52 protein-coding genes, 1 tRNA gene and 4 pseudogenes (1 of these 57 running past the window's edge) are annotated in these 56,573 nt (G+C 58.1%); 20 read left to right on the top strand and 37 right to left on the bottom strand.

The annotated features are described in order from the left end of the window. Positions 1–34 carry part of the coding region annotated (locus AC1DTN_RS33495; RefSeq protein ID WP_477924425.1) for a transposase domain-containing protein on the top strand (this coding region is incomplete at its 5' end). The annotated region extends 136 nt beyond the left edge of the window, so 34 of the 170 annotated nt are shown. A gap of 76 nt (positions 35–110) precedes the next feature. On the opposite strand, the pseudogene AC1DTN_RS33490 reads toward AC1DTN_RS33495, so the two are convergent. Then, positions 111–669, bottom strand: a pseudogene (locus tag AC1DTN_RS33490) (transposase); the annotation flags it as partial. A 244-nt stretch (positions 670–913) separates the two neighbouring features. Here AC1DTN_RS33490 and AC1DTN_RS33485 point away from each other — a divergent pair. Further along, the gene (locus tag AC1DTN_RS33485; protein WP_477924421.1) at positions 914–2,965 is read left to right on the top strand and encodes a thiol-disulfide oxidoreductase DCC family protein; all 2,052 of its coding nucleotides are present in this window, start codon (positions 914–916) and stop codon (positions 2,963–2,965) included. A 160-nt stretch (positions 2,966–3,125) separates the two neighbouring features. Here the strand turns inward: AC1DTN_RS33485 and AC1DTN_RS33480 are convergent. The 9 genes and pseudogenes from AC1DTN_RS33480 to AC1DTN_RS33440 all read right to left on the bottom strand — a co-directional run. Beyond that, a pseudogene (locus AC1DTN_RS33480) lies at positions 3,126–3,465 on the bottom strand (IS21 family transposase); the annotation flags it as partial. A 312-nt stretch (positions 3,466–3,777) separates the two neighbouring features. Next, positions 3,778–4,152 carry an EamA family transporter gene (locus AC1DTN_RS33475; RefSeq protein WP_477924420.1) on the bottom strand — a complete coding sequence of 125 codons (375 nt, stop codon included), beginning with the start codon at positions 4,150–4,152 and terminating at the stop codon, positions 3,778–3,780. After that, a complete protein-coding gene (locus AC1DTN_RS33470; RefSeq protein ID WP_477924419.1) occupies positions 4,152–4,904 on the bottom strand; it encodes a glycoside hydrolase family protein in 753 nt (250 codons plus the stop codon). Before AC1DTN_RS33470 ends, AC1DTN_RS33475 begins: the two co-directional genes overlap by 1 nt. 170 nt (positions 4,905–5,074) lie before the next feature. Beyond that, entirely contained in the window at positions 5,075–5,737 is a 663-nt protein-coding gene (locus tag AC1DTN_RS33465) for an acetyltransferase (RefSeq protein ID WP_113321234.1), read from the bottom strand. A gap of 2 nt (positions 5,738–5,739) precedes the next feature. Then, positions 5,740–6,369: a class I SAM-dependent methyltransferase gene (locus tag AC1DTN_RS33460; RefSeq protein WP_113321235.1), complete on the bottom strand. Its 630-nt coding sequence runs from the start codon at positions 6,367–6,369 to the stop codon at positions 5,740–5,742. Between the two features lie 60 nt (positions 6,370–6,429). After that, positions 6,430–7,158 (bottom strand): WbqC family protein, encoded by a 729-nt coding sequence (locus tag AC1DTN_RS33455; protein WP_113321236.1) that lies wholly within the window; start codon positions 7,156–7,158, stop codon positions 6,430–6,432. Further along, the gene (gene rfbB / locus AC1DTN_RS33450) at positions 7,155–8,213 is read right to left on the bottom strand and encodes a dTDP-glucose 4,6-dehydratase (RefSeq protein WP_477924418.1); all 1,059 of its coding nucleotides are present in this window, start codon (positions 8,211–8,213) and stop codon (positions 7,155–7,157) included. Before rfbB ends, AC1DTN_RS33455 begins: the two co-directional genes overlap by 4 nt. 257 nt (positions 8,214–8,470) lie before the next feature. Beyond that, a complete protein-coding gene (locus tag AC1DTN_RS33445) occupies positions 8,471–9,157 on the bottom strand; it encodes an acyltransferase family protein (protein WP_477924424.1) in 687 nt (228 codons plus the stop codon). Between the two features lie 41 nt (positions 9,158–9,198). Continuing rightward, complete coding sequence (locus AC1DTN_RS33440; RefSeq protein WP_113321239.1) at positions 9,199–9,951, bottom strand: IS5 family transposase; 753 nt, start codon at positions 9,949–9,951, stop codon at positions 9,199–9,201. Positions 9,952–10,055: 104 nt separating this feature from the next. Between AC1DTN_RS33440 and AC1DTN_RS33435 the strand changes: the two genes are divergently transcribed. From AC1DTN_RS33435 to tnpB, 4 genes and pseudogenes are all read left to right on the top strand, one after another. Then, complete coding sequence (locus AC1DTN_RS33435) at positions 10,056–10,481, top strand: hypothetical protein (protein ID WP_113321240.1); 426 nt, start codon at positions 10,056–10,058, stop codon at positions 10,479–10,481. Between the two features lie 1,472 nt (positions 10,482–11,953). Then, a complete protein-coding gene (locus tag AC1DTN_RS33430; RefSeq protein WP_113321241.1) occupies positions 11,954–13,270 on the top strand; it encodes a hypothetical protein in 1,317 nt (438 codons plus the stop codon). 331 nt (positions 13,271–13,601) lie between these two features. After that, positions 13,602–14,033: an IS66-like element accessory protein TnpA gene (gene tnpA, locus AC1DTN_RS33425; protein WP_477924417.1), complete on the top strand. Its 432-nt coding sequence runs from the start codon at positions 13,602–13,604 to the stop codon at positions 14,031–14,033. Then, positions 14,030–14,385: pseudogene (gene tnpB, locus AC1DTN_RS33420) on the top strand (IS66 family insertion sequence element accessory protein TnpB). The gene tnpA and the pseudogene tnpB overlap by 4 nt, the downstream one beginning before the upstream one ends. 562 nt (positions 14,386–14,947) lie before the next feature. On the opposite strand, the gene AC1DTN_RS33415 reads toward tnpB, so the two are convergent. Then, a tRNA-Val gene (locus AC1DTN_RS33415) sits at positions 14,948–15,023 on the bottom strand. Positions 15,024–15,182: 159 nt separating this feature from the next. Here AC1DTN_RS33415 and AC1DTN_RS33410 point away from each other — a divergent pair. Continuing rightward, a complete protein-coding gene (locus tag AC1DTN_RS33410; protein ID WP_113321243.1) occupies positions 15,183–15,800 on the top strand; it encodes a class I SAM-dependent methyltransferase in 618 nt (205 codons plus the stop codon). A gap of 10 nt (positions 15,801–15,810) precedes the next feature. On the opposite strand, the gene AC1DTN_RS33405 is transcribed toward AC1DTN_RS33410, so the two are convergent. The 4 genes from AC1DTN_RS33405 to AC1DTN_RS33390 all read right to left on the bottom strand — a co-directional run bounded on the left by AC1DTN_RS33405 (position 15,811) and on the right by AC1DTN_RS33390 (position 18,298). Then, positions 15,811–16,836: an NAD-dependent epimerase/dehydratase family protein gene (locus AC1DTN_RS33405; protein ID WP_477924416.1), complete on the bottom strand. Its 1,026-nt coding sequence runs from the start codon at positions 16,834–16,836 to the stop codon at positions 15,811–15,813. A 444-nt stretch (positions 16,837–17,280) separates the two neighbouring features. After that, positions 17,281–17,937, bottom strand: coding sequence for a hypothetical protein (locus AC1DTN_RS33400; protein ID WP_477924415.1), 657 nt, complete (start codon positions 17,935–17,937; stop codon positions 17,281–17,283). Between the two features lie 2 nt (positions 17,938–17,939). Further along, positions 17,940–18,062: a hypothetical protein gene (locus AC1DTN_RS33395; RefSeq protein WP_477924414.1), complete on the bottom strand. Its 123-nt coding sequence runs from the start codon at positions 18,060–18,062 to the stop codon at positions 17,940–17,942. After that, complete coding sequence (locus AC1DTN_RS33390) at positions 18,059–18,298, bottom strand: hypothetical protein (protein ID WP_477924412.1); 240 nt, start codon at positions 18,296–18,298, stop codon at positions 18,059–18,061. Before AC1DTN_RS33390 ends, AC1DTN_RS33395 begins: the two co-directional genes overlap by 4 nt. 321 nt (positions 18,299–18,619) lie before the next feature. Between AC1DTN_RS33390 and AC1DTN_RS33385 the strand changes: the two genes are divergently transcribed. Both AC1DTN_RS33385 and AC1DTN_RS33380 read left to right on the top strand, forming a co-directional pair. Beyond that, entirely contained in the window at positions 18,620–19,498 is an 879-nt protein-coding gene (locus tag AC1DTN_RS33385) for a DUF3313 domain-containing protein (protein ID WP_477924411.1), read from the top strand. 172 nt (positions 19,499–19,670) lie between these two features. After that, a complete protein-coding gene (locus AC1DTN_RS33380; RefSeq protein ID WP_477924410.1) occupies positions 19,671–20,240 on the top strand; it encodes a hypothetical protein in 570 nt (189 codons plus the stop codon). Positions 20,241–20,311: 71 nt separating this feature from the next. Here AC1DTN_RS33380 and AC1DTN_RS33375 read toward each other — a convergent pair whose 3' ends face one another. From AC1DTN_RS33375 to AC1DTN_RS33360, 4 genes are all read right to left on the bottom strand, one after another. Continuing rightward, a complete protein-coding gene (locus AC1DTN_RS33375) occupies positions 20,312–21,073 on the bottom strand; it encodes an ABC transporter ATP-binding protein (RefSeq protein ID WP_477924409.1) in 762 nt (253 codons plus the stop codon). Then, a complete protein-coding gene (locus AC1DTN_RS33370) occupies positions 21,070–22,110 on the bottom strand; it encodes a FecCD family ABC transporter permease (protein WP_477924408.1) in 1,041 nt (346 codons plus the stop codon). Before AC1DTN_RS33370 ends, AC1DTN_RS33375 begins: the two co-directional genes overlap by 4 nt. Beyond that, positions 22,107–23,129: an ABC transporter substrate-binding protein gene (locus AC1DTN_RS33365; RefSeq protein ID WP_113321251.1), complete on the bottom strand. Its 1,023-nt coding sequence runs from the start codon at positions 23,127–23,129 to the stop codon at positions 22,107–22,109. The genes AC1DTN_RS33370 and AC1DTN_RS33365 overlap by 4 nt, the downstream gene beginning before the upstream one ends. Before the next feature lie 221 nt (positions 23,130–23,350). Further along, complete coding sequence (locus tag AC1DTN_RS33360) at positions 23,351–24,397, bottom strand: LacI family DNA-binding transcriptional regulator (RefSeq protein WP_477924406.1); 1,047 nt, start codon at positions 24,395–24,397, stop codon at positions 23,351–23,353. Between the two features lie 166 nt (positions 24,398–24,563). On the opposite strand from AC1DTN_RS33360, the gene AC1DTN_RS33355 reads away from it, so the two are divergent. Both AC1DTN_RS33355 and AC1DTN_RS33350 read left to right on the top strand, forming a co-directional pair. Next, positions 24,564–25,511, top strand: a complete 948-nt coding sequence (locus AC1DTN_RS33355; protein ID WP_477924405.1) for a dihydrodipicolinate synthase family protein — start codon at positions 24,564–24,566, stop codon at positions 25,509–25,511. Between the two features lie 233 nt (positions 25,512–25,744). Beyond that, the gene (locus AC1DTN_RS33350) at positions 25,745–27,127 is read left to right on the top strand and encodes an MFS transporter (protein WP_477924403.1); all 1,383 of its coding nucleotides are present in this window, start codon (positions 25,745–25,747) and stop codon (positions 27,125–27,127) included. A gap of 265 nt (positions 27,128–27,392) precedes the next feature. Here AC1DTN_RS33350 and AC1DTN_RS33345 read toward each other — a convergent pair whose 3' ends face one another. Then, a complete protein-coding gene (locus tag AC1DTN_RS33345) occupies positions 27,393–28,376 on the bottom strand; it encodes a zinc-dependent alcohol dehydrogenase family protein (protein ID WP_477924402.1) in 984 nt (327 codons plus the stop codon). Positions 28,377–28,533: 157 nt separating this feature from the next. Between AC1DTN_RS33345 and AC1DTN_RS33340 the strand changes: the two are divergent. Further along, a pseudogene (locus AC1DTN_RS33340) lies at positions 28,534–28,823 on the top strand (hypothetical protein); the annotation flags it as partial. A 47-nt stretch (positions 28,824–28,870) separates the two neighbouring features. Here AC1DTN_RS33340 and AC1DTN_RS33335 read toward each other — a convergent pair. From AC1DTN_RS33335 to AC1DTN_RS33320, 4 genes are all read right to left on the bottom strand, one after another. Further along, the gene (locus AC1DTN_RS33335; RefSeq protein ID WP_477924401.1) at positions 28,871–29,200 is read right to left on the bottom strand and encodes a chaperone modulator CbpM; all 330 of its coding nucleotides are present in this window, start codon (positions 29,198–29,200) and stop codon (positions 28,871–28,873) included. Positions 29,201–29,202: 2 nt separating this feature from the next. Continuing rightward, positions 29,203–30,129, bottom strand: coding sequence for a DnaJ C-terminal domain-containing protein (locus tag AC1DTN_RS33330; protein ID WP_113321257.1), 927 nt, complete (start codon positions 30,127–30,129; stop codon positions 29,203–29,205). A 230-nt stretch (positions 30,130–30,359) separates the two neighbouring features. After that, positions 30,360–30,821: a universal stress protein gene (locus AC1DTN_RS33325; RefSeq protein WP_477924399.1), complete on the bottom strand. Its 462-nt coding sequence runs from the start codon at positions 30,819–30,821 to the stop codon at positions 30,360–30,362. A 130-nt stretch (positions 30,822–30,951) separates the two neighbouring features. Beyond that, a complete protein-coding gene (locus AC1DTN_RS33320) occupies positions 30,952–31,074 on the bottom strand; it encodes a hypothetical protein (RefSeq protein ID WP_477924397.1) in 123 nt (40 codons plus the stop codon). A gap of 66 nt (positions 31,075–31,140) precedes the next feature. Here AC1DTN_RS33320 and AC1DTN_RS33315 point away from each other — a divergent pair, with 66 nt between their 5' ends. After that, positions 31,141–31,515: a hypothetical protein gene (locus AC1DTN_RS33315; RefSeq protein ID WP_477924395.1), complete on the top strand. Its 375-nt coding sequence runs from the start codon at positions 31,141–31,143 to the stop codon at positions 31,513–31,515. A 71-nt stretch (positions 31,516–31,586) separates the two neighbouring features. Here the strand turns inward: AC1DTN_RS33315 and lysA are convergent, their stop codons facing one another. Beyond that, positions 31,587–32,858: a diaminopimelate decarboxylase gene (lysA, locus tag AC1DTN_RS33310; RefSeq protein WP_477924394.1), complete on the bottom strand. Its 1,272-nt coding sequence runs from the start codon at positions 32,856–32,858 to the stop codon at positions 31,587–31,589. 151 nt (positions 32,859–33,009) lie between these two features. Between lysA and AC1DTN_RS33305 the strand changes: the two genes are divergently transcribed. Further along, positions 33,010–33,933 (top strand): LysR family transcriptional regulator, encoded by a 924-nt coding sequence (locus AC1DTN_RS33305; protein WP_477924392.1) that lies wholly within the window; start codon positions 33,010–33,012, stop codon positions 33,931–33,933. A 54-nt stretch (positions 33,934–33,987) separates the two neighbouring features. On the opposite strand, the gene AC1DTN_RS33300 is transcribed toward AC1DTN_RS33305, so the two are convergent. The 6 genes from AC1DTN_RS33300 to AC1DTN_RS33275 all read right to left on the bottom strand — a co-directional run bounded on the left by AC1DTN_RS33300 (position 33,988) and on the right by AC1DTN_RS33275 (position 40,372). Beyond that, positions 33,988–35,049, bottom strand: a complete 1,062-nt coding sequence (locus AC1DTN_RS33300) for an ABC transporter ATP-binding protein (RefSeq protein ID WP_442207667.1) — start codon at positions 35,047–35,049, stop codon at positions 33,988–33,990. Positions 35,050–35,070: 21 nt separating this feature from the next. Further along, positions 35,071–35,925 (bottom strand): sugar phosphate isomerase/epimerase family protein, encoded by an 855-nt coding sequence (locus tag AC1DTN_RS33295; protein ID WP_477924390.1) that lies wholly within the window; start codon positions 35,923–35,925, stop codon positions 35,071–35,073. Positions 35,926–35,956: 31 nt separating this feature from the next. Beyond that, the gene (locus AC1DTN_RS33290; RefSeq protein ID WP_477924389.1) at positions 35,957–37,195 is read right to left on the bottom strand and encodes an ROK family transcriptional regulator; all 1,239 of its coding nucleotides are present in this window, start codon (positions 37,193–37,195) and stop codon (positions 35,957–35,959) included. Positions 37,196–37,236: 41 nt separating this feature from the next. Then, complete coding sequence (locus AC1DTN_RS33285; protein ID WP_477924387.1) at positions 37,237–38,079, bottom strand: carbohydrate ABC transporter permease; 843 nt, start codon at positions 38,077–38,079, stop codon at positions 37,237–37,239. Next, the gene (locus AC1DTN_RS33280; RefSeq protein ID WP_113321266.1) at positions 38,076–39,005 is read right to left on the bottom strand and encodes a carbohydrate ABC transporter permease; all 930 of its coding nucleotides are present in this window, start codon (positions 39,003–39,005) and stop codon (positions 38,076–38,078) included. The genes AC1DTN_RS33285 and AC1DTN_RS33280 overlap by 4 nt, the downstream gene beginning before the upstream one ends. A gap of 68 nt (positions 39,006–39,073) precedes the next feature. Continuing rightward, positions 39,074–40,372 carry an extracellular solute-binding protein gene (locus AC1DTN_RS33275; protein WP_113321267.1) on the bottom strand — a complete coding sequence of 433 codons (1,299 nt, stop codon included), beginning with the start codon at positions 40,370–40,372 and terminating at the stop codon, positions 39,074–39,076. A 276-nt stretch (positions 40,373–40,648) separates the two neighbouring features. On the opposite strand from AC1DTN_RS33275, the gene AC1DTN_RS33270 reads away from it, so the two are divergent. Then, complete coding sequence (locus tag AC1DTN_RS33270) at positions 40,649–41,695, top strand: Gfo/Idh/MocA family protein (RefSeq protein WP_439017376.1); 1,047 nt, start codon at positions 40,649–40,651, stop codon at positions 41,693–41,695. 15 nt (positions 41,696–41,710) lie between these two features. Here the strand turns inward: AC1DTN_RS33270 and AC1DTN_RS33265 are convergent, their stop codons facing one another. Continuing rightward, positions 41,711–42,847 (bottom strand): ROK family transcriptional regulator, encoded by a 1,137-nt coding sequence (locus AC1DTN_RS33265; protein ID WP_477924385.1) that lies wholly within the window; start codon positions 42,845–42,847, stop codon positions 41,711–41,713. Between the two features lie 212 nt (positions 42,848–43,059). Between AC1DTN_RS33265 and AC1DTN_RS33260 the strand changes: the two genes are divergently transcribed. Both AC1DTN_RS33260 and tkt read left to right on the top strand, forming a co-directional pair. Continuing rightward, positions 43,060–46,086 carry an alpha-mannosidase gene (locus tag AC1DTN_RS33260; RefSeq protein WP_477924384.1) on the top strand — a complete coding sequence of 1,009 codons (3,027 nt, stop codon included), beginning with the start codon at positions 43,060–43,062 and terminating at the stop codon, positions 46,084–46,086. A gap of 147 nt (positions 46,087–46,233) precedes the next feature. Continuing rightward, positions 46,234–48,264, top strand: a complete 2,031-nt coding sequence (gene tkt / locus AC1DTN_RS33255) for a transketolase (protein ID WP_477924382.1) — start codon at positions 46,234–46,236, stop codon at positions 48,262–48,264. Positions 48,265–48,370: 106 nt separating this feature from the next. Here the strand turns inward: tkt and AC1DTN_RS33250 are convergent, their stop codons facing one another. The 5 genes from AC1DTN_RS33250 to AC1DTN_RS33230 are packed head-to-tail and all read right to left on the bottom strand — an operon-like array spanning position 48,371 to position 53,579. Then, on the bottom strand, positions 48,371–49,132 hold the full coding sequence (locus tag AC1DTN_RS33250) for an ABC transporter ATP-binding protein (RefSeq protein WP_439018843.1): 762 nt from the start codon (positions 49,130–49,132) through the stop codon (positions 48,371–48,373). Between the two features lie 5 nt (positions 49,133–49,137). Next, entirely contained in the window at positions 49,138–49,986 is an 849-nt protein-coding gene (locus tag AC1DTN_RS33245) for an ABC transporter ATP-binding protein (protein ID WP_439017380.1), read from the bottom strand. Continuing rightward, entirely contained in the window at positions 49,979–50,890 is a 912-nt protein-coding gene (locus tag AC1DTN_RS33240; RefSeq protein ID WP_439017381.1) for an ABC transporter permease, read from the bottom strand. The genes AC1DTN_RS33245 and AC1DTN_RS33240 overlap by 8 nt, the downstream gene beginning before the upstream one ends. Before the next feature lie 4 nt (positions 50,891–50,894). Beyond that, positions 50,895–51,956, bottom strand: a complete 1,062-nt coding sequence (locus AC1DTN_RS33235) for an ABC transporter permease (protein WP_477924381.1) — start codon at positions 51,954–51,956, stop codon at positions 50,895–50,897. A gap of 21 nt (positions 51,957–51,977) precedes the next feature. Next, positions 51,978–53,579 (bottom strand): ABC transporter substrate-binding protein, encoded by a 1,602-nt coding sequence (locus tag AC1DTN_RS33230; RefSeq protein WP_477924380.1) that lies wholly within the window; start codon positions 53,577–53,579, stop codon positions 51,978–51,980. 123 nt (positions 53,580–53,702) lie between these two features. Between AC1DTN_RS33230 and AC1DTN_RS33225 the strand changes: the two genes are divergently transcribed. Genes AC1DTN_RS33225 through AC1DTN_RS33215 form a run of 3 tightly spaced genes read left to right on the top strand, consistent with a single transcriptional unit; the run spans position 53,703 to position 56,486 of the window. Next, the gene (locus AC1DTN_RS33225) at positions 53,703–54,413 is read left to right on the top strand and encodes a GntR family transcriptional regulator (RefSeq protein WP_113323840.1); all 711 of its coding nucleotides are present in this window, start codon (positions 53,703–53,705) and stop codon (positions 54,411–54,413) included. A 13-nt stretch (positions 54,414–54,426) separates the two neighbouring features. Beyond that, positions 54,427–55,335 (top strand): dihydrodipicolinate synthase family protein, encoded by a 909-nt coding sequence (locus tag AC1DTN_RS33220; RefSeq protein WP_477924422.1) that lies wholly within the window; start codon positions 54,427–54,429, stop codon positions 55,333–55,335. 11 nt (positions 55,336–55,346) lie between these two features. Continuing rightward, on the top strand, positions 55,347–56,486 hold the full coding sequence (locus AC1DTN_RS33215) for a mandelate racemase/muconate lactonizing enzyme family protein (RefSeq protein WP_037109672.1): 1,140 nt from the start codon (positions 55,347–55,349) through the stop codon (positions 56,484–56,486). Positions 56,487–56,573: the final 87 nt, after the last annotated feature.

Here is a 56,573-nt window from a genome sequence, read left to right as displayed (position 1 = left end):
GCCGTTCAATTACTCCAAGACCATCGCGGCCTGATAAGGCTGGGTACTGCTACCCAGCTAAGCGCGAGTATCCGTCAACCGCCGTCAATGCGCATCGAAAATCGCGCTTACGTAGTTTTCCAGTGGCCGTGGGGAACGCTAATCCGCTAATCCTCAGACGCTCGCCTCTCATGCACCGGCCATGACGGCGCGCCATATTGGTGGATGCCCAGGTCTCTCGTCGATAAGACGAGACGCGCCGGATCAAGGTCGAGCTGACCGTCGAACCATTCCTGCCGATGCTTCAGGATGTCGGGACGATCTTGCTCCGTGGCATGCGCGCTCTTTTTTGCGCGTGATGTTATGACGCGCGAAGAAACGCTGGATCGTGCCAAAACCGAAGAACAGGCCTTGTTCAGCAAGGCTGTGCCGAACCTCTTCAATGGTGGCGTCCTTGTCCGGACCCAAGGCTTCGAGGATGGCGTTCATGTGCGCATCGATCCGGGCAGAGCGCCGATCTCCGCCCAAGGCACGAGGCCGGGCATCGCCGTGTTCACGCTCACGCTTGCGTCATCTGCTGATGCTGGCGGCGCTCACCTTGAAGCATTCGGTCGCAGCCCGATGCGAAAGACCTTGCGAAACCGCCGCAAGAACCCGAACGCGTAAATCCATCGATAAAGCTTTCGACATGTCCGCCGCCTCCTGCCGGCGAACATCCATGAATCAGACAAAAGCTGATTTGCATAGCTAGTGCGGTTCATTCAGATCGGATTCCGTTCCAAACCCCACATCGTTGATCTGAAACAATCCCGGACGCGCAAGTAGCGGTCGACGCGGTTGTGTGGCCTTGAGGTTCGTTTAAATCCCCAGTACACGTTGGCGCTGGTAGCGTAGTCGCTACGGCGATAAGCAGGACATTGAAGGCAAGAGAAGCATGGTTGAGGCGGTGGAAAAGCCAGGGCGAGAAAATTATTTACTGAAAGAGCTATTCGAAAGAAACAAAGGAGCTGTTGTAACCAGCGTGATCTTTGTTCTTGCGCTTTCCCTAATTGCCCTTACCGGGACATGGGGTTGGTTCAGCGAGCGAATGTTTGGTTTCTTCCCATTATTGATCGTTCTCTTCTTGGTCGGGAGGCATTCCCCCGTCAAGATGGCAACAGCAGCACAACTGACTCGCCTTGCTCACTGGCTTACCAAGCGCGGAGCCTTTGTATCGAACCCAGAGGAAGAGGCGCCGAAGTTTGCACTCATCCGTATATTGTTTGGCCTCTTCATGATTGAGAGGGCGTTCTGGATATTGGCATATCTTGAGCCTTCGGACTGGGGAAATCCATCGATATGGCTATTTGCGCTGCTCGGTCTAGTGGCGGGCGCCTTGGTCGCGGTGGGCCTCTTTACTCAATATGCGCTCCTATATCTGATCCTCGTTCAGTGGCAGGTTGGAGACATATTGCTTCGCACGGCTACGCTAGGCAATTGGATCGCAGCCATGCTGTCATCGTTGCTGATTTTTGCAAATGCTGGCGCTAACTTTTCGCTAGATCGCATATTGATGCGAAGAGGGACTTCTGCGGGGAAAGCGATCTCAGCATTCTATTATGAAGCTGGATTGCCCAGTGAGGCAGGACTTCAACTTGCAAAATTGATGACGCTCGCATGTTACTGGTGCGTATGTCTGTATTCGCTTGCGATGCACCTCGGGGAATCTGCTTGGATGTCAGGTTCGGCAGGACCTTTGTTGCTCACAAATAACTTTATGTCCCGATATTCCAGTGAATTTGCGTGGCTGTTTTCTCAAGGCTGGATCCCCGTCTTCTTGGCGCGAGTATCTCTTTGGGGGATGTTGCCGTGGTACCTTCTGATGTTGCCATTTGTGCTTATTGGCGGTCGCTTTCGTCAATATGTGATCATTTGGGGACTGTTATTCTTTGGGCTCAGTCTATTCGTTTTGCAGCTCCAATGGTTGGCCCAATTCGAGTTTCTATTCTTTGCAGGCTTATTTTGGAGCAAGAGGTTTATCCATGGGGCGAAAACGCTTCAGGTCGCCTACGATGACCGGTGCAACCTCTGCGACAACACAGTCACGTTCGTAAAAGCGGTCGACTTGTTCAGGAGAGTCGATCTCAAACCGCTGTCCAAAAATACCCCGTGGCTTCTCCAAATGGGCATTGATCCGGATGATGCGCAAAAGGACCTATATGCGGTAGACTCCAACAGCGACGAGGCTGTCAAAGGCTATGAATTTTACGTCCTTTTATCCAGGCACGTTTTGCTTTTGCTACCGATCCATCCGTTGCTCCTAATCGGCCGTTATCTTGGCGGACCTGCAGTGTACAGGTTCGTGGCTGATCGCCGGACAAGATTGTTTGGCGTTTGCCAAATACCGACCGCGAAGCCGGAATATGCGATCTTGCAGGGCGGCCAGGTCATCAACAGAAACATCGTTCCGGGCGATCCCATATCTGTCGTTTTTGTACACACGATGGTTCTTCTAGTGTGCTTCTTCGTCGCATTGCCATTTCCGCATTTGACGGATGAACCTCCGGTGGCGCTGAAGAAAATCCAGAAGCTGGTTAGCTCTCCGACGAGCGGTGCTGGTATCTATGGCGTCAACCCAATTGACGTATTCAATCAGACTGACCTTCGAATGGCTGAGAACTGGTTTACCATAACGAGGAAGACCAAAGACGGCATGGAGCAAATCCTTCCGATATTCTCAGAGGATGGGAAGCGTCTTTACGCGCACAGGTCGGATCGCGTCTACTTCGGTCACACCGTTGCGTTCAGGCGGGGAGTGATCGGCAAGGAGGGCTGTCAATTTGATGCATATCGTCCGATGGTCAACTACCTTTCGGAGGACCAGCGCTCAAAGGATGACACCTTCGTGTATCGTCAGTACGCGGAGCCGTTGCCCAGCTTGGAATTGATTTTGCAGGGTCAATTTGTTGCGAGTGAGCGACGCCTTGTCTGTGAAGTAAGCTTCTAACGAAGCCTGGGAGGTCAGAAGGTCTAGGAGCGGAGATGGCAACTATAGAGGTTGCCTACTCCGCCGCATTTTTTTCGGTATGGCCCCAAGAGAGCGTGTCAGGACGGAAACGACTGAATTCCCAACCATGCGAGACACCTGGATCGCGAGCTTGTTGACCGACGCCATAGTCGGAGGCCATCATGCCGTAACTGCGGTTGATCTCGGGATCGTAGAAGCTGGCATGGTTGACGCCCGACTTCAGATTGTCGGGGACGATCAGTCGCGGAACGCCGTCGAAGAAACGAAATATCCGGACATGCGAGCCGATCCAGTCAGGGAGCGTTTGCGTCCAAGTCGCCTCTGCATAGGTGAAGCTCGATGCACCGAGCACCGCCACAAAGATCTCCCCCTCGCGGATCTCCGGTCTTGCGATCAACGATCGGGATCTTCTTGCCGGAATAGTCGACGAAGACCTTGTCGCCGGCCGCATGCTCCTGGCGCATCGTCGGCGAAAGCTTAAAGCTCGCGACATCATCGCCGACTTCCACCGCCTTCTCATGTCGCGCCGATCAGGCGGGCTTGAAGCAGATCAAGTTTTCCGCGACCGTATCTTGGCTGTTCTGCGTCATGCCGCCCGTCGCTCCTGCTCTGTCATCGCCTCGCACTCGGCGATGAGGTCTTGGCCGTTCGCGATCATGGCCATCGCTACGTCGTCATTCGTCTCCCATTCCGGTGTCATGAAAAGACACGTGCCAACTCCGAGTATTAAATTGAAAGAGAATGGAATAACGGAGTTGTATCGATTGCCGATGGTCTCCTGGTCTTGCTTTTTACCCCCGCGCAGCAAGTATCGTCCCCAATACGATTAGGCCCAGGCCCGCGCACTTTTGTGCGGATACGGGTTCGGCTAGCATCCAATAGCTCAGCACTCCGACCACGACGAAATTCAAGCTCATAAATGGGTACGCATGGTTCAGAGGGAACTTGGTCATTGCCGCCATCCATGCAAGCGATGCAAGAAATCCTGCCGCGAAACCGGAAAAAATCGCAGGATCAAAAAGAAGTAGAATAAGGAATCTCAGCTTACTGAGTGGGTCGGAGGGAAGAGCGCCAAACTGACCTATCCTCCATTTGAGCATCATCTGACCGTAAACCGTAAAAGCAATTGTTGCTGCGATGTAGCCGTAGTCAAGCAAGCGAAGCATCAATGGCCCTCTAGTGCGGCAAGACCGAAGCCGCTTTTACCATATCCATTGCCATTATAGAGCATATAGACCGCTCCCTTGTGTCCGAAAACGAACGGGTATTCGATCATTTCACTGTCCCAGCCGCTTTCAGATGCCTGAATGGAAAGTGCATCAAGTGCCAACGTCCAGGTAAGGCCGTCATCAGCACTTTGCGCATGGCCTATCCGATACGTGGAGCCGTCTCCTGCTCGGTATGAAAACCACATATGATCGATGCCATCACTCAAGCGGATAACAGTTGGGCGAGAAAATGCCTGTGCGACGCCTAGAATATAAGGTACAGCGAGACCGGTCTTCCGCCAGCTTCTTCCATCTGAAGATACGGCGCCTTTGATCACATGGACCATTTCACCGTTTCCGCCATCCCAAGTCTCCGTTGATCCATACCACATTTGGTAATCGTGGTTATGCTGACGCACCCACGGATAGGACAAGCTAACACTGTCTTCGGAATCGCTCGCAAGATGGGGATGTCTATCCAGGATTTCCAGATTGATCTCCGGGGTCACTTTAAGGCGTCCAATGTCTCCCCGCCAATGATCACCTGGTTTGTTTTGCCAGCCCATGAAAAGAATAAAGCGATCGCCATCCTTCGAGTAGTCATTGCCGATGCTGATGCCAGCTTCGTAAAAGCTGCCAGCCGGGCCATGCACAACGAATGGCTCTATGTGATCGCAAACCACGACTCCTGTCGGGATCTCGATATCCACAGCGCCCACCGAGGATCGATTTTCACTATCCCTACCGCTATAGAAGATACGGAAAATATCGTTCTCCAAATGGACTGCGAGAGGATTGGCTTGGTGAGTAAGTAGCTTAGGATGCCGCTCTCCGGTTGCGACAAATAGTCTGCCCCGTTTTTTCCAGACCCAATTCGCTGTCATATATTTCTTAACCGATTGCTTGGAACGCGGGATCGTTCAGTCTCCGGCGTGCTGTAGACGCCGTATTCCGCGGCATCGGAAAGGAGCACAGTTCCAGCTCCTAACACGCAGAAGTTGCCAACGTTAACATGATCTCTCAATGTCGAATTTACACCGATGAAGCAGCTTTCTCCTATGGTTACACCACCGGAAACAACAACATGAGATGATATGAATGTGTGGTCATTGATCGTAGAGTGATGACCGATGTGATTTCCGCTCCAGAGCGTTACATTGTCGCCGATTTTTGCGAAGGGCTGGATCGTGTTGTCCTCCAGAATGAAGCAGTTCCGTCCGAACGCATTGCCGTTCAGCGCTGTCGCTCTGGAACTAATGTAGCTGCATAGCTCATAGCCAACTTCAATGGCGGCCTCAAACTTCTGTTTGCGGATCTGATTGAGCTTTGCGTAACTGAGCGCCACGAACATTGAATGTTCGGTGGGCGGATATCGGCTGGTTACCTCCTCAAAACTGATTACCGGGAGGCCACAAAAACTATCTTCGGTCAAAAAAGCCTTGTCGACTGTGAAGGCAACGACCTCGTATGGGCTATCAGTAGTGAAGTAATAGTGAGCGAGTTGTGCAATATCGCCGGTCCCGAATATTACAATCTTGCTCATCTTTATCTCCGTACGATCATTGTGAATTCGTAGAGGCCATAGTCGTGTAAGAGTGCCACATGGCGCGAGTAGCGGCTTTTACAAATCTGGAATAGATGAAGCGGATCCGCATAAAATAAGTCGGGACGCATTTTATGTGTGTCGGAGTAAGACGTCAGACAGTTAAACGCAAACCCGCGTGTACTTACCTCGTTCATCATGTCCAGTGTCTCGAGCAGATATTCTTCCCACTCCTGCTCAGATCTTCCGAGTTTAACGTTGAAAATCCCCGACGCGACACTGTAATCGACAATGGTGTCGGGACGGCTTGATATCTCGAACCGAGCATTTGGGTTGTGAACGAAACGTTGCCGAGCGGCGTCGACCATTGCCGATGAAACGTCCAGGCCGACGTACCGGACCGAATGCTTGAGCTTCGAAATATGGTCGAGGAGGGCGCCATAGCCGCAACCGACATCGCATAGGGTATACGGGCCATTTGCTGCGATAAGCGTCAGCAATTGATCAAAACGAAGAATCTGACTGTCCGCGTCTCTCCAGTCGACTCCCGCAGCAGTCTGGCCATGTTGTGCAAGCCGATTCGAATAATAAACGGCAACCTCGTTCAGGAGCTCGTTCGTTCCATCAGTCATTCTGTCACCTTGAATTTAGCACATTTGTAACGGTCCGACCGATCAGCGACCAACCGGGGGCTATTCGAGGTCTTGTTTAGGGGCAGCTATAGTGGGTCTGTTCAGATGCTGCATATAAAGCGGGCTTTCGTGACCGCAGTTGAAGAGCAAGTCCAAAATGGAGACACTGTGCTCAAATTCACCCCAGAGCTGAGGGTAGACCGGGTAGCCACCATAATCAAACCATTCGACGGCAACACCAGCGTCTGCGAAAAGAGATTGGTCGAGATAATCCTGTGCGGCAGGCCCGGACACGTAGGTGGTGGCGCCGGTGGCAAGACAAACGCCTAGGAGGCGCTCGCTTTTTCCTTCCTGAAGGTCAAATTCAGAAGCCTGTCGAATGCTGGTTGTAATTCCCAAATAGCCGCAGATCGCCTTAAGCAGGTCCGTGTTCAAATCGGAAAGGAGGGTTTGCTTCCCATGCAGTAGGATGGGTTCAATCAATGTGGCAATGTCACAATAATATTGCGCCTTGCCATAGTTGTGGGCTAGGCTTCTCCAATGAGCGTCACGCCAAGCGTCGCCATCGATCTCAGTCTCTTTGATAGTTTGAAGGTACCGGCCTTTTACCTTTACGGGTACCGTCAACCACTGCAGCCCCTGTGGCGTCTTAAGTTTATTGCGGTTACGCCAGTCTCGCCGTGTATATTGCACGTCGTCGTAAAGGATAAACTCGTCTACCGCACCAATCATGTCAAAGTACCCCTTCCAAGGAAGGTAATTTGACTGAACAATGGCAACCTTTTTCATACGCCGGCCCCTACACGCTGCAACCGATAGCTTCCGTCGAGAATTGCTCGCCACCAATGCGCATTATCTAGGTACCATTGGACGGTTTTACGAAGTCCGGTTTCGAAGTTTTCCCACGGTTCCCAACCTATTTCGCTCTTGATTTTATTGATGTCCATCGCATAGCGATAGTCGTGCCCGGGCCGATCTACTACGTGAACTATTTGGCTCTTGTAACTCTTGCCATCAGGCAATGGCCGAAGTTCATCCAATATTGAACAAATTTCACAGACAACGTCGATGTTTCGACGCTCCGCCAAGCCACCGATATTGTAGGTTTCGCCAACCTTGCCCCTTTCCGCGACAAGCGCCAAGGCGCGAGCATGGTCTTCGACGAATAGCCAATCTCTGATCTGGTGCCCGTTTCCATAAACTGGAAGATCGGCTCCATTAAGAGCGCTTACAATCATGTGTGGAATAAGCTTCTCTGGGAAGTGATAGGGCCCATAATTGTTAGAGCAGTTCGTAATAACGGTCGGCAGCCCATATGTCCGGTGCCAAGCGACAACCAAGTGGTCACTCGCCGCCTTACTCGCTGAATAAGGTGAATTCGGCCGATAGCGATGGGTTTCGGTGAAGGCGGGGTCACCTTCGTGAAGTTCACCGAAAACTTCATCAGTACTGACGTGATGAAAACGAAATTTCGTCTTTCTCTCTGGCGGAAGCTGATCATAGTACGCGCGCGCCGATGCCAACAGGCTATAAGTGCCCATAATGTTCGTCTGCATGAAGACATCAGGTGCGTCAATTGATCGATCGACGTGGCTTTCGGCAGCTAGGTGCATGATAATGTCGGGCCTAAACTCGAAAACGAGCGCCCTCATCTGGCCAGTGTCGCAGATGTCATGGCGGTGGAAGCTATATTCCGCCAGTCCATTCACCAAATCGAGCGACCTCTCGTTCCCAGAATAGGTCAGACAGTCAACGTTGCTGACCGTCCATTGCTTTTCCAGGACCATATGCCTCACGACAGCGGAGCCTATAAATCCCGCTCCACCGGTCACCAAAACTCTCATATTATACCGACGACAACGTCTTCCCTAGCTCGTCTCTTTGTTGAGGGAACGCATAGCAGTCGATCTCCTACGTCGCAAGGCAGAGCCATCGCGACAGTTAGGTCATCCAGAGTTCCAGCCTCGTCATATGGCTACAGGATCGACGTGGGTTGATCTGGAAGTTCAGTTTTGCGATGGGGCTAGTTGAGTTTGGACGCGAGTGCAACCGTAGACCGCTGGCCGAAAAACCGCGAAATTTGGATGGCAAGCTTATTTACTCAAATCATCGGCAACGCGGCGAGGATTGAGATCATGCAGATCCCGATATCAATGGTAAGTTTCGACTGTGCCGTCTCGCCGAAGTTGCGGACGAGCGGCTCTCCGATCAATACCAATCTCGGCCCGTGAACGAGATAAAGAGGAAAGGAGATTCTGCCGAGAAGTCTCGAGAAATGGCAAGACAGAAACCTGTTCACAGGCTTGATACCGATGCATCCGAGCGTCAACGCGACTGTGGCGACCATATTCCATGCATCATATGCAGGTGGCAAAAAGGCAGGGGCCGATAGGCCGACAGCAAGCATCGCTGCGAACACCCAGGGCGATATATCTTTAACATACTCCCGTTGAATGACGCCCGCGATCACAGCCCCCAAAAGAAATAGCGAGTAAAGCCTATGATCTTCAGGCGTGGAAAATATAAGTATGACAGAGATAATAAAAATGGTCGGAAGATAGTAGGCAGATTGGGCGCTGAGTAAAAGGACTGCGAAAAGAAGGAACGAGCCGATTAATTCTACGCTCATCGTCCACATCGGGCCAGCGTAAGTCACACAGGGATTATAGTGAAAGAAGACATCAAAAAAGGAAAAGCGTAGAACGTATTCCGCTTTGGACTGAAAATTCAACGCGTTTGAAAATGTCGCTAGTCTTTCACTGGATGTGTTTTGTAGTCCTGCGATCATTGCAAGGTGCACAGCAATTGCAACAACAAAAATGGGGAGCACTAGGCCGTGGACTCGTTATGACGGAGAGTAAGACGAACACAAGCTAGCTTCGTCATAGCGAGAAAGTTCGTGCCCAGTTTGTCGTATCGGGTAGCGATCCGTCGATAACATTTAAGCTTGCTAAAAAACCGCTCGATCAGATTTCGCTTTCTGTACAGCCAAGGGCTAAAGACGATTGGGCTCTTTCGGTTGGATTTTGGCGCGATATTCGCCCATGATCGTCTGGCTCTCACTTCTGCGCGGAGCCAATCAGCGTCGTATGCCTTGTCGGCAAGGAGCATAGCTCCTGGGGGCAGATCATTAAGCAGCGCGCTCGCTGCTGTTAAATCGTGAGCGTGACCGGGTGTGATGGCAATCTTGATTGGCAGCCCCTTGCTGTCGGTGACGGCGTGAATCTTGGTTGTGAGACCGCCCCGACTTCGCCCGAGGCAGCGGTCCTGATGATCCGCCTTTAACGTGGCTGCCAGATGATGGGCGCGAACTGAAGTCCCGTCGATCATCGCGATGCCATCATCTGATGGGCTCGTTACGGCATCCATCAACCCGTCCCAAACTCCAGCCGCCGTCCAGCGCCTGAAACGATTAAAGCAAGTTGTGTAAGGCCCGTATCGTTCAGGGATATCCCGCCAAGTGGCTCCAGATCGCAGAACCCAAAAGATGCCGTCTAAAACGCGACGATCATCAACGCGTGGCACGCCTCGCGGCTTATTGGGTAGAAGTGGTTCGATCAAGCCCCACTCGAAGTCGGTCAAGTCTGACGGCTCATGCCAAGTCGTGAATTAATTCCACAGCAATTTGAAATCCACTAATGGGCGAAACCCTAGCGACGCCGATTCTCACCGTGTAAGTATTTCTCATGCAGGTCTCGATTTACGAATTTGTGAAGCAGAAGCTGATTACCCATGGCGTCGACAGGACGCGAGACGGGCTGGTAACAATTGAGAACAAGTACCTTTTTCTAGGCTTCGTTCATCTTGAGCGCGCGGTCAGGAATGCTGATTTCGATGCGGTGCAACGCAGAGTGAAAATAATCGACGAGCGCGTGCATTCATTGGGAAAACGGCACCTGATTGTGTTTGCCTACATGTATCTTTACTTTTCGGACGGAACTCCGAAAAAGACACATGCGGAAATTACAACGAATGATGGGACGGTTTTGAGGTCGGTTGAATATCGGCGCGCTGTTACGTCAGAGGAACGCCTGATCGCCGATTGGGGTCGCCTTCTATTTGAGCGGTGTGGAGATAGCCTTCTTCGGGCAGTCTACGCTTCGAAGGTCTGAATTCGCTGGCCCATTCGACGTTGTCGATTTCAACGTTTTTCGGTCAGCTCGTGTTTATGAGTTCACGGCCTAACCGAAAGTAACGAGATCCTGCAGCCGCAATCAGTTTCTCAACTTGCCGCTCTTTAAAATAACCGTACGACAGTGAGATTCCGGACACCACGAAAAAGACAAGCACGGCGGCGTATAATCCGCTGAACGGCAGAAGCAGACGCAAGAAGGCACCACTCTCCGCTGTTACTGGCAAACCCTCGCAGAAAACGTGAAAAAGTAGGACGAATATAGCTCCCCACCCGCGCAACCCGTCTAGGACGGGTAATCGTTCCTCCTGGCGGGCGAAACCATCGACACCCCCTAAATCATCTATTTGGTTTCGTTTGCTCGCTTAAGCTTCCTTTGACCGCTCTTGTACCGTAGCCCTCGGAATATCAACAGATGTTTCGCTGGCCTATTTTGATCGAGCAGCCGCGATTACGTCTGGTTCTTGGATAACTGACGTTTATTCTCCGTAGCCCTTAAGTCGATAAACTTCGACAGCAAAATATTGGTGGGAGGGCGAGGTCTAGATCATTCAAGAGCGAGAGCCTCCGATGCATTTCCCGACATGAGGGAACCGAAGCGGCAAACGAAATTCGGGGCGTAGCGCCTATTGCAGTGATGGTCTCCTCATCGGCGTATGCAGGCTTCCTCCACGGCCATGATCTCTACGCGTCCCCGGGAGAGCCGATGGAGCGGCGGTGGTCCGCCTGGAGTCGCCTTCACTCATCCTGCCGGTCGCAGCGGGCAATTGCCGAAGGATATTGTAAGCGTTCACGCGCGTCCTCCAGCTCGACGTATACGCCAGATGTAATCGCCTGACGGCACCGGACCGTGTCGGTCGCGACTGCGGCTGGCCGTTGTTGGCGGAGTGCGGAAGATGGCTCGAAGTGATTGGTGAACTCTTCATGTCTTAAAGCTGTCTGGCGCGGTTTCGCCCCTCACACTCGGCTCGTCGAAAGGAAAGAATGATCAGCACGTTTGATCGCGGACATGTGCATCTGACCCATCTTCTTGACCGAGCTGCATCGAGATCGGAAAACGTCGAGGGAACCGTCGAGCCGATAGCAAGCGTTGAATTATTGTAAGCCGCTTCTTCATCTGAAAGCATTGATATTGGCATTGGATTCTGCGCGACGCAGACCGTTTTTGGCTTGCTGAGGGCGCAGATTAGCATCAAAATCCAGACTGTAATCGTGATGCCAAAAATAGCCGATCGGCCCACGGTTCCTCCGTTCGCCCGTCTTTCGTTCGCGCGAGCGGCGTCCCGCATGCGCGCACCGATTATTCAAAGCTCGCGCTCGCTGATGCTTCCCCTCATACGGAGAAGCAGCCGATCGTTGGACACGTGTCTTTGGATATGCCGACATATCTGTCATTTTTAGGATGACAAAGATTCCCAGTTGCGCGATTAGTCCGGCAACTGGAGCTGATAAATGCGTAGCTTAGGATCAAGAGCGGGTTTACTATTCTCGCTATCGTTCACTACATTGGTTTTCTTCAACTATTTGTATTTTCTCAAATGGTGGCAGCCTACAGGAAGCCGGCTGTGGGTTGTTGCGCTGATCGCAATCTCGGCACCATTCGCTGTTCTTGCTTTTCGCGACTGGCGGAAGTTTGCGGTACCGGGGGCGATCATTCTTGCCTATGTCGTTTACATGGTGTTGAGTTACTTCGCTTTTCGCACAATGGCTTTCGATATCCGCTACCTTTGTCAATTCATATTGACGGTGCTGCCCTTCTTCGGCGCTGGCATCCTTGCGGGATGGCGGCCCGGCGGCCTGATTGTCGTCGTGATGTTCGCTGGCATAGCTTTGTTGCTCGCCTTGCCGGTTGCCTGGATCCAATATGGTTCATTGTGGGAAGGTGACGACTTTCGCGATGTTTTGGCGATCCCGCAGGTGCCGGGCAGGGCGCCCTACTACAGTTATTACCAGTTGGTCGCTTATGGAATTGCTCTTAGCGCAATTCCATCGTTCGTATGGCTTCTCGGTCGAACGCGTCTTCCCATCGCGTATGTTGTTGGTCTCGGCGTCACGCTACTGCTGGCGGAACTAGGTTCTCGCACGATGTTTCTGCTTTTGCCGATCGTGCTCGCAGCCCTTGTATTCCGCATCAAGGGGGTCGCACAGGCAGCGATATATACCGGATTGTCCGCCATCCTAGTTGCCGGCGTGTTCTATGCGCCGATCGCAAAAAATCTTTCGGTCGTGCAGCGAACGGAAGGCGAGGCGGAGCGGTATGAGCAGGGTGCTATATTTCAGCCCAAGACAGATGCACATAATCCCTATGACGCAGCAGGTGCGTTTGACACCGGAGACGGCGGTGATCACCGTACCTGGTCAAGGCGTACTTTGTTTGAGTTTGCATTAAAGGGCTGGTTATCAAACCCGGCCTCTGCTGTTTTCGGTCGGGGTCTGGGATCTTATTCACTGGACCTCGCTGGTGTCTATCCCGGCTGGCTGCCCGCGCAACACAGCGGTGAGATCTATCCGCACAATTGGATCTTGGAGGCCGGTTACGAGGGCGGCGCGATCGCGGTGTTGCTACTTGGGGTGGTCCTTGTGTTCCCTTTCTGGCGCATCCTCAGTGAATGGGAAACTTCGGCGAGTTCGTTGGCGATCGCCGGGATGTACCTGCTGATATTCGGTGCCGCGTTTTTCTCCGGTGGGATCGCTCTCAATTATACGCTCTTCTTCCTTGCTGGGGCGGCGTTATCGGCGCAGAGCCTTTACTCTGCGCGGGGTAAATGATGAGTTATCTGAGACCTTCTACCAGCCGCACGCCTTACGGAATGGATCGACAACTTTATCCAGTCCTGTGATGTCCAAAGTCGCAGTGAAGAGGCTTTCGGAAAAAGGGCGTTATGCGCAACACCTTGGATCTCCCAAGCATCTTCTTGATGACTCCGATTGATTTGGCGCTGATCAAAGGTCTAGAGCGCGTCCATTTTACTCGGGGTCGTATCCGCATGCCTTGAAGTAATTGGCGAATTCTTGTGGTTTGAAGGTAAGCGGTGCCTTGACCCCACCTTCCGGATCAGCATGTGATTGTTGATGTTGTTGCCGAACGAGGCTCCGACATATGACGATTACAGGGTATACGCATGGCACCGGTGCAGATGTGCCGTTGCAACGGTTTGAGGTTTTCACGGGAACAGGCCGTCGCCGCGACTGGAGCGACGAGGAGAAGGACCGCATTGTCGCCGAGAGCTATAGCGGCGAGATCTCGGTCAGTGCTGTTGCGCGCCGGTATGGGTTGTCGCCCGGACAGTTGTTTACCTGGCGTCGGCAGGTGCGAAGTCAGGCGAAGCAAGACTCGCCGCCGATGTTTGTGCCAGCGGTAATTGATCGCCCGGCAGAGCCACCCCCGACACGGCGAAAGGCGATAACGAGGCGCGCACTTCCAATTGGGGCAATCGAGCTGGAGGTTGGCGGCGCGATCGTCAGGATCGCATCTGGCACGGACAGCGCGACCATTGCTGCCGTGATCCAGGCCTTGAAGGCTCAGTCGTGATTGGTCCGTCCGGTGCGGCAAAGGTAATGATAGCCACCAAGCCCGTCGACTTCCGCAAAGGTGCTGAAGGATTGGCAGCGCTGGTGAAGGCGGAGATGAGTGCTGACCCATTGTCTGGCACGATCTATGCGTTCCGCGCCAAACGAACGGACCGGATTAAGCTGATCTTCTGGGATGGCAGCGGCATGTGCCTGGTTGCCAAGCAGCTTGAGGATGGCGAGTTCCATTGGCCTTGAATGCAGGACGGCGCGATGCATCTGACGGCCGCCCAGTTCTCGGCTTGTTCGAGGGATTGGACTGGAACCGCGTGCATACGCCGAGCGAAACGCGCACGCCGGTAAAGGCTGGGTGACGGCCGCGACCAATTGAATCAGCACCATCCGGCCTCTCGATCCGAGCGGTAAAATATACTGTTCTATCCGTGACGATAACGGCGAACGAGCTTCCGGATGACCTGAACGCGCTGGCGCATGAACGCCGCCGCTTCGGCTATCGACGCCTTCATGTGCTGCTTAGGCGTAGGGGCGCCTTGTGAACCACAAACGGCTCATCGGCACCCCCGCCGACCTGAGCCTTAACCCCGGAAAATTCCAGCTCCCGCTGGCCCAAATTCGGGGAGCACTTCACCCGAAAGTGATTCTGAAGGGCTGTACGCAGATCTTGGTAATCCATGCGGTAGGCAATTCCGACATTATTATAGTTCGCCTATGTGGATCATCAGCCGGGCGTGTCCGTAGCGATACCTTGATGTCGGACGGTATTCTTTGTGGATGCATTTCACGGGGGAGGGGCCAGCGCAGATAGAAAACGCCGTTGCGCGACTTCAAAATGTAAGTGGGATTGTGCAAGCCGATGTCTCACCTGAATGGCTCACTGACCAAATTCAAGGTACAAGGCTTTGATTTTAAACGAAATGGTGGGCGATGAGAGACTCGAACTCCCGACATCCTCGGTGTAAACGAGGCGCTCTACCAACTGAGCTAATCGCCCGCGATGCCCTATGTCATCGTTCGGTGAAGCGTCTCTAGCGATATTCAAAAAGAACCGCAAGCCTCTTTTTGAAATTCTGAGCAATTTGCCTGTGCACTCCGCTCTTCCCCGTGGGAAGCATTCTCTGTAGAGGTGCGGCTGAATAAATTCGGAGCGAAAATGACGACGCGAGAGCAGCGGCTGGCCCTTCGGCAGAGCACCCCCCGGACATTTCTGGATTACGCCCACACAGAAGAAGCAAGGTTGCTTCCCGACCGTGGCAGGCTTCTCGACAATTTGCCGAAAGGCGGGATCGTGGCTGAGTTAGGGGTTGCAGAAGGCGCCTTTAGCGAGGAGATCGTTGCACGCAACCAGCCGCAGCGGCTATACCTCATCGATCCCTGGAATATGGACCGATACTCAGAAGGTCTTCAAATCATCAATGGCAAATTCGGACAGGAGATCGCCGAGGGCAGCGTTGTCATTCGCCAGGGTACGTCGCTCGATATGCTGTCCCAGTTCGACGATAGCACGTTCGATTGGGTCTATATCGATACCGATCATTCCTTCGCGCTGACATGGCGGGAGCTCCTGCTGGCGGACCGCAAAGTGAAGCCGGATGGCAGGATCGCCGGCCATGATTTCTGCACGGGTAACACGGTCAAACCCGTCGTCTATGGGGTCGTCGAGGCCGTCAACAAGTTCTGCGTGGAGTACGGCTGGCGCTTCGAATTTCTGACGCTCGAGCCGGACGCTCACTTTTCCTATTGCCTCAAGCGGATCGACACATCGCGATAGCGTCAGCAGCTTACGTATCGATCGTGCCGAGTTCCTGCCTGGCTTCCAGATACCACTCGACGAAAGCCCTGGCGCCTATTTCTAAAGGAGTGTTCGGCTGGTAGCCCGTCAGGGCAAGGAGAAGGTCGGGGCTTGCAAAGGTGCGGGGCACGTCGCCCTTCTGCATGGGAAGCATGACGTGCTTTGCTCCGTGCCCCATTACATTCTCGACCTTCTCGATGAAGTCCATGAGGCTGACCGGTTGCCCGCCGCCGATATTGACGATGCGGAAGGGGGCCTGACGCGAAAGCGTTTCGATTGTTGCATCGGCAACACGGTTAGTTTCGGAGGGGATGACGTCTGACAGCCTGACCACGGCTTCGACCAGATCGTCGATATAGGTGAAATCGCGGCTCATATTGCCCTTGCCGTATATCTCGATGGGCTTGTCCTCGATCATGTTCTTGACGAACTTGAAGAGAGCCATGTCGGGCCGGCCCCACGGGCCGTAGACGGTGAAGAAGCGGAAGGCCGTGGTCGGAATCTTGTAGAGATGCGAATAGCTGTGCGCCATCAGCTCCATTGACTTCTTGCTGGCGGCATAGAAGCTCAGCGGCTCGTCGGCGCGGTCGGTTTCGCGAAAGGGGACGGTCCGATTGGCGCCATAGATCGAGGAGGTCGAGGCGAGCATGAGATGGCGAAGCTCGATACGGCTTGCCAGCTCCAGAATGTTCCAGGAACCCTCGATGTTCGAACGTAGATAGGCCTGCGGATTTTCGATGCTGTAACGCACACCGGCTTGTGCGGCCAGATGAATGAGAACATCCGGCTTTGCTGCCGAAACGGCGGTTTCCAGCGTTGCCTTGTCTTCGAGCATGGCAACGACTGGACGGAAGGCAGGATATTGGGTCAGCGCGGCATGACGCATCTCCTTGAGCCTGACATTGTAATAGGGCGTCAGTCCGTCGAAGCCTATTACCTCATGCCCATCCTGCAACAGCCGGCGGGCCAGATGAAAGCCAATGAAGCCTGCCGTTCCCGTAATGAAGTAGCGCATTTCTACCTTTTTCTCGGGTCTCCTGCCGATGGCAAGTAGCCGAATCCGTATTCGATTGCTTCACTTATCGGATAGATGCTCCCGAGATCAATAATCACCTGGATTTTCGGGGCTTTTAAGCGCTACAAGACGAGCGCGCAAACGGTGCCGCTCGATTACCGAGCTGATGTCCGTGGCAATCTTGAGATCGTCGCGTGAGCAATCGGCTCGAACACATATATCTATTTCTATTCCGATATCTTGCCACCTTCGCCGGAGGAGACTCTGAGAAGTCGTTTCCTCACAGAGTGATGTGACCGATGTTTGTGGGATCGCCCCCGCGATGGCGCAGAGTCCGATCAGCCCTCCCACAACCGGACGAGGTCGGATTCAGAGAACGGAGCATCAATGGCTATATGCTCCCACCTGCTACCGACACCGAAAACCTAATTGCTTGAGTGCGCTTCATCGCTTGAGCACCCAAACGGTCTTGCCGTTCTGTGACGCTTCGATGCCGGCTTTGGTCCGGGTCAGTCGAAGGCATTTTTCGTCATCCCCCGGCCGCGGCCTTATGCAAATCCCGTCCGGAGCGGCCCTCCACGTCGGACTTATGCTCACCAGGCTGTCGCTGATGGTTCCACCGCCGTCGGGACGAAACACGAGGATGTTTGAGGCTTTTCGTTTGACGACGACCATCTCCCACGGCTTGCCGTCGGCGATGACGCTGGAAAGCGGTTCTTCGGCTCGCGCCGGTGCGCCGGCGAAAATTGCAAGGACAAGCAATGGCATGAAAAATCGGCAAGAAGAGAGGTCGCCTGGCAAGCGAGCTGTGGGCATTACGTGTTCCTTTGCGTGAGTATGACCCTCTGATGGCAGGTCGTGATCGAGGGATAAAACTGAGCGAGCGGAACGTGGCCATGCCCTTCCGCCGGTGGTGATGTTGTCGCGATATTCTCCAACGCGCTCGGCAAAGTCATCACGAGATATATTTTGATTTGTTAAGCGCGTCGGGCCGTATGTCTCCGCATAGCCGTCACCAGATGGGATCATGCGGCATGTCCGCAGCAGCGCAGGTTCGCACAAACGCTGCGTACCGGAAAATTCTACCTGGCGTTTCGCCATCGTCACAGCGCATGCCGTTCCGAAATCAAAATGAGCATCACGATCGGACCGCCGAGAAGGGCTCCGAACAGGATGGTCGCGAAGAACAGGTTTGCGAGCAGGTGAAGCATGGTCTTGCGCGTCATGGGTGCATGCCGATCCTTGCAGGGTCAAAAAGGACGGGACCCAGTTTCATCTCGGCCATCCGCACCTTGCCTGTCCAGACATCGACGATCCTTTCGTCCCATCTGAAGATGAGGATGATCAGCCATTGCCCGCCGTCGGGCGTGCCGCATGCCGCCTCGAGCATCACGAAGGCAATGTGCATGGATCCGATAACCACCAGCGCCGCAGCTGCTCTTGCCGTCCGTTTCGAAGTCATAGCCCTGTTCCAAAAGTTGAGGTCGGATGAGGTCATGCCCTGCCGTTTCCAGGTGAACGCTTTTCCATTTGGGCTCCGACAATTGCGGAAACATGACTGTATTCGCTTTTTTGCGTGTAATGCGAGGCGGGGGTCTGGGGCTTAGCCTCGTCAAGCAGATCACCGAAACCATGGCGGAAAAGTCGGCATCGAAAGCGGTCCGTCGGGAACAAACCTATCGATTCAGCTCCAAGATGCTGCAAGTGGGGGGCCATGTAATTGTGTCGCAATTGTTCGCACCGAATGTCCGGTCATCGTCATGATCGGAGGCCAACGAGATACATGCTCAGCAATTCGCATTCACGTCGTCAATTTTTCAACCAGCCAACCAGGGCATCGCTCCTTGGATTTATTGCCTTGCTGACAACGGCAACCGTTTCGGGATGCGCTGCCGTGCCGCTCAAGGAGGCGGGAACGCTTGCCTCCTACGGGGACCTTGGTCCGTCGAAGGGGACGCTCGCCAAGAGGCGGCTCTATGTCGACGGGCAGAAGCTGGCACGGGTAAAGACTGTCGCCATCGTCCCGACCGTCTTTTCCTTCAGTGCTGCGTCCAAAATCAAGTCCGAAGCCGATCGGTCCCTGGTTTCCAATGCTCTCGACCGGGCGCTGTGCGTTTCATTGAGTGACAAATACCAGATGGTCCCGGCCGGTCAGCCGGCAGATCTGACCGTTCGCTCGGTTGTCGCCGACATCGTTCCCACCAACAAGGCAGTTGCCGGGGTCGCGACCGTCGTCAGCGTCGGTTCGGGCTTTGCCCTGCCTGTGAGCATACCGCGCCTCCCCTTCGGCCTTGGCGGCCTGTCGATCGAAGCCGAAGCTACCGACGCCATGGGAATGCAAAATGCCGCAATGCTATGGGCGCGTGGCGCAAACTCCATTCAGGACAATCCCCGCGTTTCCGAGGTCGGAGACGCCTATGGTCTCGCAGCGAAATTCGCCGGCGACTTCTCACGGGTGCTGACCGCCGGAAAGGAACCGAAGGGACTGAACCTTTCGCTTCCGTCGAGGCAGCGCGCCCGCTCATGGCTCGGCGGAAAGCCGAAATATGCTGCCTGTGATGCGTTCGGCCGCGCACCCGGACTGCTCGGCGTGCTCGCTTCGAAGTACGGCGCTCCGCCGCAGTGGACGGAAAGGAAGTCAAAGCCCGCCATGACGCATTGACGGAGGGCCGAGCGGCCATCCAGCCGCTCCGGGAAGGTTTGGAGGAGGCGCCAAGGAGAACTCGATCCATCCAAAAGAACGTCGCAGGGGATGATCTGATGCAACATTCTTTCCTTTGTATACGGACATTGTATTCTGATGTCGCAGACACACTTCGGCTTGAGGAAAGAGTATGCGTGTCGACCATTTCGATATTCGTTCGAAGACAGGATCTGGCCTGACCGGCGACATGAAGCGTCAGGTCGTGATTTGCCGGAACGGTCGGCGCCATCTGAGGTGCATGGCGCTAAGCGTGATCATTGTTGCCGCATCATCCTTGAGTTCGCCGGCATCCGCCGCCAATGTTCTCGAACGAGCGATCGAGGTCGCTCAGCCCTGCAAGCCTTTGAAGGTTAGGCAGGAGGTTTTGGGCGTCAAGGTCGAACTGGGCATCGACGAGCTCGACTTCGTCAAAATCGACACGATCGAGATCAGAGTGAACGGCGATTTGGCCGAAGCAAACGCACTCGGCACGCTCGCATGCAAGACGTCGGATGATGCCCCTCTCCAGGGCGGCTTTTCAGCAAAGGCTCGAATTCACCTGCAGGCAAATCTTGCCACCTGCATAACGAACGCAAGTTCGATCGATATCATCGAGGCAGAGGGAGAGTTTGGTGACGTTGTCACGACCTTCGAACCCGAGATTTCGGCAGCCCTTCGCAAGGGTGTGGAGAAGGCGCTGAAGAAGCTCTGCGCGAGCTGAAATCGGGGATGTGTGAAACGACGCGATCGGTCTGCAAGCCGGCAGCGCCGTGCCTCAGCCACGCGGCGTCGTCAACGGAGATAGTGGATGTGCGGCCGGGCGTGATAGGGCGAGGCTTCGACACGCGCATCCACCGAGAAAACATCCCTGAGGACCTCTTCGGTCAAGACTTCGGTCGGTGTGCCGGACGCAACGATCTTTCCGCTTTGCATGACGATCAGCTCGTCACAAAACATGGCCGCATGGTTGAGGTCGTGCAGGGCAATGATGCTGGTGACCGGCAGACCGGAGACGAGCCGCATGAGGCTGATCTGGTGCTGGATATCGAGATGGTTGGTCGGTTCGTCGAGGATCAGTTCTTTTGGCGACTGCGCCAGAGCTCTTGCGATATGGGCGCGCTGCTTCTCCCCACCGGACAGGCTCTGCCAGCGATCATGGCGCTTGCCGGTCATGCCGGCCCGCTTCAACGCTTCCTCAACCGCCTGATCGTCGGCGAGCGTCCAGCCGGAAAACATCGAGCGGTGCGGAAAGCGTCCGAGCTTGACGACATCCACGACCCTCAGATCGGCGTTTGTTGTCGAATTCTGTTCAACGAAGGCGACGCGCTGCGCGATCGTGCGGCGTCCGATTGTCCCTATGTCCCTCAAATCGAGCGAGATTCGCCCGGAATTGGGCCGCTTCAGGCCGGCCAGAAGCCGCAAGAGCGACGTCTTTCCAGAGCCGTTCGGGCCAAGAAGGCCGAGCATCTTTCCCGGTGGCGCTTCGAAGGAGACGCCATCAATTATGGTCTTCCTGCCAATTTTCCAGACGAGGTTTTCGGCTTTGATGCTCATGATGCGCGCTGGAACCGGTAGAGAATGACGGAGAAGAAGGGAACGCCAACCAGCGCCGTGACGACCCCGATCGGCAGGACCTGCTGCGGGATGAGCGCGCGCGAGGCAATGTCGGCAAGCACCATGAAGATTGCACCGACAATGGCGCAGGCTGGGAGAAGCCGGATATGAAGCGGACCGACGACGAAGCGCGCCGCATGCGGCACGACCAGACCGACGAAGCCGATCGAGCCGACCATGCTGACGATCGTGGCCGTCATCATTGCGGTAAGCGCAAACAGCACGATGCGGACCCTTCCGACGTTGACACCGAGAGATGCGGCCGCTTCGTCACCGAATGCAAAAGCATCCAGAACCCTGGCATAGAACAGGCAGACGACAAGCCCGAAGCCGACGATAGCAGAAACCAGCATGAACTCCGGCCAGCGCACGCCGCCGAAGCTGCCAAGCAGCCAGAACATGACGTCGCGAGCCTGCTGCGCATTGCCGGAAGTCGTGACCACGTAGGATGTGGCGGCGTTGAAGAGCTGCGAAGCGGCAACACCGGCGAGGATTGTCCGGTCAGCGCCGCCACGCGTACCGTTGGACAGCAGCGCCACGAAAAAAAAGGCTGCAAATGCGCCGGCAAAAGCCCCGGCCGACAGCGAAACCGCACCTGCACCAACGCCGAGAATGACGATGGCGACTGCGCCGGTGGACGCGCCGGCGGAGATACCGAGCACATAGGGCTCGGCCAGCGGGTTGCGAAGCAGCGATTGCATGATCGCACCCGACAGAGCCAGTCCCGCGCCGCAGAAAGCGGCCACGAGCGCGCGGCTGAGGCGATAATCCCAGATCACGGTCTCGTGGATGCGGTTGAGTTCCACCGCCGTCCATCCCAGCCTGTTCGTGACGGCGGTAAAGGTCGTTGTAAGCGGGATCGGCAGGTCGCCGATCCCGACACTGATGCCGACGACCAGGCCGACCGCCACAAGGGAGGCCAACAGGAGGACACCGAAGGGGGCAGCCTGCTGGAAGGAGCGGTTCGAGGCGGTCACTTGATCAGGCCGAGCGCTTTCAGTTGTTCGGCCACCTGTTCGGCGCCGTAGATGGTGCGGATCGTCGGGTTCATGGCCTGGCCGTCCATGACGACGATTGCCTTGTTTTTCACCGCCGGCATCTGGCTGACGGCCGGATCGCTGTTCAGGAACTTGATCTTGGCCTCCGGCTTGTCGAGTTCCCAGCGGTTGCGGTCGAGATTGGCCACGACGATGACATCCGGATTGGCGGCTATGATGCTTTCCCACCCGAGTGTCGGCCATTCGGCTTCCGCGGTGACGGCATTCTTGCCGCCGAGGAGATCGGCGATGAAGCCGGATGCGGCGTTCTTGCCCCCGAGATAGGCGTCTGCGGAAGGAGACTGGCTGGAGAACCAAAAGACGTAGGAAAGCTGCTTGCCATCCTTGGACACGCTGGTACGCAATGCCGCTTCACGCTTCTTGAAGTCGGCGATCAGCGCCTGACCACGATCGGCGACGTCAAAAATCTGCGAAAGCTCGTCGATCTCCTTGTACAGCAGATCCATGTTCCAGAGCTGGTCGCGGCTGCCGTACTCGTTCTTGACCTTTTCGGTGCTGAGGCAGGTACTGGGCGAAATGTAGCTTGGTATGCCGACCTTGTCGAAGTCCTCGCGCTTGGCGACCTTGCTCGTCGGTCCGATCAGGCTTGGCAAGGCCGCTGCCACGAAATCCGGGTTCTGCGCCAGAATCGACTCGAAGGTCGGAAACTCGACAGACAGAAGCTTAACCTTCTCATTGGCTTCGGCGAGCTGCGGCAGAACCTTGCTCGGCCAGAATGCGGTGCCGGCCATTTTGTCTTCCAGACCGAGAAGCAGCATGATCTCCGCGCTGTTCTGGCCAAGTCCGATGGCTCGCTCCGGAGCCCTGGCGATGGTGACCTTCGCGCCGCAATTGTCGAGCGTCAGCGGATACGTGGTCGGCGCGGACAATGCCGGCGTCGCGATCAGGCCGAGTACGGTGAGCAGTCCGGGAACCGTAAGGGACTTGAAAACTTTCATGAAAACTTCCTGTTCTTCGAGCCCCCAACATGGGGATTCTAAGGGCGCGGGCGGTATAACCCACTTGCCCGAAGAAAAACAAGAGTAAAGCAGTCACCTTTGGCAATGGCAGATGCTGGCTCCCGTTCCCCAAGCGGCCGAGCTGCTTGAGAAAACGAGGAATGAGCTCGTTAGGAGCGGTCCCCGAATGTAGTACTGGAACTGCCGGCCGATCAGCGACTTCATCGCGTTGCAATGGAGGCGGGGGGCTTTGCGGACGACTTTCGGGGTATGAGGGTCGGCGCCGAAACGCGGATCCGGTCCTCCGCCGAAACAGCGCCACTTGTGAGCAGATCTAAAGCGTTGGACGCGATCTGCTCAAAGGGGACGCGCAGTGTCGTCAACGGGGTCGCAAGATGGCTGACGATAGGGATATCGTTATATCCGACGACCGAAACATCGTTGGGTAYGGAAATCCCAAGGCGCGAAAGACCGGAAAGAGCGCCGATCGCGGTATTGTCGTTCACGGCAAAAATCGCCGTAGGACGATCTTCCAAGCGCATGAGCTGCTCGGCCGCATCTGCTCCAGTGTCGATTCCGAAGGTCGACGGAACAATGCAGTCCGGACGGAGCAACACCCCTGCCTCTTCCAGTGCCTGCCTGTAGCCTTCGACGCGTCCGAGCGCGCTGGAGGCGTATGACGGACCGGCGATGACGCCGATACGACGGTGACCAAGGTCCAGGAGGTGGCGCGTCGCCAGATAACCACCCAGCCGGTCGTCCCCAATCGAAGAAAGGCTCCGACCGTCGGTCCGCAGAGCCAGGACAAGCGGCACGCCCCGGGCCACCAGCTCGTCAGGGAAGTCATCGTCTTCGCGCGCGGTCGAGAGGATCAATCCGTCAACGCCACGCTTTAGAAGTGACTCGGCGGCAAGTCGATCGGCTTTGGGCTTGTCATCGGTCGTCGCGACAATGGCAAAGCGACCGCTTTTGCTGCACGCCTTCGCCAGGGCCTCGTAGAGCATCGCCATGACCGTATCGGTTAGCCGGGGAACAATCACGCCGACTGTCATCGTGTTGCCGCGTCTCAGGCTCGCAGCCGAGACATCTCGGACATAACCCATGTCTTGCGCGATCTTGCGAACGCGGCGCGACGTTTCGTTGTCGGACCGGGGAAGCCGCTCGTCGAGGATGCGTGATACCGTGGATTTGGAAACGCCGGCGGCCGACGCAACATCCAGGATGGTGACGCGTGTCTGGCGGTTGCCTTCTTCGGCCTTTGAATCCATTTCACTTTTTCCCCATCTGCAGCGCTCTCGCGATTGAGGCCCTAAGCATGCATTAAAAAAAATGTTGACTCCAGCAAAATCGGAAACGATAGTGGGAACGTTCCCATTAACGATCCCATCGCTGATCGCACAGGCGAACAGCGGCTATCTAGGAGGAGATACCCCGATGCAAGCTATGGATTTGAGAGGCCTGAGCCCGGCACCCGTCACCGCATTCACCCGTGACGGAGAGGTCGATTACGCGGCCAATGCCCGTATCGCCAAGTGGCTTGCCGGCATGGACGGCGTGAAGAGCCTCGTCATTCTTGGCCATGCCGGCGAAGGTACGTTCCTGACCGAGGAAGAGCGCCTGAAGCTCATCCGCACCTATGTTGAAGCCGTCAATGGTCAACTTCCCATCATTGCAGGTATCACCGGTGAGGGCACCAGGGTTGCGGCGGAAGAAGCCAAGAAGTGCAAGGCTGCCGGTGCGACCGGCGCGCTCGTCTACCCGAACCACGGCTGGCTGCGTTTCGGATTTCAAAAAGGCGCGCCGCAGGATCGCTACAAGGCGATTTGGCAGGAATCAGGCCTGCAGTGCATCCTGTTCCAGTATCCGGATGCCACAAAGGCTTCCTACGATATCGACACGCAGCTTGCGATTGCGACCCAGGACGGGGTCGTTGCCACAAAGAACGGCGTGCGCAACATGAAGCGCTGGTACGTCGAGATTCCGGAACTCAAGAAGGCCAACCCGAACCTGCAGATCCTGAGCTGCCATGACGAATGGCTGCTGCCGACCATGTTCGACGTTGACGGCCTGCTTGTTGGCTACGGCAATATTGCACCGGAGCTGTTGATCGACCTGATCAAGGCAGGAAAGGCGCAAAATTATCCGCAAGCCCGCCAGATCTTCGAACGTCTCCTTCCGGTCACCCGTGCCGTCTATCACCGTGGCTCCCATATGGAAGGAACCGTGGCCCTGAAGCTCGGGCTCGTCCATCGTGGTGTGCTTGACCATGCCACGATTCGCGAGCCGCTGAAGAATCTGGGCGAAAAGGCAGAGGCCGAAATCTTCGCCGCCTTCGAGGCTGCGGGCATCGGTCGGGTCGACCAGTTGATCGCAGCGGAGTGATTGAGAACGCCCCCGTCGTTCGAACGGGGGCGTCTTCTTAGGGGAGGAAAATTGCGGTCGCACCGGGAGTGACGCGCCGCCGCAGTCGCACGGTCTTTTACGCCGTGCATACCTCGCCGACGAGAGAGCCGTTCCTTCCGGATCCACAGCCGACCCAAAGGATCCCGAAGTGAGCCATCCAACGTGTAGGTTCGAAGCCAGGCCGGGAGAGGGCCGGGCACAGGGAGGAAAACATGAATATGGAACAGCGCATAACCGCGCCGTCAACGGTTGTCGATCCGCAAGCAGAAATCAGCGCCCGTCTTGAACGGTTGCCAGTGACCCGGGAGGTGTTCTGGGCCCGAAACATCGTCGGCGCGGCGACATTCTTTGACGGTTACACCGTGATCGCCATCGCCTATGCGATGCCGGTTCTTGTCCGCGAATGGGGCTTGACGCCAGGACAGACGGGAATGATCCTGTCGATGGGTTACCTCGGACAATTGATCGGCGCGGTCTGCTTTGGCTGGCTCGCTGAGCGGATCGGCCGCCTGAAAGTGCTGCTATTTACGATCCTGCTATTCGTCAGCATGGACATCGCATGCCTCTTTGCAGCTGGCGCCGGCATGATGATGGCATTCCGCTTCGTCCAAGGCATCGGAACCGGCGGCGAAGTTCCGGTCGCCAGTGCCTATATCAACGAACTGATCGGCTCGAAGGGGCGCGGCCGCTTCTTCTTGCTGTATGAGGTCATGTTCCTTCTCGGCCTCGTCGGCGCGGGCCTGATCGGCTACTTCATGGTCCCAGTCTACGGCTGGAAGGCGATGTTTGTCGTCGGCCTGATCCCTGCAATCCTCATGATCCCCCTGCGCTGGTTCCTCCATGAATCACCTCGCTGGCTGGTCGCCAACGGCCGCTATGAGGAAGCCGATCGTATTGTCACCAAGTTGGAGAACAGCGCCCGTGCCGGCGGCAAGGAACTGCCGGAGCCGAAAGTCGTGGCCGCTCCTGCCCGCCGCAGATCCGACTGGCGCGAACTTTTCCAGGGCATTTACCTGAAGCGCACGCTGTCGATCTGGGCCATGTGGTTCTGCGCCTATATGGTCGCCAATGGCACGATCACCTGGCTTCCGACCCTCTATCGCCAGACGTTCAACCTGCCGCTTGAAACCAGTATTTTCTACGGGTTCGTCACCTCGGTCGGTGGCGTAATTGCGGCCGTTATCTGCGCACTGCTCATCGACAAAGTCGGCCGCAAGCGCTGGTATACAGGCGCCCTTTTGATCGCACCGATCCCGCTCGTCATCCTCGCCTGGCTGGGTGCGACGTCGGCGACACAGGTTCTCATCCTCGCCGGCCTCGCCTACGCCATCGTCCAGACCGTAACGTTCTCGCTCTACCTCTATTCGGCGGAGATCTATCCGACCCGTCTTCGTGCCATTGGCACGGGCACAGGCAGCGCCTGGCTGCGTCTCGGGTCCTCTGCCGGTCCTATCGCGGTAGGATGGGTCATGTCATCGATGGGCATCCAGTATGTATTCGGCACCTTCGCAGCAATCCTGCTGGTCGGCGCCCTGGTAACGGCCCTCTTCGCGGTCGAAACCAAGGGGCGCGTCCTGGAGGAATTGTCGCCGTAATATCTACCGTCCGCATTCGAAGGACCCGAGAAGGCTTGGCGGGTAAGCACCAAGCCTTCTCGTATATGTGGACATGCAAAATCCTGCATCCGTTTGGTGGTTTCGGTTGATTGATCTGGGGATCGATCCCGCTCAAGGCGACGGCCGAGCTCGTCAAAGGCACGACGCGACTTCTCTTCGGTGCAGTTCTCCGCCGGTTTCAGTGAGGAAGCATCGAGCGAATTCGGATGATGCCGCGATTGCCGCTCCGCGATAGCGGTGCCCTTCAAAATATCAGGACAGCCGCTCCGCTCAGGCGGCCGGCACGCAGATCGTTAAGCGCCGCATTGGCATCTGCAAGCCGATAGGTTTTCGTGTGCGTGCGCACACCTGCCTGGCGGGCGACGGGGAAGAATTCCTCGGCGTCTTTCCGCGTCAGATTGGCGACCGAAACCACGCTTCGCTCGCCCCAGATCAGCGCATAGGGCATTGCGGGCAGATCACTCATGTGGATACCGCCGCAGACGACCCGGCCTCCCTTTCGCACCACCTTCAACGCCGCCGGCACGAGTTCGCCAACCGGCGCAAAGATGATCGCCGCATCGAGCGCGACGGGCGGGCGCTCGTCCGAGCCTCCCGCCCAGACGGCGCCGAGACCGAGTGCGAAGCGTTGTGCCGCCACATCGCCGGAGCGCGAGAACGCATAGACATCGCGACCCTGCCAGCGACAGATCTGCGCGATGATATGCGCGGCTGCGCCGAACCCGTAGAGCCCGATCCTCTTGCCGTCGCCGGCCTTCTTCAGCGAACGCCAGCCGATCAGGCCGGCACAGAGGAGCGGGGCAAGGGCGACGGGATCGGCCTGGCTGTCGAGCACAAAGGCATAATCGGCATCCGCAACGACATGGGTGGCAAAGCCTCCGTCGCGGGTATAGCCGGTAAATTGCGGTTCATCGCAAAGATTTTCCTCTCCGCTCCTGCAAAACGAGCAACAGCCGCATGTATGACCGAGCCAGGGCACGCCGACCCTTTGCCCCATGCGCGACGGCGCTATTCCTTCCCCGACAGCCTCGACGATGCCGACGATCTCATGGCCGGGAACGAGCGGCAGCTTCGGGTTCGGAAGATCGCCGTCGCAGACATGAAGATCCGTCCTGCACACCGCGCAGGCTTCGACCCTCAGCATCAACTGTCCTTTTGTGGGCACGGGATCCGGCCGGTCGACCGTACGCAGGGGCATCCCGATTGCCTCCAGGATCATAGCTTTCATGAACTGTTCCTCATCTTCATGATGCCATGATCCTGAAATCGCGGCAAACCGGCATTGACGGTTGTCAAAGACGACCCGCGCCCGTGCTTCTTCGCCCCTATGGAAATTTCCCTTCACGGGAGATGTTGATCCGGCGCAATGAGCCGAGCCGCGTGTCCTGATTGGTATCCTGGTCGGCATTGAGCGTGGCTGGCAGGAGCGAGAGGCGCCACTCGGCGAAAGGGCCGCCGGCATTCGCAACCTGGGCCTCTCAAGTTTCCTGGTGGCCTATGCGGCTTGCCTCAGCCCGCAAAAGGACCGATCCTGCCGACGACGGTCTTTGTGTTCTTTGGCATCACAATTCTCGTTCTCAGCTCCATGCAAGCGGCGCCCGACGAATTACAGCGCGACCGCTGCCATTGCCGCGATATCGGTTTCGTGCTTGGTTTCAGCGCCGTGGTTGCCGACTGTGCAAAGCCTGACCTTGATCGTCGTCCAAGTCCGGAACGAAGCTATCAGCGCGCGCTATCGTCGAGCTCTTCGAGCGCGTCCAGCAGGCGTTTCTGGATCTCGGTCTCCTGCCGGTTGATGGCGACGACAAGCCTGCGCATCGCACCGCGCATGCCGTGGAGCTGGTCGACGAGCTCCATGACGACGTCGACGCCGGCCTCGTTGACGCCCATTTGGCGTGTGAGGTCGAGGATCAGGCGGGCGCGGGCAAGATCGGCATCCCGGAATCGGCGCCGGCCCTTGGAAATATCGGGGGCCAGCCAGCCTTGCTCGACCCACAGATCGAGCTCGGTCACTTCGATTTTGAGGTAGAGACGGAATTCGCGATCGTCCATGGTCAGGCCTCCATGTTCTTTCTCGGATCCTGTGTGCTGGCTGCCGCCCAGCCCTTGGCGAAGGCGGTCAGCTGTTCGTCGGGCTGTTCGGGCAGCATGATCTTCAGCGTCACATAGACGTCACCGGCGTCGCCGCCGCGCTTGGCAACACCCTTGCCCTTGAGGCGCAGCACCTTTCCGCTGCTGGAATTTGCCGGCAGCGTTAGGTTGACCGGCCCCGAAGGCGTCGGCACGCGCACCTTTCCGCCGAGTACCGCTTCTCCCAACGTGACGGGCAGATCGAGGCGGATGTCGTCGCCGTCGCGGGTGAAGAAACGGTGCGGGCGCACATGGACGTCGATCAGCGCATCGCCGGCCGGCCCGCCGCCGAAGCCGGGTTCTCCCTTGCCGCGCAGGCGCAGCGTCTGGCCGTCGCGCGTGCCGGGCGGGATCTTGACGTCGAGTGCCGGCCCGTCCGACAGCCTCACCTGGCTCTGCGCGCCGTTCACGGCATCGAGGAAATCCACCTCCATCGAGAAGCGCCGGTCCTGGCCCTTTGCGCGGAACTGGCCGCCGCTGCTGCTGCCGCCAGCGCGGCGCGAGAAGAAGCTTGCGAACAGATCGTCGGCGTCTCCAAAATCGGCAAAGCCGGCGCCGTTGTGATAGGCGCTGCCAGGGTCGCTCGAGGAGGCATAGTCTCGATAGTAGCTGCGGGGCGCCTGTTCGGCTCCCGTGACGTCGATCTCGCCACGATCGAAGCGACCGCGCTTCTCTTCGTCGCTCAGGATTTCATAGGCAGCAGAAATTTCCTTGAACTTCGCCTCGGCCTTCTTGTCGCCGGGGTTCAGGTCGGGGTGGAGCTTCTTGGCAAGCTTGCGGAATGCCCCCTGAATTTCCTTCTGGGTGGCATCCCGTTTCACGCCCAGAAGCTCGTATGGATCTTGGCTCATACATGTCTCCGTGTAAGGGCAGCGAATACTGCGGACTGGAATCCGCCTTGATATAGGTTGCCGGTCCGATGTCGGGGAGGGGAGGAGGGCAGCGTCCTATCATTCGGCCTGAATTGGCGTGATGTCGTGCGAAGGCTGGCCATCCTGCCGGTCCCTTCGCGTCATGTGCAAGGAGAAGGTCGAGGCGAAGGCGGAAAACACGACGCGCCGTTGCCGAGATCACAATGCTATCAGCGCGCCACCGCCGCCGCCGCGCGGCTCAGCTTATGCCCCGGACTTTGCTTGCGATCGACGAGGACCGAGCATTTGGCGTGACGCACCACGCGGCCGACCACGGCCCCGAAAATATAGTCGGTAATATCTGCGACATGGGTTGAAAGGATGATGAGGTCCGCCTCTTTCTCCCGCGCGGCGGCCAAAAGCACCCTTGCCGCGCTACCGGTATGGACCTCGACCAGGGCAGGGATCTTCATCTGTCGGCAGAGCAAGGTCAGCTTCTCCTCGGCATCCTTTATGACGGCGGTCTCGAAGTCTTCCGGCAGGCTCGCCGTCATGTAGTGCGGCATGGTTTCGACGGCGTGGATGACGAAGATCGAGCCATCCTCGTCGAGGAGGCCGGCTGCCTTGTTCAGGATGCGTTCGGCTGTTTCGCGAGGGCCATTGCCTATTGCGCAGACTATCGTTCGGTACATATCGGATCTACCCTCATCCGCCAGATGATTGTGCGATTTTAGCCTCCTGCATGGATCATACATTGACCGACATCAAGAAACGGTCCTGCATCAGATTTGATACGGAACAGGGGCGGCTGTGCCAGATCGCTCACGTCACCGTCACGCAGCAGACGAATGTCGCCATCGCCATCAGGCTTTCGCCTGAGGAGGTGCGGTGGCTTGAGAGGCGGCTGGTCTGGGCACGAACCGTAACAATGACTGCTCTCGTCAAGGAGCTCCTGGAAGGGAGAACTTCTGGCCGTTCGGATGTGAGCGAGCTTGACAAGTGCGCTCGTCGATGAGAACAAAGAGCGAACCAACGGGAAGGTCACCATTCATGATACGTTTCGCGCCGAAGATAGAGCAGGACGCTGCCCCAGCAATCAAAATTGCAAAGCCGAACGCCAAGATGCGATCCGACATCGAGCCATCGGACACTTCCACCACGACCGTTGAGAACGAAACCAACAGGATAGACGGCCAGGCTGCCACGACGATATCAGGACCTGCGGAGCCTGCCGCAAAACTCCTTGAGTTATCAGGCGAGGAGCTCCCTGCGAAAGGCAGAAAGCCGGGTTCCCGGAAGCGCAAAGAGGCAACAAGCCCCAAGCCGCTCGAAGTCAGCAAGCGGGGGCACGATCAAAGCGTTGGCGATTTGCTGCTCGACCTCTGACGATAGGCTTCGAGTACCCGTGCGGAAGCGCGTTTGCGCTTTTTTGTAATCCTGCCTGGATTTTTCAGGGCTCACGCCGCATCCGTAGAACGAGCCGCGATCAATTCCAGCTCGCAAAGCTCATCGATCGTCTGGCGCCGGCGGATAAGCCGGGAGTTCTCCCCGTCCATGAGATATTCGGCAGCATGAAGCCGGCTGTTGTAGTTCGACGACATCGACGCGCCATAGGCACCCGTTCCGTGGAAAACGAGCAAGTCGCCGACCTCGGCAGGAGGGAGCGCCCGCGTCTCGACTACGCCATCGGCCCCTTGCGTGAATACGTCGCCCGATTCGCAGAGCGGGCCCGCTACGACAGTAGGGCGTAGCTTAGATGGGCTGAGGCTTCGACCATCGTGCGTGAGCACCGAGATCTCGTGGTAGCTGCCATAGAGGGCAGGGCGCATCAAGTCGTTGAAACCGGCGTCAACGAGGGTGAAGTGATTTCTGCCAACCTGCTTGGTTGCGCGGACCTCGGCCAACAGCGAACCGGCTTCTGCCACGAGGAAGCGCCCCGGCTCGATCTCCAGGCGCACGGCATGGCCGAGCCTGCTTTCTGCTTGCCTGCGCACGCTGTCCCACAAGCTGAAATAATGCGCGGTATCGATCGCCCGGTCCCCGTCGCGATAGGGAACTGACAGGCCACCCCCGGCAGAAATCGCCTCGACATCGTGATCCAGATCGCTCAGGAGACCGGTCATCGCATGACAGACCCGCTCGAGATGGCCGTAGTCGACGCCGGAGCCGATATGCAGGTGAAGCCCGACGAGATGCAAGCGATAGCGGCGAGCCAATTCGACAGCCTGGTTAAGCTCCGCATGCCAGATACCATGCTTGCTGTTTTCGCCACCCGTATTTGTCTTGTTGCTATGGCCGTGGCCGAAACCCGGATTGGCGCGAAGCCAGACGCGGTGACCGGGCGACAGCTCCCCGAGCTGGTGCAGCATGTCGATGGAGCCGATATTCACCTCGACCTTGTCCTTGACGACGCGGCGCAAAGTCGGCCGGTCGAAAATATCGGCGGTGTAGACGATGCCCGCAGCACCTGAGAGGGTCGGGCTGGTGGAAAATCCGGCCCGCTGCGCGCGATTGATTTCGCCGAGAGACACGGAGTCCACAAGCACACCTTCCTCACGCATGAGGGAGAGGATGTGGATGTTGGAGCACGCCTTCTGCGCATAGCGGATCACGTCGAAGGCGCCGAGCTGCCTTATCCGATCGCGGATCGTCGTCGCGTCGTAGACCCATAAGGGCGTCCCATGCTGGTGGGCGAGAGGGGTGAGGTCATTGGCAGAGATAATGGGCATGGCGCTGATTGTCCGTAGATGGCAGCCCTCCGAACCGAAAGATCGTTTCAAGATGGGCAATGCGGTTTTCACATACGGGTTGACCACGAAACCGGGCATATGAAAAATATCAATTTTTCCAAACTATATTCAATTCTGATATGAGGTGGGCATGGCTGTTACCCTACGGCATATCGAGGTCTTCAGGGCGGTGATGACGACAGGCAGCGTCACGAATGCGGCCGCTATGCTCGGCACCTCCCAGCCGACGATCAGCCGGGAGCTGGCAAGGTTCGAGCATCTCATCCAGATGAAGCTTTTTGAGCGTGTGCGCGGCCGCCTCCGCCCGACTGCGCACGCTCTGCTATTGTTCGAGGAAGTGCAGCGCGCCTATTTCGGGCTGGACCGGATCATCAGCACGGCGGCGTCGCTGCGCCAGTTCGAGCAAGGGCAACTCTCCATCGTATGCCTGCCAGTCTTTTCTCAATCGCTTCTGCCGCAGACCTGCCGGTATTTCATGGAGCGGTTCCCGAACGTGGGCATCAGTATCGTTCCGCAGGAGTCGCCTCTGCTGGAGGAATGGTTGTCGGCGCAACGCTATGACCTGGGACTGACGGAGGTCGATCATGCCCCCCAGGGCACGGAGGTAACCCCACTCCTGACACTCGACGAGATTTGCGTGCTGCCGGACGCTCACCCGCTTCTTGAAAAGACTGTTCTCTCACCGGGTGATTTCGAAGGGCAATCCTTTGTCAGCCTGTCGGCGATGGATAGCTATCGGCGGCAGATCGATCAGATTTTTCGAAACGCCGGCATCATGCGGTGCATGGTCATCGAGACCCACAGCGCAGCATCCGTCTGCTCCATGGTACGGGAGGGAATCGGCCTGGCGATCGTCAATCCTCTGACGGCCCTGGACTATGCCGGCCACGGCCTACATCTTCGCCGGGTGTCATTCTCCATCCCGTTTTCCGTCAACATCGTGCGCCCGATCCATCGGCCGCAATCGCAACTGGTCGAGGTTTTCCGGGCCGAATTGGCGAGGCAAGCAGGGCTGATCGAAACCCGGCTTGCCACGCTCATTGATTCTCGATGACTTCGTGAAAGCGTATGGGATAGCGGCGTGTTACCGATGCCCCGTCACACGTCATCAGTTCAGCACCGGCTCGCCGGCAGTGATGCGCTGCTCGCCTTCGTCAAACAGGTGGACGCTATCATGGAGCGGAGCGATCCGCAGCACATCGCCGGGGGCTGCCCTGATCCGCTCCCGGAAGACGCAGCTGATCGTCTGCGTGCCGAGACGGGCAACCACCAATGTCTCGGACCCCGTCGGCTCGACAACGGCGGTTGTCACCTCGATGCCGTTGGGGTCGAGTGTGATGTGCTCGGGGCGAATGCCGTAGGTGACGGCGCCGGACGGGCGCCGTTCGCTCGGCAGGATAAGCCCGTCTTCGGTCCGGAAGCCTTCATTCGTCATGCTTCCCTTGATGAAGTTCATCGCTGGGGAGCCGATGAACCCGGCAACGAAGAGATTGCTCGGGCGATCGTAGAGTTCGAGCGGCGAGCCCGACTGCTCGATCACGCCATCCTTCATCACGACGATCTTGTCTGCCATGGTCATTGCCTCGATCTGGTCGTGTGTGACATAGATCGTCGTGGTCTTCAGCCGCTGATGCAGCTCCTTGATCTCGGATCGCATCTGGACACGGAGCTTGGCATCGAGGTTTGACAGGGGTTCGTCGAAGAGGAAGACGGCGGGATCGCGAACGATTGCGCGACCCATGGCAACACGCTGCCGCTGGCCGCCCGACAGCTGCTTCGGATAGCGCTCCAGGAGCGCCTCCAGGCCGAGGATCTTGGCGGCATTGCCGACACGCTGCTCGATCTCTGTCTTCGGCATGCGCTTCAGCCGCAGCGAGAAGCCCATATTCTTGGCGACCGTCATATGCGGGTAAAGCGCATAGTTCTGGAACACCATGGCGATGTCGCGATCCTTCGGTGCCAGCTCGTTGACGATATGCTTGCCGATCTGGATCTCGCCCGAGCTGATGTCTTCCAGACCGGCGATCATTCTGAGAAGGGTGGATTTGCCGCAGCCGGAAGGGCCGACGAGGACGACGAACTCGCCATCGCGGATATCGACTGAAACACCTTTGATGGCTTTGAACGCGCCATAGTCCTTGCGCGCATTGTTCACTCTAACATGAGCCATTTTCGTCCTCCCCGGTCGCGCTCAAAGCTTGTTCAACACGTTTCTGAGGTAGGCGAGCCCAAGGCGTTCACCTTCTTTTCGCGCCTCGAGATCCTTGCCCGGCCATCCATAGGCGGCGTCCTCGTGCTCGATCGAAAGGGTGCCGTTGAAGCCGTTGGTCCGTGCCTGACGCAGGAAGCGCGGCCAGTCGAGAAGGCCGTGGCCCGGCAGCTTGTATTGCCACCAGCCCTTGCCGTGATAGCCGACCGCTTGTTGTGTGGCCGCATCGATTGCGGTGTCCTTGGCGTGGAGAATGGCGATCCGATCCTTGACCGCGTCCATGGCGGCATAGGGATCGACGCCGATGCGGATGAGGTGCGAAGGATCGAATTCGAGACCGAAGCGCCGGTCGGGTATGCGCCTGAAGAGTTCCTGCCACCCCTTCGGCGTGGTTCCGACGAAATTATCCTTGGGCCCCGGCCAGTTTTCGATCGCGAAGACCAGGCCGCTTGACGTCGTCTTGCCAATCAGCCGGTTGGCGAAATCGGCAAAATCATCGTAATTGGCTTCGTCGTCAGCATTGTCGTTACGTCCGGGAAAGATCACGAAGATCGGCACGCCCGCTTCGCCGATCGCTTCGGCAAATTCCTCCGTGCGGGCGCGAAGTTCGCCGCGTTTGCCGCTGTCGGCATCGAGCTGATTGCCGAAATAGGTGACCGAGGAGACGAAGAGGTTTTGGTCGCGGGCAAGTGCCACCGCAGCCTGCACCTTGTCCGGCGTCTTGATATGGCCGCCGACATCGATTTCGATTGCGTCGAAACCGGCCGAAGCAGCGAAATTCACCACTTCTTCTAGCGGCCGGTCGTTGAATGTCGACGTATAAAAACCAATCCTCATCAATATCCTCCCAGCGGACTTGCCGGCTGTTTCAGTTGTTCAGGCGATCCATGAATTTGAGGGGCGAACGGGTGCGTTGAACGGCGTCCGCGGATGCCAGCATCAGCGCCGCCGCCATCGGCATCGCCGCAGCACCGAGCGCCGAAGCGTCCTCGCCGATCGAGGCACGATGCAGCGAAGGCAGAGTGGTGTCTCCGGCCGTCAGATGTTCGTGAACGTAGCGGAGCAACTCGTCGATCATGCGGATCGGCAATCGGCCGCCGATGATGATGGCATCGGGATCGACGATCATGCCGATATGTTTGACCGCAACGGCAAGGTGAGCGCTCATTTCCTTCAGCCACTTCGACACCAGAGCCTTGCCACGTGCATCGAGTGTGAGAAGGTCCTGAGGCACGCTTGCATGGACGCCATGTTCGCCAAGAAACTTGTAGAGAAAAAACATCGTCACCATCTCACCGAGAAGGTCGACCTTCGGAGCGGTCTTGTCCCGGTCGTCGGCAATCGGCAGCCATCCGATTTCGCCGCTCAGCGCCATGGCGCCACGGTGGCCGTTGCCGTCGAGAACGAGCCCTCCGCCGAGACAGGCATTGATGGCGATATAAAAGAAACTGCGGCTTTCCGCCCCGAGGCCGTAGTCAAGCTCGGCGAGTGCTGCGGCATTGGTCTCATTTTCGATGAAGACCGGATGCTGGGTCAGGTTTTCGATTGCTGCGCGTACGTCGAATTCCATCCATTCCGAATAATCGTCGGGCATGCCGAGGAAAGGGATCTCTCCGAGCCAGTCGGGCATCGCAAGCCCAATGCCGGCCAGGTGCGCGTCGTCGATCAGGCGGCTTCGCTGGAAATGCGATATCGCATCGGCCGTCAGCTGCATGAATTCGGCGGGCCGCACGTAGCGCTTTTCGTGGTGGACGCGGGCGCGTACGTTGCCGACGGCATCTACAGCCACAATCGTCAGGTGATCGCGATCGATGTTGATGCCGATTGCAAAGAACGCATCGGGGTTGATCTCGAGCTCGATTGCCGGCTGACCCCTCAGCCCATGTCGCCGGCGAGCTTCGATGATCAGGCCTTCGTCGAGCAGCCGATCGACGATTCGGGCGATCGCCGGCTTCGTGAAACCTGTCTGCCGGGCAATCTCGGCGCGCGAAATCGGCGCCTGCCGATGGATGCAGCGCAGCACGACGGCTCTGTTGTGCTCGCCCGCATCCTCGACATTGGCCCCCGTCAGGTCGGGAGACAGTCTGGCGCCGATCGTCTGGTTCATGGGTTGGGATCCTCTATCAGCCACGGACACGCAAACCGACCTTACCCCTTCACCGCACCACTGGTCATGGCGCCAAGGATCAGCCGCTGAAGCGACAGGAACGCCACGATCGCCGGTACGACGGAGATCAGGCAGGCGGCCGCAAGCAGCTGGATGGACGAGTCGGTCTGCATGCCACGGAAGTTAAAGATCCCGACGCCGATCGGCATCAGATTGTTTTGCGTGAGCAGAAGAAAAGGCACGAGGAATTGCGACCAGCCGGCAATCACAGTGATGATGAAGACGGAAGCAATACCCGGCGCCGATAGCGGCAGGACGATCCGCCAGAAGACCGAGAACCGATTGCATCCGTCGATCATCGCAGCCTCGTCGAGACTGCGCGGAATGCCGTCTATCGTGCTCTTCAGCAGCCATGTTGCAAGCGGCACACCGAGGGCAATATAGACCATTGTCACCGCAAAATGCGTATCGAGCAGGCCGAGACGGTTCATGTAGCGGTAGAGCGGCACCATGATGACTAGCGGCGAGATCATCTGGAACAACAAAAGCCCCATCATCGACAGGCCCTTGCCCCTGAACTGGAAGCGGGAGAATGCGTAGGCTGCGGGAAGGGCGACGACCAGAACACCGAAACCGCTGAAGGCGGCGAGCTTCAAGCCGTTCCAGAGGTAGATCGGGAAGTAGCTGTTGTTGAGGACGGTGACGAAATTATCCATGGTCGGATTGTGCGGGATGTAGCGCGCCACACCACGATAGATTTCGCGCCTGTCGCGCAAGGCCATCGATAAGAGATAGCTGAGGGGACCGGCGAAGAAGATGAACATCGCCAGCATGAAGAGATAGCTCAGGAAATCGCCGAAGCGCGTGCCGGTGCGCCTGCTCATTGCTCTTCCTCCTTCGGCAGGAACGATGCGTAAACGAAGGCAAGTCCGAGACTGATGATCAGCATCAGCACGGAGAGCACACTTCCGCCGGAAAGGTCGTAATTGCGGAAGACGATGTTGAACACATAGAGCGAGATCACTTCGGTCGCGCGCCCCGGTCCGCCGCCCGTCAACGTGATGATCGCGTCGAAAGTGTTGAGCGTCATGATCGTGATGAGGATCATGTTGACGAGCATGGCTGCGCGCAGCTGGGGGAGGGTGATGAAGAGGAACTGTTGCGGGCCCGTTGCGCCGTCGACATCTGCCGCCTCATAGAGCGAGGGGTCAATCGATTTGAGGGCTGCATACATGACCACCATCGAGAAGGCCGTACCGCGCCAGATGTTCGAGATCAGCGCTGACCACGGCGCAATCGCGGGGTCGGAAAGCCAGGCGACCGTCGGCAGGTGCATGAGCCGAAGGATGCTGTTCAGCGCACCGTAGGGAGCTTCGGAAAACAGCATCTGCCAGATGATGCCGCCGGCAATCCCGGGCACCACCCAGGCGATAAGCGCCGTGGTGCGCAGGACGGTCGTGCCGTACAGGCCGCGTTTCTCGCCTCTGATGACGACGACGGCGACGGCGAGACCAAATATCTGCTGTCCGATGACGCTGCCGCCGACGAAGATAAGGGTCGCCCACATGATGTCGGGCAGCTGCGGCGAGCTCAGCGCATTCGATATCGTGCCGAGCGTATAGACCGGATTATCGCCGATCAGCGTCGCATTGGTGAACGACAGGCGGAAAACGTCGATCACAGGGTAGAGATAGAAGATGCCGATGACGATGATCACAGGCATGATCCAGGGCAATGGTGCCCCGGCAAAACGGCGCATGAACGATCTGCTGTGAGGCGGGCTGGCAGCCTCGATGGCAATGGGGCTCATTGGGCTTCTCTGTCCGGGTTTGACATGACCGGCGACGCCCGTCGTGGGCGCCGCCGCGATCTCAATCGTTAGAGACGCTTGTAAGCCTCCATCGTCGCGTTGAACGCGGCGTCCAGAGCCTCTTCCGGCTTCTTGGTGCCTGAGAGAACGTCACCCATCATGATCTGGATCTGGTTGGAGATTTCCGGATAGATCGGGGCGCCCGGGCGGGCCTGACCATTAACGAGAGCCCCGGCAAAGGTCTTGTTGGCTTCGGTCGCGAAGACATCGTACTTGTCGAAGAGCGACTTGCGCGTCGGCAGCTGCTGCTGCAAGGCGTTGGCCGGTCCCATATAGACCTCGCGGGCAAGGTTGGCGCACATCTCCACCTTGTCCTTGTCTTTGCTGAACGAGGCGATCGTCCATCCGCCGGTGCCTGTGGAGCGCTGGTCGGCGGTCGGGCCGGGGATCGGCGAGAAGGTCCAGTTCTTGAACTCGTCCTCGTCGAGCGTGACCTTCAGCTGGGCATATTGCCAGTTGCCGCCGATGAAGAGTGCCGTGGTTCCGGCTGCCGCGGCGGCGTTGAGGTCGTCATAGTTGCCGATGGTGGTCACGCGTTTGGGTGCTGCACCGGAATCAACGAGGTCCTTGTAGTAGGTCAGGGCTTTTAAGAATTTCTCCTTGTTTTCGCCCTCACCGAAGATCGGCTTGCCGGAATCGTCGACGAGCTTACCGCCGAGCGCCCAATAGTTGGCCAGCCAGTCGAAAGTGGACCCTTCGTAACGGCCGGCGTTGAAGAGGATACCTTCCATGCCCTGCTCGACGGAGGAAAGCCCGGCCTTCTTCAGGTCATCCCAGGTCTGCGGCGCATCGGCAACGATGGACTTGTTGCGGTAGAGCACGCGAAGGTCCGTATCCCACCACCATGCACGGATCGTCTGATCCTTGTCGGTAATGCCACTGCGAATGAAGGGGAACAGGTCGGCGACCTCTTCCTTCGAGAAGTAAGGCGTGAAGTCGGCGAGCACATGGTTGACCATAAACTGCGAGAGCACGAAGGAGTCGACCGCGGCGCAATCCGGAGCGTTACCGGCCTTAGCCTGTTCCAGCATCTTGGCCTGTTCGGTACCGATGTCGGCCGACATGAACTGCATCTGCAGTTTCCAGTCGGGATGCTTCTTGATGAAATCGACGAAGAGTTTCTGATAGCCTTCGGCAATTGCCGGGTCGGCGTTGTTGGGGCTGTCGTTCGTGAGCCGGACGACAAGGGTTTTTGGCGCATCGGCAGCGCCGATCCTGTCCTTTGTCGCAAGCTCCTGGGCAAATGCGGTAGGCACTGAAAATAACATTGTGCTCAGCGCTAATGCGCTGATGAACGCTCTCTTCATGATGGGTCTCCTCCCCATTTTAAACGGATACAGCCTGGTGGTCAGTTGACCTCTCCTCATTTCCATGCTGCATTAATTAGATTAAGTTACTTTGATTTGATGTCAAGCCGCAGCTTGGGAGGATTGAGATGCCGGCGACATTCAACACAAGTTAGCGGACCGCAGCCGCATTTCCCGATCACAAAAATCGAGCCATTTCGGGTATTCGCGATGGCACGGTGAGGTTTTGCCTCGGCTACGTGAAGGTGGCCGAACCTGACATCTATGGAGGATCAGATGCGCTTACTCATTCTCGGCACTGGCGGAATGGCCAATCAGCATGCCGCAAATTTCAAGGCGATCGAAGGCGTGAGCGTCGTGGGCGGGGTCGATGTCGTACCCGAGCGACTGGCGGCCTTTTGTTCTGAACATGGCATCCCCAATCACTTCAGCACACTCGAGGAAGCCCTTGCCTGGGGCGAGTTCGATGCCGTTGCCAATGTTACGCCCGACCGCATCCACCATCCGACGACGCTTCAGGCGATTGCTGCGGGCAAACATGTCTTCTGCGAAAAGCCGCTTGCGACCGATGCCATCAAGGCGATGGAAATGACGGATGCCATCGAGAAAGCCGGCAAGGTCGGCATGGTCAACTTCACCTATCGCAATTCGCCCGCCCTGCAGAAGGGCCGGCAGATGGTGCTTGCCGGTGAAATCGGCGAGATCAGGCATGTCGAGGCGTCGCATCTGCAGAGCTGGCTTGTGGGGCGTCATTGGGGCGACTGGAAGAGCGAGAGCAAATGGCTCTGGCGCCTCAGCAAGAAACATGGGTCGAACGGCGCGCTCGGCGATATCGGCATCCATATCGTCGATTTTGCGTCCTATGGTTCGGGGCTCGATGTCGCCCATGTCTTCGCGCGGTTGAAGACTTTCAACAAGGCGCCGGGCGACAAGATCGGCGAATATGATCTCGATGCGAATGACAGCTTCACAATGAATGTCGACTTCACGACGGGTGCGATCGGCACAATCCAGGCGACGCGAACCGCGGCCGGCCAGATGGATCAGCTGCGTCTCAGGGTCTATGGCGAGACCGGTTCGATCGAGATGATCTACGACACCGGAAAGTCGACGCTTCGCGCCTGCCTCGGCGAAGATGTTCACACCGCAACATGGCGCGACATCCCCTTCGATCCGGTGGAAACGAATTATCAGCGCTTCGTGCAGGCCGTCAGGGCAGGCAGAACGCAGGAACCCTCGTTCCGCAGGGCGGCGAATATCCAGAAAGTGCTCGACAAGGCGCTTGCCTCGGATGTCAGCCACACGGACGAGGCGCTTGCCTGATTCGATACTAGGACGTCAGGCGGAAACCGGTGGCAGCAGGGTGTTAAGGAAGGGCAGCAGTGCCGCCCCCAGCGCCACGCCGCCGCCGCTGAAGCTTGCCGGCTTCATCGGCGAAATCCACGGTGTCAGGAAGGGTCGCTTGGATGTGTCGCGGCGCTCGACGGAGAGCTGGTGGATCAGTGCTTCGATGACGCTTCGCGGCAGCTCGCCGCCGATCATGATGACACCAGGCGCGATAAAGCCGGCCATGGCGATGATCGGGTCGAGCAGGTGGCTTGCAGCATCGCGGATCCACTGTGTCAACTGAGGGGAGGACGGCTCTTCGCCCGAAATGAGGCGCTTGAACTCGTCATCGCTGACCAGTGCGCGCAGCGCGCCGAAACCGACCACCGTGTTCAGCCGGACATTGTCTGGGCCGGTGAGCATCTCACCGATGCTGCCTGCGCGTCCGTGGACGCCCGAATAAGGAATGCCGCGAACGAGGAAGCCGGCCTGGACATCTTCGTCGATGATGATCATCGCCAGTCCGCCTTCGGGGGTAGGCGCGCCGATGGTACGTTCGGCCAGCAGGCTTGCGGTGCACTCGTTCTCCACGTGACTGACGGGAAGCGTAGAGGCTGCGTCGAGCTCATCGCTTTCCTGCGCGGTCCAGTCGTTTGACCCGATCCCCAGGCCGATGATCGGCATGCCGGCATGCCGGCCGATCATCTTCTGGGTGGCTGAAAGAATTGACGGGACGCGCGCTGCCGCGTCGAGTGGAAAGTAGTCCCGATCGTGGACCTGGCCGCTGAGGTCGATAAGGACGGCTTCGCCTCGGCTCTGGCGAAGCCTGATGCCGATCGAGAATGCCCCATCAGGGCGCAAGGCAAATTCGCTGGCGGTCGCGCTGTTGCCGGCGCCGTTGCGGCGGTGCGACGTCACCAACCCTCCCTCGCTGAGGCGGCGCAGAATATTGGTGATGCCCGGCCCGGTAAGCCCGGAATGCTGGCCGAGTTCCATGCGGGTCAATGGACCGTGCCGGCGGATAGCCTCCAGAATGACGCGGATATTTCTGTCGGCGATTTCTCCCGATCGCAGACCGATTGTTTTACCCCGCGTAACGGCCGTTTCCTCTGTCTGACGTCGCCGCGGCCCGGATCGAAGATACCGCATAACCGTCTTCCCTAAGCACCTCGATGCTTGTGTATCACAGGTAAAACTCTCGCAACCTATTTCTTGTGCGCTTGACTGCAAAACAAAGTTACTTAATCTAAGGGATGCCACGCGCCTCGGTTGGAGGAGACGGGACACCGTGGCTGCGGCCTATTTGCGCGACCAGGTTTTCTCCCCACCCGTCACTTGCTTATTTTCCAATAGGACCCGCCATGTCTCTCACCATTGCCCAACGCCTCGATCGCCTGAAGGTTCGCACAGCCGAGCTCGCTCACTGGCGCGACAGGCAAAGCATCGTGATCGACGGCTGGACCTTCGACGGCGAGCCGATCGCCCATGATCAGGACTGGCCGCACCGCAAGGGGACGGTGCATTTCGCGGCATCGGCCACAGTGCCGCGCGACTGGCCAATCGAAAAGGTTCGCCTGCAGCTCGATCTCGGCGGCGAGAGCCTGATCACGCTGCACTATTCCGGCGGCCAGGCAGAGACATTCGGGCTCGACCCCTATCATCAGGAGTTTCCGATCAAAGCCAGGGAATTCTCGATTACCACTGACAGCGTTGCCCGCTTTCCCTTCGGTGAGCCGAACCGGGCACCGAAGCTCAACAAGGCGCGGCTGATCTGGCTGGACGAACCGGTCCACAGGTTGCACCTCCTGTTGCGGCAGATCGGCGAGGCAGCCGACGTGCTCGAAAGCCATGAGGTCGTGCCGCACCTGATCGAGGCGGCCGAACAGTCGCTGCGCAGCCTCGACTGGCCTTCGGACACGTCAGCCTATATTTCACGCACAGCCGGTGCGGTGATGCAGCAGAAGATCTGGGAACTGCCGGAGCTTGAGGCAAACCCGGCCGGCCTTAATGAAGCGCAGAGCGCTTCGGCCGGTGCCGCCTATGATCAGCTGATCGCGCGATTGAAAGAGCTTCAGAAGCGTTTTCCGCCGAACGGTGAACTGCTGCTGACCGGCCATGCCCATATCGACCTCGCATGGCTTTGGCCCTACGACGAGACGCGTCGGAAGATGCGTCGCACCTTCAACACCGCGCTCTCGCTGATGGAACGGTCGGACGACTTCCGGTTCAATCAATCGACCGCCCATTATTTTGCGCAGATGGAAGAGGATGATCCCGACCTTCTCGAACGGATCAAGAAGAAGGTCGCCGAGGGCAAGTGGGAAACCGTCGGCGGCATGTGGGTCGAACCCGACACCAACATGCCAACGGGTGAGAGCCTTGCGCGGCAGGTACTGTACGGACAGCGCTATTTCGAGAAACACTTCGGCCTGCGCCACACGGTCTGCTGGCTGCCGGACTGCTTCGGCTTTTCCGGGGCCTTGCCGCAGGTCCTCCAGCTTGGGGGGATCGACAGTTTCTTCACGATCAAGGTGAACTGGAGCGAGACCAATCATATCCCATCCGACTTGTTCTGGTGGAAGGGGCTCGATGGAAGCAAGGTTCTGACCCATACTTTCGACAACCCGATGCATGGCTACAACGGTTTCGTGCAGCCGGATTGCTTCGTGCCGACCTGGAAGAATTTCCGCGGCAAGACGCAGCATGACACATCGCTGCTCGCTGTCGGCTACGGTGATGGCGGTGGTGGCGTGACACCCGAAATGGTCGAACGCGAAGTGCAACTGCGCGACTTCCCGGCAATCCCCAGGGCACGTTGGGGCACGGTGAAGGGCTTTTACGAAGAGGCCCACCGCACTGCGGCGCAAAAAGAGCTTCCCGTCTGGGACGGGGAAATCTACCTCGAACTGCACCGCGCGACGCTGACGTCGCAAAGCGGCGTCAAGCGCAAGCACCGGCAGGCCGAGCGGTCGCTGATTACGGCCGAGACGATCGCTTCGCTCGCGCATCTCTTGGGTGCCGGCAAACCACAAAGCCTGGAAGCGGATTGGCGCGTCGTCCTGAAGAACGAATTCCACGACATCCTGCCGGGCTCAAGCATCCGCGAAGTCTATATCGACGCCGAGCGGGAGCTCGACGGCGTCATCGACAATGCCGAGGCGGAGAAGGCCAAGTCTCTGAAGACGCTATCAGCTCATCTTCCGGCAGGTGGGGTGACGGATGCGTTGATTGCCGTCAACCCGTCGCTTGCGCCGCGGCCGCTGACCGCCAAGCTTTCCGATGGGACGGTCCTGTCATCTGCCGAAATCGTCGCGCCTCTTTCCGTTGCGGTCTTTGATCGCAAGACCCTCAAGCCCGCCGGCGTGCTGAAAGCCGATACGCGCAGCCTCGAAAACGAGCATCTGTCTGTTGTCATCGGCAAGGATGGCGCCGTTTCAAGCCTCGTTCACAAGGCAACGGCCAGGGAGGCGATCGAAGGAGCTGCAAATCAGCTCTGGGTCTATCCGGCCGACAAACCTCGCAATTGGGACGCCTGGGACGTCGATGCCGACTATGCCGAAAAGGCTGTCCGCCTCGACAGGCCCGAGAGCATCACACTTGCCGAACAGGGGCCACATCGTGCCGCGATCCGCGTCGTTTACCGATACCGAAACTCGACGGTCACCCAGCTTTACGTGCTGACGGCCAATGCCCGCAGGCTCGATATCGAGACGACCATCGACTGGCATGACCGGCGTACTCTGCTCAGAACGCTGAACCCGGTCGCCGTGCGTTCACGCACAGCCACCTTCGAATGCGCCTTCGGTATCGTCGAGCGGCAAACGCATACGAACACGTCCTGGGAGCAGGCAATGTTTGAAGCTGCCGCACATCGTTTTGTCGATCTCAGCGAACCGGGTTTCGGCGTCGCTCTGCTTAACAATGCCAAATACGGGCACAGTGCGCGCGGCAATGTCATCGGGATGAGCCTCGTGCGCTCGCCGATCTATCCCGATCCACTCGCCGATGAAGGCGAGCAGAACTTCACCTACGCGCTGATGCCGCATGAGGGCGCCTGGCATGAAGGCGATGTCCTCCAGGAAGCGATCGATCTCAATCAGCCGCTCGTCACCACCGAGGCCAGTGGCCTCTCGGCAGGCACGCTGTCGCCTCTCGGCGTCGAAGGCATACCAGTCGCCTTTTCGGGACTGAAGCCGGCGGAGGAGGGAGAAGGCCTTATCCTGCGGCTTTACGAACCGGCGGGCCGGCGCGGCCGTCTTTCGCTCGCCTTGCCCTCGGGCTGGCAGGCTTCGGGACCTCTGAACATCCTCGAAGAGCCGATCGAGCGTGCAGGGCCTGGCGACATCATGCCGTTTGAAATTCGGACCTGGAGGCTGCAGCGAAGCTAATCGCGTCAGTATCTGGAAAGGTGTCGCTACGCGTCCCGACCCCATTGTCGATCGCTCCCGGGAAAAGTTTCAACATGTCGCAGTGGCCCGGCTCGCGCCGGGCCCTATCTTCCGGCTGGTCTTTCACCAGCTCTCGAGGAAACGATCATGACGGAATCCGTGAAGTCCGTACCTGCGCCCCGCGATCAGCACCTGCGCGACATGGCCAATTGCATTCGCTTCCTCTCGATGGACGCCGTCGAGAAGGCCAAGAGCGGACACCCTGGCATGCCGATGGGCATGGCCGACATTGCTGTCGTGCTCTTTTCCGACTTCCTGAAATTCGATGCCGAAGACCCCTACTGGTTCGATCGGGACCGTTTCCTGATCTCCAACGGGCACGGCTCGATGCTGCTCTACAGCCTGCTCTATCTGACCGGCTACCGGGATATGACGATCGACCAGATCGAAAACTTTCGTCAGGTCGACAGTAAGACGGCCGGTCATCCCGAATATCGCCATGCCACGGGCATCGAGACGACCACGGGTCCGCTCGGACAAGGCATTGCCAATTCGGTTGGTTTCGCACTTGCCGAGCGCATCATGAACGCCAGGTTTGGTGACGATCTTTCAAACCACTACACCTATGTCTTCCTCGGCGACGGATGCCTGATGGAAGGCATCAGCCAGGAGGCCATATCGCTTGCGGGCCACTTGAAGCTCGGCAAGCTGATCGCGTTCTGGGACAACAATTCGATATCGATCGACGGAGCCACAAGTCTGGCGGAATCCGACGATCAGCCGGCGCGGTTCCGCGCATCGAACTGGCATGTGCAGGAGATCGATGGACACGATACTGACGCCATCCGAAACGCGATCGTCGAAGCCCAACGGATCACCGATCGCCCGTCGCTGATTGCCTGCAAAACCATCATCGGCTTCGGCTTTCCGACCCGCGCCGGCACGCAGAAAGCCCACAGTGATGCTCCAGGTGAAGAGGAGATCGCTGGCGCCCGCAAACTTCTCGACTGGAACGCACCACCCTTCGAGATCCCGTCCGACCTTTTGGATGACTGGAGAAAGATCGGCGCCAAGGGACGCAACACCCGGATGGCCTGGGCGGTTCGGGTCCAGACGGCGAAGGCGGATATCCGGGGGGAATTTGAACGCCGCATGAAAGGTGAGCTGCCCTCGGACTGGACCGGAGCAATAGAGGCGGCAAAGCTTGAGCTTCTGTCCGCTGAAAAGGACCTGGCAACAAGGCAGGCGAGCGGGATTGTTCTCAACCACCTTGCTGAGACCATCCCCGAGCTCATCGGCGGATCGGCGGACCTGACACCGTCGAACAACACGAAGGCCAAATCCATGATCGAGATTGCGCCCGGTCGGTATAATGGATCCTATGTCCATTACGGCGTGCGCGAACATGGGATGGCGGCTGCCATCAACGGCATTGCCCTTCATGGCGGGTTGATCCCTTATGGCGGCACCTTCCTGACCTTTTCCGATTACGCCCGGCCGTCAATCCGGCTGGCGGCGATGATGGCGGTGCGTTCGATCTTCGTGATGACCCATGATTCGATCGGTCTCGGCGAGGATGGTCCAACCCACCAGCCTGTCGAACATCTGACGGCCCTGCGCGCCATTCCAGGTCTTGCCGTGTTCCGTCCGGGCGACCCGATCGAGACGGCCGAATGCTGGCAGGCAATCCTTGATGCTCCGCGGCAAGCAGCCTTGATCGCACTGTCCCGCCAGCCCATGCCTCTTCTGAGAAAGGAGCCTGGCTCTCTCAACCTGTCGGCAAGGGGCGGATACGTTCTGCTTGAGGCTGAGGGTGGCGCTCGCGAGCTGACGATCATGTCGACCGGATCGGAATTGCACCTCGCCGTTGAGGCAAGGGCGAAGCTCCAGGCGGAAGGCATTCCAACCGCGGTCGTCTCCATGCCGTGCCGCCTGCTGTTTGAGGCACAGGCACCGGACTATAAGCGTGAGGTTCTCGGAGACGGAACTGCGCGTGTCGCGGTGGAAGCTGCCGTCCAGGATAGCTGGGACCGATATCTCGGGCTCGACGGCCGGTTCGTCGGCATGCACAGCTTCGGCGCGTCGGGCAAGATCGACGATGTCTACAAGAAGTTCGACATCACCACGGACGCCGTTGTGAAAGCCGCGCAAGGGGCACTGGGTTTCCGTCGTCGATGAGTGATCGGCAATCGCGGACGGCTTGCGGTCTCTAACTGCTCATGGGTGCAGCCGAAGCTCCTGTGGCTGCCCTTGGCCACGCCCTCATGTGACGCGAATTCCGGCTCTAGCCGGCGCGGCGCGTGGGTTGGTAGCCCCTGCTGCCGTCGAGAAGCGTGCGTGTATAGGAATGTTCGACATTTCCGCTGAGCAAAGCCTCTCTTGAAGCGATCTCCACGAACATCCCGCCCTGCATGACGGCGACGCGATTGCATAGATGAGCAATCACAGCCATATCGTGGCTGACGAGAATGTAGGTCAGTTTTTCCCTTTCGCGCAGGTCCTTCAGCAGATTGAGGATCTCGGCCTGGATGGACACGTCGAGTGCGGATGTCGGCTCGTCGAGGAGAAGCACACGCGGCTTCAGTATCAGGGCACGTGCGATTGCGACACGCTGGCGCTGACCGCCCGAGAGCTGATGCGGAAAACGATGATAGAAGGATGGGGGCAGGCCGACGTCACGCAACACCTGTTCTACGCGCTCCCTGTGCCGGTCGACGCCATGGATTTCAAGGGGTTCGAGGAGCGTGCGGCCGATCGTGTGACGCGGGTGAAGCGAGCCGAATGGGTCCTGGAAGACCATCTGCTGCTTGGCGAGCTGCGATTTTGAGCGATTGGCGGTGATTGCCTCTCCGTCGATCGCAATCGAGCCATCCCATGCTTTGATCCTGCCGGCCAACGCGCCGAGAACAGTGGATTTGCCGCATCCGCTTTCCCCGACGAGGCCGAACGTCTCGCCCGGAGCAACGTCGAAGGAAACATCCTTGACGACCTGTTTGGCGGAGTGGCCGCTGCCGAAGGAAACGGCAAGATTTTTGACTGACATCATCATGCTCATGCCTCCGCCCAGCTCGGGTCTCGCCTTAGGACCTCAAGGCGGTCTCGAGGGTGGTCGAGGCTCGGCAACGCCTGCAAGAGACCCCGTGTGTAAGGATGGGTTGCCTCTTCGAGCTTTGCGGCTTCAAGCTCTTCGACGATACGCCCGGCATACATGATGATCACTCGATCGCAGAAGCTCTTCACCAGGTTGAGATCGTGCGAAATGAAGATCAGCCCGATGTTGCGCTCGGTGATCAGGTCGTCGAGGATCGACAGGACCTGCTGGCGCACGGTTACGTCGAGAGCCGAGGTCGGCTCGTCGGCGATGATCAGCGATGGGGAGGAAATCAGCATCATCGAGATCATGATGCGCTGTCCCATGCCGCCCGAGACTTCATGCGGATAAAGGTTGAAGACGCGCTCCGGATCGCGAATGTTGACCCGTTCCAGCATGGCGAGTGTGCGTTTGCGCGCCTCGCGGCGGCTGACGCGTTCATGCAGGATGACGGTTTCGGCGATCTGCTCGCCGACCGTCATGACCGGGTTAAGCGAATATTTCGGGTCCTGCAGGATCATCGAAATGCGCCGCCCTCGGATCGAGCGCATATCGGCCTCGCTTGCTCGCACGAGATCGACATTCTCGAAGCGCATTTCGTCGGCAACCACTTTGGCGGTCGCCGGCTGCAGCCGCATAATGGCGCGTCCGGTCGTGCTCTTTCCGGAGCCGGATTCGCCGATGATGCCGACTTTCTCACGCCCGACGGTGAACGAGACGTTCTTCACGGCCGTGACGACGCCCGACAGGGTCGGGAACTGGACCGACATGTTTTTGACCGAAAGGATCGGCTGGGATTGATCAGGCATTTCGGGGATCCATGATGTCGCGCAGGCCGTCGCCCAGCAGATTGAAGGCAAGGCTGACCACGAGGATTGCGATGCCCGGAACAGTCGTCAGCCACCAGGCGTCGAGCAGATATTGCCGGCCCGACGCTGCCATTGCACCCCATTCGGGCATCGGCGGCTGGGCGCCGAGACCGAGGAAACCGAGGCCGGCCGCCGTCAGGATGACGCTCGACATGTTGAGCGTCAGTCGGATGATGATCGAGGGAGCACAGAGCGGCACGATGTGATGGAGCAGGATGCGGCCCATGCCGGCGCCCTGCAGCTCGGCGGCGACCACGAAGTCGGCGGCGCGGAACGTCAATGTTTCGGCGCGCGCCAGGCGGGCAATCGGCGGCCAGACGGTCAGCGCAATGGCGATGACGGCATTCTCAATCCCAGGTCCGAGCGCCGCAGAAAAGGCGAGTGCGAGAACGAGGCTCGGGAAGGACAGGAAGATATCGGTGATGCGCATCAACACGACATCGACCCAGCCGCCGAGATAGCCGGCAGTGGCACCGATCACAAAGCCGATCGGCGCCACGATGACCGTCACCAGGATGCTGATATAGAGCGTTGTCCGTGCGCCATAGACGAGACGCGAATAGACGTCGCGGCCGAACTCATCGGTTCCGAACCAGTTCGCGGCAGATGGCGGCTTCAGCGCCATCGTCAGATCCTGGGCAATGGGGTCGTAGTTGGCGAGCATCGGCGCGAAGGCGGCGACCAGCACCAGCGCAAGCACAACCAAAAAACCCGCAAAAGCCAGCGGATTTGCAAGCAGGCTCAGCCACAGGACATAGGCCTTGTGGAAGCGTGCCTGCCGGGTCGAGGAAAATTCCTCGTTGATCAGCCAATTGTGGAGATCGTTGAAATAGCGTGTCGCCATGATGTCACCGGGTACGCGGATCGAGGAAGCGGTAGGCGATATCGGACAGCAGGTTGATGACGATCGAAATGATGCCGATCAGGAGCACGCTGCCAAGGATCGCGTTCATGTCCGCGAAGAAGAGAGCCGAGGTCAGATATTGCCCGAGGCCGGGCCAGGCAAAGACCGTCTCGATGAGAACCGTGCCGTCAAGCAGGCCGCAATAGGCGAGTGCCACGATGGTCAGAAGCTGCACCCGGATATTGCGGAAGGCGTGTCGCCAGACGATGGCGCGCTGGCCGAGGCCCTTGGCTTTCGCCGTCAGCACATATTCCTGCCGAAGCTGTTCCAGCATGAAGCTGCGGCTCATGCGGCTGAGATAGGCCATGGCCGCATAACCGAGGATCAGGGCAGGGGCTGTGACATGCAGCAAGGCATCGCGGAAAACCTCCCATTCGCGGGCAATGATCGCATCGACGAGAATGGAGTTGGTCGGTCCTTCGACCAGCCCTTCATTATAGACGTCCAGTCGGCCGCTGCCGGGGATGAGCCCGAACTTGGCGTAAAAGACCAGGATGACGATGGTGCCGAGCCAGAAAATCGGCGTTGAATGCCCGAGCAGCCCGACGACACGCGCGAGATGATCGACCCATGTTCCCTTGCGAACAGCGGAGATGATACCGAGCGGAATGCCGAGGCCGGCGCCGATGATCGTTGCGAGCGTCGCAAGCTCCAGTGTCGCCGGGAAAACCCGGGCAAGATCACTTGCCACGGGGTTCTTGGTCACATGTGACTGGCCGAAGTTCAGGTGAGCGACATTGCCGAGATAGGTCGCGAACTGGACATAGAGCGGCTGGTCCAGCCCCATCTCCTTGTAGACCCGCTCATAGGTCGCCTGGTCGGCCTGGTCCCCGATCACGGCAATGACCGGATCAGCCGGGACCATGCGGCCGACGACGAAGGTGATGATCAGCAGGCCGAGCAGCGTCGTCAGGATAACGCTGAAGGATGTCGCCACCTTTCGCACTGCGTCGAGCACGGCTGCTCCGCCGCCCGATGCGGCCTCGGATGTTTGTGAAATGCTCACGTCATTCTCCCTTGGAGGAGGTCACTCGCCCTTGGAAACGGTGTCCCAGCGCGTCAGCCATGTCGAATGGCCGATATAGCCTTTGACTTCCTTGCGAACCGCCTTCGCGTCGGTGCGCAGGAAGGAGGTGATCAGCGGCGGAGACGATTCGAGATAGGCCTTGTTGATCTTCGCATAGAGATCGACCCGCTTCTGCTGATCCGTCTCGTGGGCGGCCGCAGTCACCATATCCTGAATATCCTTCGGCACATCCCAGGCGGTGCGCCAGGCATTCAGGCCCGTCAGCTTGGCGTCGTCGGAATTATTGGCATTGGTTGCATAGGACTGGAGAACCGCGTGAGGATCCGGCAGGCGTTCACCCGATCGCGCCGAAAAGATCTCGAATTCGCGCGTGCGGAACTTGCCGATATGATCGCCGCCCTGAAGATCGAGTTTGATGCCGGCCTTGGCGGCATTCGCCTGCAGGGACTGCGCAACCTCATATTCCGGGGTGACCGGCGTTGCGTAATAGACCTTCGAGAAACCATTCGGATAGCCGGCTTCGGCGAGCAGCTGCTTGGCCTTTTCGATGTCGAGCTTGTAGGGATTGACCTCGCTTGCACCCGGCAGGCCGGCCGGAATGATGGTCTGCTGCTTGATGCCGTAATATTTCATGACGGTGTTGGCGAGGCCGTCATAGTCGATCAGATATCGGAAGGCTTCGCGGACCTTGGGATTGGAAAGAACCTCGTCCTTCTGGTTCAGGGCGAGGTAATAGAAACCGAAACCCGGCGTCTTCTGGATGTCGGCCTTGCCGCCGGACTCGACGGCCGCAAGATCCGTGGAGGACAGACGGGTCGCGACATCGACGTCACCCGCCTCAAGCTGCAGGCGCTGGCCGGAGGATTCCGGCATATGGCGGAGAACGACACGCCGCATCTTGGGGGCGCCCTGCCAGTAATCCTTGTTGGCATCGGCGATCAGCAGGTCATTGACGCGCCAGGTGCGCAGTGCATAAGGCCCCGAGCCGGCGTCGTTGGCCTGCAGGAACTCGCGCCCCATATCGCCGTCCTTTTCATGCTCGGCCAGGAACTTGCTGTCCAGGATCGAGGTCGAGAAGCTCGCCAGCGAATAGAGGATCAGGTTGGGGTTCCAGAGGCTGGGCGTCTGGAGGACTACGGTGGTGTCGTCGCTCGCCTTGATCAGATCGTCGACATTCTTGTCCGTAAAGCCCCATTGGCGAAGGTCGACGGATGGCGCGAGCCCTAACTTGACGAGACGCCGCAGCGACCACTCGACGTCCTTTGCCGTCAGCGGATTGCCGGAATGGAACTTGATGCCGGAGCGGATCTTGAATGTGAAGGTCTTGCCGTCCGGCGAGACGCTCCAGCGTTCGGCGACGCCCGGAGCCGGCTTGGTAATATCGTCGGCCGGCAACACGATCAGCCGCTCATAAAGGTTCGCGACAATTTCAGCCGCTTCCAATTGATTGATTTCGTTTGGATCGAGGCCGCGCATCGACGACATGTTCGTCGCGATGACCAGCTGGTCCTTCGGCGTGGCTGCGGCCGCAGCCAGTGGCATCATCAGGCTCACGGCAGCAAGCGCCGACGAGATCAATAGCCCGCGTCTTTGGATCTTCAATTTCTTCCTCCCAAGCATCTCTGCAAACACATCAGAGCGAATTTTGATATCGACATCGATCTGAAATCTGGTATATCAGATCTCACAAAACGATTTTGTCGTCAACGGGAGAATTTTCGGCTTATGGAAAATAAGATGGAGGGTGGGGCGGGCGACGACCGCATCGAAAAGATCGATCCGCGATTCCTGACGACCCTTCGTGATCATGTTCATAAGACGCTGCGGGCGGCGATCCTGTCCGGTCGCTTTCGCGCCGACGAGCGCGTCAACGAGCGCCAGCTCGCCGAGCAGCTTGGTGTTTCCACCACTCCGATCAAGGAGGCGCTCCGGCAGCTCGAGACCGAAGGACTGGTTGAAACCCTGCCGCGCCGTGGGGTGCTGATCCGGTTCAACGCCGGATGGGCGGAGGAAATGATCCTGGCTCGCGCTGCTCTGGAATCGATGATCGCGCATCTCGCCGCCAAGCGGATCACCAACGAAGAAGCTAGAAAGCTCAGCGATACGGTCGCATTGATGAAGGCGGCCACGGCCGATGGCGGTGCAGACGATCTCATTGCCCTGAACGAGACCTTTCACGAGCAGATCCACATCGCCTCGCGCTGCCAGTATCTCTCGCGCATGATCGAGCGCCAGCAATTCTATGACGCGAGCATTCGCCGCGTCATTCATTCCGACAACAAGGAGCGCGACAAGGCTCTCGCCGAGCATACCGCCATCGCTGCCGCCATCGTCTCGAACGACAGCGACAAGGCCGAGCGGGTAATGCGCGATCACGTCGTCCGCTCCGGCGAAACCTATCTCAACATCGTATTCAGGAAGAAAGAGGACATTTGACGTGACCGTGGGAATGGACAAGATTCGCAAGGCCCTGACGGGCATTTCCGGCGTTCCGGTGACCCCCTACAAGGCTGATGGCAGCCTCGATCTCGCCAAGCTTTCCGCATTGATCGCGCGCCTCGCCAGCGCCCGGGTCCACAATCTGATGGCGGCCGGCAATACGGGCGAATTCTTCACCCTGACGATGGACGAGGTAAAAGCGGTCCATGCCGCCACGATCAAGGCTGCGGATGGCAAGGCTCTTATCAGTGCCGCCGTCGGGCGTTCGCTGGCGGAAGCCAAGGCGCTCGCCCGTCACGCGATTGCCGAAGGCACTGACGCGATCATGGGTCACCATCCGATGGATCCCTTTGCCGGGCCGAGCTACCAGGCGAAATATTTCCTCGAACTTGCCGAAGCGTCCACTGTCCCTGTCATTGCTTATGTCCGCAGCGACACGTTCTCGGCCGCCGATTTCCGCAAGCTTGCTCTGCATCCCAATATCGCCGGCATCAAGTTTGCATCCGGAAATCTGATGCTGCTTGCCGAGGTCATCCGCTCGACGAAGGATGCGCCGGCGATCTGGGTCTGCGGGCTTGCCGAGGGCTGGGCGCCTGCCTTCTATGCCATGGGTGCTCGCGGCTTTACCTCGGGGCTCGTCAACGTTTTCCCCGAGCGCTCGCATGCCATCCATCAGGCGCTGGAAGCCGGCGACTACGCGGCTGCCCGTGCTCTTATCGATGACATCGCCGGTTTCGAAGCGCTGCGCACCAAATATCTGAACGGCGCCAATGTCACGGTCGTCAAGGAGGCGCTCGGCATGCTCGGGACCGATGTCGGCCCTGTTCGCCTTCCCGGCGTTGAAAGTCTGACGGACGCGGAACGCGCGGAACTGCGCGCAATCGTCGACAATGTAAGCGGCAAGAACCGCGCCGCCTGAGGAAGAATCGCATGCATATCACCGGCTTCAAGACCTACATGCAGCGCGTCGACGACCGGCCGCGGCTGCTCCTGAAAATCGAGACGAGCGAAGGCATTTCCGGTTGGGGCGAGTGCTACAATCACGGCCCCGACTGGGCGCTGCCGCCGCTCTTCGACTACCTCTTCCATCAGATCGAAGGGGAGGACCCCCGCCGAGTGGAATTCCTTGTGCTGAAACTCAATCAGCAGTGCCGTTTTCCGCCGGGCGCGCTGGGGCTTGCAGCGATTTCGGCGATCGATCACGCGCTCTGGGACATCGCTGGCAAGGCCGCCGGCCTGCCGGTTTACATGCTGCTTGGCGGCAACGTTCGGGATCGGGTGCGCGTCTATTGCGGTGTCTATACCGCGCCGGACCCGCAGACGGCGCAGGACCAGACCCTCGAGCTGAACGAAAAATACGGCTACACGGCTTTCAAGCTCAGCCCCTTCCGCCGCGACCTGCATGCCGGTCGCTGGGGCGAACTTGTAAAGGAAACCGGTGACTGGTTCGCCAAGATACGCGAGATTACGCCATCGCATTTCGAATTCGCATTTGACGCTCATGCGAAGATCTTCGAGCCCTATCAGGCGGTGCAGCTCGCCGCGGCGATTGCCCCAAATGATCCGCTTTTCTACGAGGAGCCGATCCGGCCGGAGCACATTCCGGCATGGGCCGAGCTGAAGTCGAAAGTCTCCGTCCCGTTGGCGACGGGAGAATCTCTCTACAATCGCTTCGAATTCCTCTCCCTGTTGTCGGCCCGTGGCGCTGACATAATCCAGCCCGACATATGCGTTGTTGGCGGCGTAACGGAAATGCGCAGGATCGCAACAATCGCTGAGGCTCACTATGTAACCGTCGCGCCGCATAACCCGATGGGGCCGCTCGCGACCGCGGTCAATATCCACTTCTGCGCCGCACAGCCGAACTTCAAGGTCCTTGAGTTCAAGCCCCATGTCCACGCGCCATGGGCGGCCGATCCGTATATGCCGGTCGATGGCCATATGGAATTACGGCCCGACCGTCCGGGTTGGGGTTTGGAAATCGATGAAAAGGCATTGCAGACGGAAGACTACATTCATTGGGAGCGGAAAATCACCCGCAAGCCGGATGGATCGACGGCTTATCCCTGATTGGTTCCGTTGAAATGACAAGCTTGCTTTAACGCTAGGGAAGCGCGCGCTACAGATCGTGATCGCGCTTTCCGCACTTCCCAGCGC

This window comes from Rhizobium sp. 01T444 (assembly GCF_056398305.1).
Note: the sequence above shows the minus strand (reverse complement) of the source record. Positions and strands in the feature narration are given on the sequence as shown.

Excerpts from the sequence above, each read along its gene's own strand:
- AC1DTN_RS33300 (WP_442207667.1), bottom strand. The coding sequence starts at position 35,049 with ATGGCTCATGTTAGAGTGAACAATGCGCGCAAGGACTATGGCGCGTTC.
- AC1DTN_RS33275 (WP_113321267.1), bottom strand. The coding sequence starts at position 40,372 with ATGAAGAGAGCGTTCATCAGCGCATTAGCGCTGAGCACAATGTTATTT.
- AC1DTN_RS33355 (WP_477924405.1), top strand. The coding sequence starts at position 24,564 with ATGCAAGCTATGGATTTGAGAGGCCTGAGCCCGGCACCCGTCACCGCA.
- AC1DTN_RS33325 (WP_477924399.1), bottom strand. The coding sequence starts at position 30,821 with ATGTACCGAACGATAGTCTGCGCAATAGGCAATGGCCCTCGCGAAACA.
- AC1DTN_RS33460 (WP_113321235.1), bottom strand. The coding sequence starts at position 6,369 with ATGACTGATGGAACGAACGAGCTCCTGAACGAGGTTGCCGTTTATTAT.
- AC1DTN_RS33485 (WP_477924421.1), top strand. The coding sequence starts at position 914 with ATGGTTGAGGCGGTGGAAAAGCCAGGGCGAGAAAATTATTTACTGAAA.
- AC1DTN_RS33295 (WP_477924390.1), bottom strand. The coding sequence starts at position 35,925 with ATGAGGATTGGTTTTTATACGTCGACATTCAACGACCGGCCGCTAGAA.
- AC1DTN_RS33250 (WP_439018843.1), bottom strand. The coding sequence starts at position 49,132 with ATGATGTCAGTCAAAAATCTTGCCGTTTCCTTCGGCAGCGGCCACTCC.
- lysA (WP_477924394.1), bottom strand. The coding sequence starts at position 32,858 with ATGCCCATTATCTCTGCCAATGACCTCACCCCTCTCGCCCACCAGCAT.
- AC1DTN_RS33330 (WP_113321257.1), bottom strand. The coding sequence starts at position 30,129 with ATGAGCCAAGATCCATACGAGCTTCTGGGCGTGAAACGGGATGCCACC.
- AC1DTN_RS33315 (WP_477924395.1), top strand. The coding sequence starts at position 31,141 with ATGAGAACAAAGAGCGAACCAACGGGAAGGTCACCATTCATGATACGT.
- AC1DTN_RS33435 (WP_113321240.1), top strand. The coding sequence starts at position 10,056 with ATGCAGGTCTCGATTTACGAATTTGTGAAGCAGAAGCTGATTACCCAT.
- AC1DTN_RS33390 (WP_477924412.1), bottom strand. The coding sequence starts at position 18,298 with ATGACTTCGAAACGGACGGCAAGAGCAGCTGCGGCGCTGGTGGTTATC.
- AC1DTN_RS33395 (WP_477924414.1), bottom strand. The coding sequence starts at position 18,062 with ATGACGCGCAAGACCATGCTTCACCTGCTCGCAAACCTGTTCTTCGCG.
- AC1DTN_RS33215 (WP_037109672.1), top strand. The coding sequence starts at position 55,347 with ATGCATATCACCGGCTTCAAGACCTACATGCAGCGCGTCGACGACCGG.
- AC1DTN_RS33400 (WP_477924415.1), bottom strand. The coding sequence starts at position 17,937 with ATGGCGAAACGCCAGGTAGAATTTTCCGGTACGCAGCGTTTGTGCGAA.
- AC1DTN_RS33410 (WP_113321243.1), top strand. The coding sequence starts at position 15,183 with ATGACGACGCGAGAGCAGCGGCTGGCCCTTCGGCAGAGCACCCCCCGG.
- AC1DTN_RS33465 (WP_113321234.1), bottom strand. The coding sequence starts at position 5,737 with ATGAGCAAGATTGTAATATTCGGGACCGGCGATATTGCACAACTCGCT.
- AC1DTN_RS33380 (WP_477924410.1), top strand. The coding sequence starts at position 19,671 with ATGCGTGTCGACCATTTCGATATTCGTTCGAAGACAGGATCTGGCCTG.
- AC1DTN_RS33240 (WP_439017381.1), bottom strand. The coding sequence starts at position 50,890 with ATGGCGACACGCTATTTCAACGATCTCCACAATTGGCTGATCAACGAG.
- AC1DTN_RS33335 (WP_477924401.1), bottom strand. The coding sequence starts at position 29,200 with ATGGACGATCGCGAATTCCGTCTCTACCTCAAAATCGAAGTGACCGAG.
- AC1DTN_RS33405 (WP_477924416.1), bottom strand. The coding sequence starts at position 16,836 with ATGCGCTACTTCATTACGGGAACGGCAGGCTTCATTGGCTTTCATCTG.
- tnpA (WP_477924417.1), top strand. The coding sequence starts at position 13,602 with ATGACGATTACAGGGTATACGCATGGCACCGGTGCAGATGTGCCGTTG.
- AC1DTN_RS33285 (WP_477924387.1), bottom strand. The coding sequence starts at position 38,079 with ATGAGCAGGCGCACCGGCACGCGCTTCGGCGATTTCCTGAGCTATCTC.
- AC1DTN_RS33345 (WP_477924402.1), bottom strand. The coding sequence starts at position 28,376 with ATGAAAGCTATGATCCTGGAGGCAATCGGGATGCCCCTGCGTACGGTC.
- rfbB (WP_477924418.1), bottom strand. The coding sequence starts at position 8,213 with ATGAGAGTTTTGGTGACCGGTGGAGCGGGATTTATAGGCTCCGCTGTC.
- AC1DTN_RS33265 (WP_477924385.1), bottom strand. The coding sequence starts at position 42,847 with ATGCGGTATCTTCGATCCGGGCCGCGGCGACGTCAGACAGAGGAAACG.
- AC1DTN_RS33475 (WP_477924420.1), bottom strand. The coding sequence starts at position 4,152 with ATGCTTCGCTTGCTTGACTACGGCTACATCGCAGCAACAATTGCTTTT.
- AC1DTN_RS33280 (WP_113321266.1), bottom strand. The coding sequence starts at position 39,005 with ATGAGCCCCATTGCCATCGAGGCTGCCAGCCCGCCTCACAGCAGATCG.
- tkt (WP_477924382.1), top strand. The coding sequence starts at position 46,234 with ATGACGGAATCCGTGAAGTCCGTACCTGCGCCCCGCGATCAGCACCTG.
- AC1DTN_RS33375 (WP_477924409.1), bottom strand. The coding sequence starts at position 21,073 with ATGAGCATCAAAGCCGAAAACCTCGTCTGGAAAATTGGCAGGAAGACC.
- AC1DTN_RS33225 (WP_113323840.1), top strand. The coding sequence starts at position 53,703 with ATGGAAAATAAGATGGAGGGTGGGGCGGGCGACGACCGCATCGAAAAG.
- AC1DTN_RS33260 (WP_477924384.1), top strand. The coding sequence starts at position 43,060 with ATGTCTCTCACCATTGCCCAACGCCTCGATCGCCTGAAGGTTCGCACA.
- AC1DTN_RS33350 (WP_477924403.1), top strand. The coding sequence starts at position 25,745 with ATGAATATGGAACAGCGCATAACCGCGCCGTCAACGGTTGTCGATCCG.
- AC1DTN_RS33365 (WP_113321251.1), bottom strand. The coding sequence starts at position 23,129 with ATGAAAGTTTTCAAGTCCCTTACGGTTCCCGGACTGCTCACCGTACTC.
- AC1DTN_RS33430 (WP_113321241.1), top strand. The coding sequence starts at position 11,954 with ATGCGTAGCTTAGGATCAAGAGCGGGTTTACTATTCTCGCTATCGTTC.
- AC1DTN_RS33245 (WP_439017380.1), bottom strand. The coding sequence starts at position 49,986 with ATGCCTGATCAATCCCAGCCGATCCTTTCGGTCAAAAACATGTCGGTC.
- AC1DTN_RS33455 (WP_113321236.1), bottom strand. The coding sequence starts at position 7,158 with ATGAAAAAGGTTGCCATTGTTCAGTCAAATTACCTTCCTTGGAAGGGG.
- AC1DTN_RS33445 (WP_477924424.1), bottom strand. The coding sequence starts at position 9,157 with ATGATCGCAGGACTACAAAACACATCCAGTGAAAGACTAGCGACATTT.
- AC1DTN_RS33220 (WP_477924422.1), top strand. The coding sequence starts at position 54,427 with ATGGACAAGATTCGCAAGGCCCTGACGGGCATTTCCGGCGTTCCGGTG.
- AC1DTN_RS33290 (WP_477924389.1), bottom strand. The coding sequence starts at position 37,195 with ATGAACCAGACGATCGGCGCCAGACTGTCTCCCGACCTGACGGGGGCC.
- AC1DTN_RS33305 (WP_477924392.1), top strand. The coding sequence starts at position 33,010 with ATGGCTGTTACCCTACGGCATATCGAGGTCTTCAGGGCGGTGATGACG.
- AC1DTN_RS33270 (WP_439017376.1), top strand. The coding sequence starts at position 40,649 with ATGCGCTTACTCATTCTCGGCACTGGCGGAATGGCCAATCAGCATGCC.
- AC1DTN_RS33385 (WP_477924411.1), top strand. The coding sequence starts at position 18,620 with ATGCTCAGCAATTCGCATTCACGTCGTCAATTTTTCAACCAGCCAACC.